The organism is Spirosoma pomorum, from assembly GCF_054776615.1.
This window is the reverse complement of the sequence record NZ_BAAHBP010000021.1, coordinates 173014-230684: the sequence shown is the minus strand read 5'-3', so window position 1 is coordinate 230684 and position 57671 is coordinate 173014. Positions and strand designations below refer to the sequence as shown.

Below are 57671 nucleotides of genomic sequence, written 5' to 3'. Positions count from 1 at the left end.
GATACTTATGGATATGCATTCATCCGAGCAGGGCTCTGGTACGTCGCCCAACCCTTGCTCCAGCGCTATTCTTGATGTATGGATCACGGAAAGCAACCTTTTTCGGGCTAACTACCAAACGCTTTCTGGTTATTTAACCCGGCGCACTAAGCCAATTCCTTCGTTACCAGCGCGTGACCTGCCTCCGTCTTTAGCCAGCGCGCTGGGTCAACTGCTTGATCGCATGGAGTCCGAGCTTGTCAGTCTACTACGGGATCTGGATTCCGCAGGCCCGAACGCTCATCCCGTGAACAGCCAACTAGCTACTCATACCCGTCGACTGCATCAGCTCAATCAGCAGGCCCAGTTGTTAATAAATCAGTTAGCGGGGCTAAACTAGGCTAAACACAGATGGATCAATTGGGTATTTTCCTTTTCAAAAAAACCGTTTCCCATGAACCCAGATTTCAACGCTCTTTTTGAGCAGTACGTCTACGCAGTGGCCAGTGAGGTAATCGGTGAAGCCACCCCGGCCGAGCAAACGGCGCTAATCGGTTTGTTGTTGCGCGCTGATGTCGAGCGGCCAGTGCGGACAGGCTCAACAGTAGCCCCTAAGCAGACCCGACGGCGGTCTACTTATGTTGTGCTCCATCAAGTTCGGCGGGAACTGCTCGAGTTGTCGCTCTCGAAGAATGAACAGCAGATCAACCAGACGCTGGCTTCCATTAGTCAGCTCGAAGACCTGATAACGTATACCAAGCATACCTTGCAAAACGAAGAACTTCGGTGTTCTATCGTTGGGGGGCATCAACGCGCGCTTGCTATATATGATCGGCACCTAGCCCGGCTTCAGGCGTTCAACCATCGGCTTTCTTTATCGCTCTGTCAGCTCGCGTGACGCCAGGGGGGATTTGGGCTGCATTGGTCGTGCCGCGAGCGAACCTGTTGGCTGGTTCGCTCCTACGGAATCGGCTGGCTGTAGCAACGGTACGGTGCTAGACTTTTCGGCCTAGCCACAGCCCGCAAATGACCAGACCGGTGCCTGAAAGCGTGTAGAGGGTAATGGGCTCATCTAATAACAGATAAGCGTAGATAAAACCGAAAATAGGGCAAAGAAATAACCAGAGCGAAGCCCGGATGGGGTCCAGCCGTACCAGGAAAAACCAGAGCTGAAGGGCGGCTACCGATACGGGAATAATCAGCCAGAAAACGGATAGCCAGAAGCGAGTGTCGTACTGCGCTGAGGTGAAATCGGCAAACGTAAGCGTAAAGGGGAGGAGTAACAGGCCACCGAGTAGGACCTGCCAGCCGTTAATGGCTAACGTCGGCAACTGCCAGTCGACCCGGGCGTAATACACTGTGGCAGCCGACACGGAAATCATCCCGCCCAGCAGAATTAGTAAACCTTCCAGTGTGGCGTAACTCGTCTGCAACAGCGGGTAGGTGGCGATACCGACACCGGTTAGCCCCAAGAGCAATCCGCCCAGCTCTGTCCAGCGCGGCATCCGGCGCAGCCACAAAGCCGACAGCAACGTAATAAACAGCGGGTTAGTGGCGGTCGATAGACTACCAATCCCGGCGGACACCTGTTTCAGTGCCAGCACAAATGTTCCCAGGTAGATCGTCGTGTTGAGGAGGGCGAATAGCGTTAGCTGACCCCACTGTTTGCCTCTGGGCCAGGCATTTTTAGTGCGTTGAATACCATAAACAAACAGTAGCATACCGATACCGGCAATAAAAAAACGCGTATTCGCCAGAATAAGGGGATGAACCGACTGCACACCGTACTTCGTTGCAACGGAGGCTGAGGCCCAAAGAGCCGCGTAAAGAAGACCGGCTGGTATAATAACAGAATTCGATTGCTTCATTTTTCTATTGTCCCAATCATCCGAGGAGGAGCGCTAGTCGAGCATCAGTATGCATTACTACGTGCTTGACTAAGGAAAACAACGTACCGGTTTGAACAGTCCTTTCGGTGAGTAACGTACGAACGGATCGCATGAACCCGGTGGAATGAATGGGCAGTAAAGATAGAGTACGGTCGTACAAACACGGCAACAAAATGGTGATCAACGATTCGTTTGGGGGTAGATTCCTGGCCTGAGAGGCTTCTTTGAGAAGTTTCCACCAATTCGTTTTGCGCTTCATGAAATTTCTCGCTTCCTGCCTGCTTCTGTTTTTTGCCTTGGTTAATACTGTATTGGGGCAATCAAAAGAGGATTGGTTACCCCTGTTCAATGGTAAAGATCTGACTGGCTGGGACGTCAAAATTGCGGGCTACCCGCTCAACGACAACGTAGGTAATACGTTTCGGGTGGAAGATGGCATGTTACGTATTGCTTATGATCAGTACAAAACGTTCGACGGAAGATACGGGCACCTTTATTACAACAAGCCATTTTCGCACTACATCCTGCGTTTTACGTACCGATTTCAGGGAAATCAGGTGCCAGGTGGCGACTCCTGGAACGTACGTAATAGTGGCGTCATGATCCATTCTCAATCGGCGCAGAGTATGGGCCTGAAACAGGCATTTCCTGTATCGCTGGAAGTACAGACGCTCGGCGGTTTAGGAACGGGACCGCGCGCAACGGCCAATCTATGTACGCCCGGCACACAAGTGTACATGGAAGGGAAACTCAACACGGCTCACTGCATCGATTCGGAGTCGAAGACGTATGACGGCGATCAATGGGTAACGGTTGAGGTTGTTGTGCTGGGCGACTCGATCCGGCACGTCATCGACGGAAAAACGGTGCTGGCTTACGAAAAGGCTCAGATTGGGGGTGGATACGTCAGCCAGGATTATGACTGGGCTAAAGGACAGGTCGCTAATCCTGACTACTGGATCAAGAAAGACGGGACTCCGTTACGCGAGGGCTACATCGCTTTGCAAAGCGAAAGCCACGCGATTGATTTCAAAAACGTCGAGCTGCTCAACCTGAAAGGCTGCATGGACCCGAAGGCGCTCAACTATAAGAAATATTACGTCGAGGCCGATCAGGCACAATGCCAGTACAAACGCTGACGTAAGGATTACTAAGAGACCACCTTATGCGGTCCACCCTACGCGGGCCAGGCATTCAGCAGGCGACGTAAAAGAATGATTTCGCCCACGTGATAGGCTGTGTGATCGGCAATGAGCAGGGCCTCTCGTAACAGGTTCTGCCCGTCGCCGTGGGCGAACGGTTCGTATAAATCCCGTTCCGGATCGTTCAGCAAAGCCACGAACGCATCCCGGTCAGCTCGAATCTGAGCTACGGACTTGTCCCAGGCAGCATCGTCGGCGGGGACGGCTTCTCTCGGCCAGTAGCCATCCGGCCAGGAGGGAGATTCGTAGCTGGGGTCTTGCGAAAACTCCAGAATATCTTCCTGCGCAATCCGGATATGGTCAACCAATTGCCAAATGCTGTAGGGCAGATTGTCCGGTTTTACTCCTCGCAAGTCAGCAGGGAGATTTTTAATCGCGTCGTCGAACGACTGGTGGGCCTGGCTGCCAGTCAATAAGGCAATCAGTTGCTTGCGAACGGCCGCTGTGGCATCGGCGACGGAAAAAGGAGCATTCATCCGGTTTTGGGAGTAGGTGGTACGGATAAGGACCATTTGACGGTTGTTTTTGTTCGATTGACTCGTAAAATCTGACGCTGGCAGCAGCCGGAAGGTGATTCCGCTGGTTATGTTCCCATGAAAGCAATTGTCATCACCGAGTCGGGCGCGAGCCACGTGTTACAATGTCAGGACAAGCCCAACCCCGAACTCCAGCCCGGTCAGGTGCTGATTCGCGTTCGGGCGGCAGGGGTGAATCGAAGCGACGTTATGCTGCGGCAAGGTGGATACGGTGTCGATCCTGCTGGGCAGATACCAGGGCTGGAAGTAGCCGGAACGGTAGAATACGCCGGTGCCAATGCCAGTCGCTGGAAAGCGGGCGATCGCGTGTGCGCCCTCATCAAAGAAGGTGGTTATGCCGAGTTAGTGGCTGTCGATGAACGGCACTGTCTGCCCATTCCGGATACTATGTCCTTTGTTGAAGCGGCCTCATTGCCGGAAACTGTCCTGACGGTCTGGTCGACGGTGTTTCAACTGGCGCGGCTGCAACCCGGCGAAAAGTTTCTGGTCCATGGCGGTAGTAGTGGCATTGGCGTAACCGCTATTCAACTGGCAAAAGCGTTTGGTTCGCTCGTTTATGCGACCGCTGGCACCGACGAAAAATGTCAGTTTTGTGAGGAACTGGGCGCAGAGAAGTGTATCAACTACAAAACTGACGATTTTGAAGCCGTACTGAAGGAGGCTGGTATTGACGTCATCCTGGATATGGTTGGCGGGGAGTACCTTCCTAAGAACGTACGACTGTTGAATACCGACGGCCGCCTGACCTATATCAACTCAATGCAGGGAGCCAAAGCGCAGCTACACATTCCAACGCTGATGCAGAAACGATTAACTATCACGGGTAGTACGCTAAAACCCCGAAGCGATGAGTTCAAAGCTTCGCTGACGGCTGGAGTGGAACAACGCGTGTGGCCCCTGCTTACCGACGGTCGATTGAAGCCCATCATTTACCGAACATTTCCACTAACGGAAGCGGCCAAGGCGCAGGAGTTGATGGAAAGCAGCGAGCACATTGGAAAGATCATTCTGACGGTTTGAGAAATCTGTGTTTAGACCATTTCCAATATTCACACCCGGAAAAACAAAGCCATCAATCCGTTGGTTGAAGACACAACGAAGCAAACGGCTTTGCTCAAACGTATTATTCATTAATAACTCTCGTTATGGCTTTAAAACCCAACATTGGTCTTTCCGAAGACGTACTGAAGAAGGACAACGACCTGTTAAATGCCTTTTTAGCTGATCTTCACGTACTATATATCAAGACTCGCAAATTCCACTGGGATGTAGCCGGGCCAAGCTTTAAGGAATACCACGAATTCTTTGAGGAACAGTATACAGCGCTTGAAGAAGAAATTGACCTGGTGGCCGAACGCGTTCGGCAGCTTGGCGGTCGTCCGGTAGCGACGATGAAAGACTTTCTGGCCGAGGCCAGCCTGAAGGAAGATCACGACGGGCACATTGACACGCCCGAAATGTTCAAGCGTCTGCTGGCTGACCATGAGCAAATCATCCGCGAACTGCGCGAAGACGTAGAGACTACGGACGAAAAACTCAACGACGCCGGTACGGCTGACTTCCTGACGGGTCTGATGGAAGAGCACGAAAAACACGCTTGGATGCTGCGGAAGTACCTCTCGTAGGCTTCTTACTAATCCGCAAAGTGAAAAACGTCGCCTGGCAACTTGCCAGGCGACGTTTGCTTTTGGTGCATTGTATGGTGTTTTTGGGTAGTTTGCAGCGCACGTTTACCACGCTCCCCACAAACGAATGCCCAAATCGCTTTCGCTCCGTGCCGGTCTCGGCAGTGTTCTGTTCTGGTCGGTTATCTCAGCGGCCTTCATCGGACCCGGTTCTGTTACGTCCTGCGCCATTGCTGGGTCGCAGTACGGTCTTCAACTCTTATGGGTACTGACATTCGCTACGCTGGGGACCGTTTGGTTGCAGGAAGCCGCGGCCCGGATCACCATCGCTACCGGACAGGATCTGGGGCAGGTGATCACGCAGACGTACACCGGGCAACGAGGGAAAGTGGTTGCCTGGTCGTTATTCGGGGCTATTTTTCTCGGCTGTGCTGCTTATCAGGCGGGCAATATTCTGGGAGCCGTAGCGGGCCTAGCGTTATTAACCGGATTGTCCGCACCGACGCTAACCGTTGGGCTCGGCGTTCTCTGTGCGGCTCTGTTGTGGATTGGATCAACGCAGGGGCTGGCCAATATGCTCGGTCTGGTCGTCTTTGCCATGGGAGCTGCCTTCGTGTACGTGGCTTTCGGTACGCCCGTTACGCTGCCCGAACTGACCAAAGCGCTCATCGTACCCGGTCTTCCATCCGGATCGCTTTTGCTGATCAACGGGCTCATTGGTACGACCATTGTGCCCTACAATCTGTTTTTCGGGTCGAGTATCGTACCGGGGCAGAGTCTGAGCGAAATGCGGCTGGGAATCTGGGTGGCGGTCGTGCTGGGAGGAATTATTTCCGTCGTGCTGCTGCTGGCGGGATTGCTCATTCCGAACGATTTTTCGTACGTCCACATGGCTGATGTATTGAGCCAGCGGCTGGGTGCCTGGGCGGGGTCGTTGTTTGCGTTTGGGTTGTTTGCCGCCGGATTTGCGTCGTCGCTGACGGCCCCGCTGGCTGCGGCCATAACGGGGAGCAGTCTGCTGGGCATTCAAAAAAACACCACCGCGTATCGCGCTATCTGGATGGTGGTGCTGGCCACCGGACTCGTGTTTGGCCTACTGAACATAACCCCCATTCCTGTCATCGTGGCCGTACAGGCCATTAACGGCATCCTACTTCCGTTCGTCACTATCTTTCTATTCATTGCCGTTAACAACCGATCTTTATTGGGTAACTACTGTAATTCCACCGCGCAGAATCTGGCCATGGGGCTGGTGGTACTCGTTACGGCCTTACTGGGTGGCTGGAATGTCTGGCTGGCGTTCCAGTAGGGCCGCATACTCAGATGCTTTTCCTTGGGAATTGCCATTGCCTATCTTTGTTACGAATACGCACCAACGCTAACGAACTGACAATGAAACGATTTTTACGCTTTTCGCCGATTGTTGCTTTAGGTATTGTCGCTACACTCGTTAGTAACTGCACTCCTAAAGTCACCGCCTATCAGCTCAAGCCTGTCTCCGGGAACGTAGCCCTGATCGACGGACGCTCGGTTACCCGGGTCGACCAGAACGGGATTGGCATCGTCGCGTCGTTCGAGCGGGAAGACGAGGAATTCGTTACGCTGGACGTGGAGATCAAGAATCTCTCTCAAGCTTCGATTGATGTAAATCCGGCTGATTTTCAGTTTACGGCCCTGGATAGTCGTCAGGATACGTTATCTGACCCGCGAAATACGGCGCTGGCGCTGACTCGTTCGGCGGCCGATCCGGCTTACGAAGCAGGGCGTCTGGTCAACAAGCGGAAGCAGGAGGAGAAGCGACTGAAGCGGGCTAAAATCATCAATACGGTCCTGATGGTAGCGACGATTGCGTCCGACGTTTCCAGCTCCAGTCGGAGTCGTTCCTACGGTGAATACGCCAGTAACCGCCTGAGTCATGGTGTCGCCTACGAAGGTATTGCCATCAAGCGGGCTGTCGACCATAGTACGTTCGCCAACCGGATGCAGCGGTACGATTATGAGGAATACCGCTGGCGTGAACTGGCGTTACGTCAGCACACACTGGCTCCCGGCGAAACGGTACGGGGCTTAGTATATCTTACCAAAGTGCCCGATGCCCGTTTTCTGGCCATTACGTACACGATACCGGAACAGGCCACTGTCCCTTTGATTTTTGAGCAGGAATTAGTGAAGCAGCGGAAGAAACGTCGATAAGCTTACTCACCAGTCTTCGTTCTCGTCGGCCAGCGCCTGTTTGGCCCGTTGTAATTCGAGCAGCGTTTTTTGCTTTCCCAGCGTCCGCGCCAAGTTGATACCCTTGTCGTAGAGGGCATTCGCCTTTTCGTGCTCACCCAGATTGGCGTAGAGCGCGGCTGCGTGGTAATAGGTCGGTAAGTAATCCGGGTGATTCGTCAGCAGCTCGTCAAAATAGGGCTGGGCCTGGGCGGGCTGGTCGGTCATGTATTCCACGGCCAGCGCGTAGTGGTTAAACGGATCGCCCGAGTCTTCCTGGACAAATCGAATTAATTGTTGGATGCGTTCGTTATTCATTCAGCTAAAAAAATAGTATGCATGCATACTTTCTTTGGCGACAGTTTGTACTTTTACGGCGTAAAGTTGGTCGTAACAAACCAATTTCCGCGAACTAAAACCACATAGCCGATGAAAATTTTAGTGTGTGTGACGAGTGTGCCCGACACCACCACCAAGATTACGTTTACGGACAATAACACCAAGTTGAATAAAGCGGGTGTTACGTTCATTACGGGTCCTTACGACGATTATGCGTTAGCGCGGGCTGTTGAACTAAAAGAAAAAACCGGTGCTACGATTACCGTCCTGAATGTGGGCGAAGCCGATGCCGAACCCGTCATCCGGAAGTGTCTGGCCATTGGGGCTGACGATGCCATCCGGGTCAATGCCGAACCAACCGATGCTTATTTTGTCGCGGAGCAGATTGCTGCGCTTGCGAAAGAAACCACCTACGATCTGGTCCTGATGGGCCGGGAGTCCATTGATTATAATGGAGGACAGGTGCACGGCATTGTGGGCGAGATGCTGGGTGTACCGTCGATCTCACCCGTTATGACACTTGACCTGGACGGCAATACCGCCAAGATTACCCGTGAGATCGAAGGCGGTAAGGAAGAACTGGAGGCCAAACTACCGCTGGTGCTGGGATGCCAGGAGCCTATTGCCGAGTGGAAAATTCCGAATATGCGGGGGATTATGTCGGCCCGGACTAAACCGCTCAAGGTGGTAGAGCCCGTTGGCACGGATAAGCTTACAACCGTTGCCAGTTATGAACTGCCCGCGCCACGGGGTGCCGTTAAGATGATCAAGGCAGAAGAAGCCGAAACGCTCATCCAGCTCCTCCATACCGAAGCGAAAGTTATCTAATCCCCACGTTTTCCCATTTTAAACATTCAGACGTATGTCCGTTCTCATATTTGCCGAATTAGACGAAGGCAAGCTCAAAAAATCGTCACAGGAAGCTATTTTTTACGGAGCGAAAGTCGCCGAAATGCTGGGTACGTCGGCCACCGCCATTGTGGCCGGTGCCGCCGATGACAGCGAACTCGCTACCGCTGGCCGCTTTGGTGCCACGAAGGTGCTACACGCAGCCGACAGCAAGCTGAACGAGCCTAATGGTATGGCCTACGCTACCGTAGTAGCCGCAGCCGCGCAGCAGGAAGGTAGCAAAGTAATCGTACTGGCCAAATCATCGCTGGCCGATGCCATGACCGCCCGACTGGCCGGTAAACTCAAGGCCGGTTTAGCGGCTAACGTAATTGAGCTGCCTGACTTATCGAGCGGCTTCCGGGTGAAAAGTAGTATTTACACCGGCAAAGCGTTCGCGTACAATGAATTGAAAGCCGATGTGAAGATTGTGGCAATCAAGAAAAATACGATCACGCCCGAAGAAACGGAGGCAACGGCATCGGTCGAAAACTTTGCCCCTTCGCTGAACGACGGTGATTTTGCAATCTCCGTAAAAAGTACCGAAAAATCATCCGGCGATATTCTCCTGCCCGAAGCGGATCTGGTTGTTTCGGCGGGTCGCGGTTTAAAAGGACCGGAAAACTGGGGCGCGGTCGAAGATCTGGCTAAAGCCCTGCACGCAGCAACCGCTTGCTCGAAACCCGTGTCTGATCTGGACTGGCGCCCTCATTCTGAACACGTTGGCCAGACTGGCTTGAAAATCAGCCCAAATCTGTACATAGCCTGTGGTATTTCCGGTGCTATTCAACATCTGGCGGGCGTAAACTCCTCGAAGGTAATTGTTGTTATCAACAAGGACCCTGACGCGCCATTTTTCAAGTCGGCGGACTACGGCATCGTTGGCGACGTGTTCGACGTATTGCCCCGGTTGACGAAGGCGGTGCAGGCCCTTTGAGGTTGATTCGTTTGGGAGTTTGCTTATTGGTTGATAAAACAGGCAGCCTGACGAACAATCAAACTCCCAAACCGTTAAATTTGCGCTGTGGATAAGATTAAACTAGAGATATTGGGCCTTTCCCCCAGTCAATCGCAATCCGGCTCGTTCGCGCTGGTACTGGGTGAAGAATACGGTAATCGGCGGTTACCGATCATTATTGGCATGTTTGAGGCTCAGGCCATTGCCATTGAAATCGAAAAAATTGTTCCAAACCGCCCCATGACGCATGATCTGTTTAAGCAGTTTGCTGAACAGTTCAAATTCACGGTCCGGGAGATTATTATCTCTGAATTGCGGGAAGGCATTTTCTTCGCTAAGATCGTTTGCTTCGACGGCGTTCGGGAAAGCAACATCGATGCGCGCCCATCGGACGCCATTGCTATTGGTATCCGCTTCGACGTACCGATCTACACGAACGAGTCCATCCTGTCGGAAGCTGGTATTACGGCCAGCGGCAGTGAAGAGGAAGACGAGCAGGAGGAACTGGTTAAATCCTCGAATCGCCCGTCAACTCGCTCGTTCGGTGATCAGTTGAAGAATGCTTCTGCCGAAGAGCTACAACGGATGCTCGACGACGCGCTGGGCAACGAAGAGTACGAGCGGGCCGCCAAAATCCGTGACGAAATGAGCAAGCGTAACTAGTTTGTATATACATTCTTTCTTCAGTCCCCGCAACGACCGATCGTTGCGGGGACTGCTTGTGTCAGCGGGTTAGAGGGGTGCTTTCAACAAAACATAATCCTATAATCAGCAATAAAAAAGTGAGCGTTTGTGTTATCTTAGTGTGAGACAAACCGGAACCATACGTATGTGTGTAGCCAGACCTGTCCTGGCCTTCTTATTAGTTGCATTCGCTACTGCTTTTACGTTTCCTGCTGGTGAACAGGAGATTCCCCGCCCGTCCAAGTTCGTTGAAATCGATTACGGTACGATCGATACGTACGCTCGTAATACACCCGAATCGGCTACTCGGAATCTGCGTACGCTGAGCGCTTACCTGACGTCGCCCGCCCGTACTGATCTTGCTAAAGCCCGCTCGGTGTATACCTGGATTACGTCGCACATCAGCTACGACATGACGGCTTACAGCGGTCGGCGTTACTCGTCCGAGCTGGAATATACCAATCGGGTGCTGAGCAATCGCAAAGCCGTCTGTACTGGCTTTGCGCTGTTGTACAAACTGCTGCTGAAAGAGGCTGGGATTGAGGTCGCTAACATCAAAGGCTACTCCCGCACCAACGATAGCGAAGCGGGGCGGCCGATCCGGCAGATGGACCACGAGTGGAACGCCGTTAAACTTGATGGTGACTGGTATCTGGTCGATATTGCCTGGGCGCAGACAACAGCGAAACCAGGTCCATCGGGAACAGTACAGCCCAACGATTTTTACTTCCTGACGGAGCCGACGGCCTTTGTGGTCAATCATTTTCCGCTGGAATCTAACTGGCAGTTGCTTAATAAACCGTTTACAAAGGCGCAGTTCGATCAGTTTCCTAAAGTATACGACGCGTACTTTCGATTGGGCTTTAATCCGAGTTTTCCCCAAACCGGCTTATTGGAGGCCGATGATGATCTCTCTTTAACGTTGAAGAATGAAGGAGATGTCGAGTTTATGTGTTCGGTCAGTAGCGTCGGCGGATCGAGAGCAACCAATGTGCCAGTCCAGGTACAACGTACGGGCGACGCTTATCGGCTGACCTTACCGACGGTTCCAAGAGGAAATAACACGCTTTACGTTTTCGCCAAACGGCAGGGACCCCGTTCCGAACGGATCAAATCATTTGAAGGGATTGCCGCCTTCACAGTGACTAAATAAAGCTGCCCGAGGCCACGTATATACGCAAAAAGCTGCTGCGATGATTCGCAGCAGCTTTTTGCTTTAAGGTAGGCGTCAACTAATTCACCCGCAGTTTCTGACCAGGCCGTAGTCTGGACCGGGACGAAATATGGTTCTTACGCGTCAGGGCTGACACCGACATGCCATAGCGGCTGGCGATAGAACTGAGCGTTTCGCCGGAGCGAACCCGGTGCAATACCGTACGTTTGAGACGAGGGCGGGAGCCGCCGTCCGACGAGGAACGGCCACCACGCAGGTAATCCCAGACGTTGCTGGTTAGCAGGAAATGATCAGAATTAATCGTATTCTCCGGGAAGGTGTAGATATTCAGCGGACTGAATGGGTTGCCTTCATACCGGGTCTCAAAATGAAGGTGCGGCCCCGAACTACGGCCCGTGCTACCCCCCAGTCCTAACTGATCACCCGCTTTGACGTACTGACCCGACTCGACCGTCTGCTTCGACATGTGACCGTACAGCGTTTCGAGGCCGTTGTAATGCCGGACCAGCACGTAGCGACCGTAGCCATCGCCGTTCCAGCCAACTACCCGAACAATCCCGTCAAAAGCGGAATAGATTGGGTCACCGGTTTCGAGATCAAGGTCGGCTCCCGTATGCCATCGCCCCCAGCGGAAGCCGAAGTTCGACGTTAGTTTGCCTTCGTTGAGCGGAGGAGCCCAGTACCGGTTCGCGGGTGGATCGTACAGCTTGATATCGATCGCTTCGTTGAATTCCAGCGGATTAATGTTGTAGGGGTCAATGGTACGGGAATCCCAGACGGCGTAGTAGTCAGCCGCTTTCACCCATTCATTACCAATTAAAACGGAATCAATTACTTCAACGACACTGGTTTCGCCCTGATCGATCTTGCTGGTATCTTCGCTAACGACCGGGTTAAGTTCTTTTTTCGGCTCGAACTGGTTGTTAAACTGTAGCGGAGCCATTTCCTGATCAAACGGGTCTTCCGCTTTTTGCGGCTGTTCGAAGACCTGAGAGTTCGGTTGGTTTTTGGGGGTAATACGCAGGTTCTTTTTAAATCGCCCGCGCTCCTGTGCCTGTGCTGTCAGGGTGATTCCGAGACACCCGATAGCGATCAGCCACTGTATAGCGGTTTTTCTCATCGATAGCGAAAAAATAATTTTACGTTCCCGCACAGCGACTAGTTCTGGTCGCTGTGCGGGAACGGGGATTAATCGGTTAAAGAGCAACTTCTTCGCCCTGCATTTCAAACATAACCAGGTAACGCTCAGCGTCAAGAGCCGCCATACAGCCGGTTCCGGCTGCGGTAATGGCCTGACGATAGATGTTATCCTGCGCATCACCGCAGGCAAACACGCCCGGAACATTAGTGCGGGTACTACCTTTTTCGGTGATGATGTAGCCGTGCTCATCCAGGTCGACGTATGCCTTGAAAATATCCGTATTTGGCTTGTGGCCGATGGCGACAAAGAAGCCAGTTACGTCTAAAACGGATTCGTCGCCCGTTACCGTATTTTTTATGCGAACACCCGTTACCGCTTCGTCACCCAGGATTTCCTCTGTCTCGGTATTGTACAGGACTTCGATATTAGGAGCCGTTTTTACGCGTTGTTGCATGAAGCGCGACGCCCGCATTTCATCGCGACGAACGAGCATGTACACTTTCTTACAGAGGTTGGCCAGGTAGCTGGCTTCTTCAGCAGCGGTGTCGCCCGCCCCAACGATGGCTACCTCCTGATTGCGGAAGAAGAAACCGTCACAGACGGCGCAGGCTGATACGCCCAGACCGTTCAGCCGCATTTCGGACGGGAGGCCCAGCCACTTGGCTGATGCGCCCGTCGAGATGATAATCGCATCAGCGGTGATTTCGTGATTGTCATCAACGATAGCGCGATGAGGATTATCCCGGGTTGGATTCTCCGCGAAGTCGACTTGAGTAACCAGACCGTAACGAATATCGGTGCCGAACCGGCGCGCCTGACTTTCGAGGTCCTGCATCATCTGCGGTCCTTGAACCCCATCCGGATAACCCGGAAAATTGTCTACTTCAGTTGTGATGGTTAATTGACCGCCGGGTTGACCACCCTGGTACAAAACGGGATTCATATTAGCCCGGGCAGCGTAAATAGCCGCTGTATAACCCGCAGGGCCGGAGCCGATAATCAGGCACTTAACGTGTTCAGAAGTCATTTCAATAGGCAGGTAAATTGTCCTTCATTGAACTCATTCCTGACCTTACAGGTAGGAGAGTATATGGACAACATATGCAAAATTGAAAAAATTTCCTGTGGCGAACAAGTTAAGTAACAACCCCGGTAACCTTTGTTAATAGGGTTGTAGACAATGTGACTATATATCCTCGTTCGGTTATAAAAGCCAGCTCTTTTATCCTATTCGATTTACTTTCTGTAGCACGACCAGCTTTGGGTGGTGAAACCCGCCCCGTTGAAATGTTGTTATTCCGACAATTCTGTAAATCGATATTGTCGCTCCAGCGTGAACTTTGCGCCGATAGGCGGATTAAAATCAATTGACCATGAAAACCGTACAATTCAAGACCAACATAAAATGCGGGGCCTGCGTCGCAACCGTAACGCCCTTTCTGAATGAAGCCGTGGGGGAGGGGAACTGGCAGGTTGACACGCAATCGCCTAATAAGGTGCTGACCACTGAAAATGCCACCGTTGAAACGGTAAAACAGGCAATCGACAAGGCGGGCTACAAAGCTGAACCGCTGAATTAGGCGTAGTAAACTAACAGAAGTGCCAGGTTGCCAAAAACTCCAAACGAGGTTCGGTAACCTGGCACTTTGATTTACTGCACGAAGCGGGACTTGTATTCCAGGGGAGTAACCCCTTTGATTCGCTTGAAATTGCGGTAAAAGTTAGAGAGGTTATTAAAACCGCTCTCAAAACAGATTTCTTCGGTCGTCATCTTGTTTTCGATGAACGCCCGACTCGCGTGACTAATCCGAATTTCTGTTAGGAAATCATGATAGGTTTTGTGGGTCATTAGCTTGAAGTAGCGGCAGAAGGACGTAACGCTTAGGTTGGCCACGGCAGCAATCTCTTCGAGCGTGATGGGCTGGGCGTACTTCGCGAGGGTATAGCTACAGATGTTATTCAGGCGAACAGTTTCCAGTTCGTTCGACTGGTAAAATGCCTTGGCCGACGTAATGGTCTCCAGCTCGTCGGATTGTATAATTACGTCCAGAATTGACAACAGGGTAATCAGTCGTTGGAGCGGATTCGCCGTTAGGGCAGAACGCATCAGATGGGCTAATTTCTGATTGGTTTTCCCGTGAATTAAAAGACCCTGCCGGGCTTTCTCGTAGATCATGCGGATGGCATGCACCTCATCCAGATTCAAAAAATCCCGCCCCAGGCAGTCGGGGCGAAACTGGATCAAAATCGCTTCGACCTGTAAATCAGATTTCTCCCGAAAGTACTCCTGATTGCACCGCCAGGTATGCGGTAGGTTTTCTCCCAGAAGCAAAATCTCTCCCGCCGAGAAGTTACTGATGTTATCTCCAACAAAGCGCACACCTTCTCCCCGTACGACATAGTGAAGCTCCAATTCAGGATGGTAATGCCATACCGTGCCAAAGTTGGGCTTTACGTCGTGGGAAATACGGAACGAATCCTGTGACGGAACCGGCACTTTGTGGAAATGAGGCTTCATCAGCTGTGAGGAGATATGATAAAATCGTACACTAATTGGCAAATTGCCAATACTAGCGGAGACGTTTCAAACGCTAATTTTGCCAATAAAAGTAAAAATTATTGCGATATTGTACAAATACACAGTTAAAGGTTACCTCTTAGATAAGTCGCATGTATTGAATGAGAATGCAACTGATGTTCTTCATTCCTATAAATTATAGGATCATTAAACGTAGAAATGCTGGATTAATAGCATTCAGCGTACGTAGCCACTGGTGCCCGGCACTCAGCGGAAACGGACGTGAAAATTGACCGAATCTGCCCGTCTGATTTGGCTTTCCCAGAAATTCATGAAGTTCCTTATGCTTGGTATCAGTAGCTTGGCAATTCCTTAACCGACGAACCTTTATGAACTCACTTCCCGTTGCCGATCTGTCAATTATCCTGCTGTATTTGATCAGCATGATTCTGGTGGGTATTTATTTCTCCCGGAAGAATAAAGACGCGGATCAGTTTACGACGGCTTCGGGAAAAATTCCGGGCTGGGCGATCGGCATATCGCTTTATGCTACCTTTCTGAGCAGCAACACCTTTCTGGGTGTACCGGGAAAAGCGTTTGGTGGTAACTGGAACGCGTTTGTCTTTAGCTTATCGATGCCTCTGGCCGCGTGGGTGGCCGCCCGGTATTTTGTTCCTTTCTACCGGAATACCGGTGAAGTATCTGCCTATTCGCACCTCGAAAACCGGTTTGGTCCGTGGGCCCGAACCTACGCCGTTGTTTGCTTTCTGTTGACGCAACTGGCGCGGATGGGGTCGATCTTTTTCGGGATTGCCCTGACGCTGCAAGCGTTGACCAGTTATTCCATGGTCTCCATTATGGTTGTGGTAGGTATCTGTATTATTATCTACACGGTAATGGGTGGCATGGAGGCCGTCATCTGGACGGAAGTAGCGCAGGGAATTATTAAAACGGCGGGAGCCCTACTAATACTCTGGCTGGTTGTTTCCCATGTGGATGGGGGTGCCAGCCGTATTTTGTCCATCGGCATTACTGACAACAAGTTCAGCCTGGGTGGTTTTAGTCCTGACTTCACCAGCGCTACGTTCTGGGTGGTGCTGCTCTACGGCTTTTTCATCAATCTGAACAACTTCGGCATGGACCAGAATTACGTCCAGAGGTATCACACCACAACATCGGCCAGAGAAGCCTCCCGCTCGATCTGGCTGTGTGTGTATCTGTACGTACCGGTTTCGCTGGTTTTTTTCATACTGGGCAGTTGCTTGTATGCTTATTACCAGGTTCATCCTGACTTGCTCAATGAGGTTCGCTACCAAGTAGCCAGCGAACGCTTACCCAATCAGAATCCCGAAGCCATAACCAGGCTGGCCAGTACCCTGTCGGTGTCGGATGTCGGGGACAAGATTATGCCTCACTTCATGGTACACAACGTACCGACAGGTTTACTGGGTCTGATCGTCGCGGCTATTATGGCTGCGGCTATGAGTACGATCAGTTCCAGCATGAATGCTTCGGCAACCATTTTTCTGGTAGATATCTACCAACGCTACGGCAAGCCGAAAACAACATCCGGCCAAGCATTGCAGATATTATACAGAGCAACCGTTGGGTTTGGCTTATTAGGTATGGCAACTGGTATCGCCATGATCGGCATCAAAAGCATCCTGGATGTCTGGTGGTTATTGTCCGGCATTTTCGCCAGCGGTATGCTCGGCCTGTTCTTGCTCGGCATTATTTCCCGCTCGACGAAAGGACCGGAAGCACTCACGGCAACAATCATCGGGTTGGTCGTTATCCTCTGGATGACCTTTTCTGCCTATATACCGGAGGAAATGGCTGCCTTTCGGAGCCCATTTCATCAGAACATGATCATGGTCATCGGCACACTGACGATCTTTTTGGCAGGGCTGCTGCTGACCAGACTATCTGGTAGTAAAGCCCCCATCGTGAGCGATACAATTCGTCGAAACCAGCGGCAGCAACAGGCTTGATTTTACGCATAAAACGATACCTATTCTACCAATTATGGCTGGACCAGTGAATACCATGCAACCATTACCCTACGGTCTCGTACCCGTTATGCTGACGCCTTTTACGGATACCGGGGCAGTCGATTATCAGGTCCTGCATCAGCTTACGGATTTCTATGTGCAGGCAGGGGCCACGGGTTTATTCGCCAACTGCCTGTCCAGCGAGATGTATGAACTGACGGAGGAGGAACGGCTGGCTACAACCCGACAAATCGTTCGGCAGACAGCCGGAATTATGCCAGTCGTGGCAACTGGCACGTTTGGCGGGGCAGTAGATAAACAGGCTGATTTTGTAAAACGTATATATGATACCGGTATTCAGGCCGTCATCGTTATTACCGGTCAGATTGCCTCGCCTGAAGAAAGCGACCAAGTGTTTTTGGATCGCATGAGTACGTTAATGGAGATGACGCCGGGGGTGCCGCTGGGTCTGTACGAATGCCCAGCTCCGTACAAACGGTTGATCAGTGCGGATATACTGGCCCAACTACTGCCAACCGGGCGGCTCATTTACCACAAAGACACCAGCCTGGATGAACAGGAAGTGAAGCGACGTCTGGACGTAGCCAAAGGCTATAATTTTGGTTTATACGACGCCTATATGGTCAATGCGGTTTCGTCGCTACGTGCCGGGGCAACCGGTCTGTCGTGCATTCAGGGAAACATATTTCCAGAACTACTCGTCTGGCTGTGTGATCACGTAAACGAAGAGGATATGCAGGAGGAAGTGGCTCAGGTACAACAATTCCTGGTCGACAGCATGGATCTGGTTCATTCGGCTTACCCGACGATTGCCAAATATGCGCTGCAAAAACGAGGTTTGCCCATTACGCTGTATACCCGTCGTCAGGTTGAACTACTTACAAAAGACCTGCGTACGGAGATGGACAAGCTGTTAAACACGGTGGATCAACTTACTAAATCGTTATACGCGAACGCGCTGTAAATGGGGCAGACAACGATTGACTCTGGAAAGTAGGATCGGACCTGGTCTACTATAAGCCCCAAAGTCAAGCAACTGACGCGATACTCGAACCGGGCCAGCAATTATGATAAATTCGTACAATCAATTGGTAGAATTTGGTAAACATAAAAACGGACTGACCAATTAGCTTTACATAGTATTAGTCAGGTCCTAAAATAAATCAAATTCATTATACTGTGTTAGCCCTTATAGGCGAAAAAAGTCGCTTTCCCGCATAAGCTTCAGTTCTATTCTATTGGCTAGTGTACAAATTTAGTCTCTCCACAAACTGGCTGAAAATGAATCGGTGTGTTCAATTCCCGTTGTCCCGTAACGTCTGTTCCTACTTTAAAATTAAGTACCCGCATGAAAAAACGAATACTCACTTTATTACTTCTCCTGGGCGGGCTATACACTGGCCTGCTACCTGCTGTAGCGTCACCTAGCAGTAGTCACACGTACTCGTCACTGGCCAGGAATTGGTCAGTGGCTGATATCACCATCCAGGGTCGGGTAACCGACAAGGAAAAAGGGGAGGGGGTGCCTGGGGTTAATGTTCTCCTGAAAGGAACCCAGAAGGGAACAACCACCGACGTAAACGGTAATTACTCGATTGCCGTCAATGGGCCGGGCGATGTCCTGGTGTTCAGTTCCGTTGGCTTTGCCGCTCAGGAGGTTACAGTTGGTGACCGGGCTTCGGTCAATGTAATTCTGGAGTCGGATTCGCGTACGTTGGGCGAAGTGGTGGTTGTCGGATATGGCTCGCAGTCCCGGCGAAATGTGACGGGCTCGGTGGCGAAAGTCGACATGAAGCAAACGGAAAATCTGCCGAATACGAACGTAACGCAATCCCTGCGGGGCCGGGTGGCGGGGGTGCAGTTTACCGACAGCGGGCGTCCGGGGCAGAACGGTTCTATCCTGATCCGGGGACCTCGTTCGTTGGGTGGTGGCAACGACCCACTCATCGTGCTGGACGGTATTTTCTTCAACGGGAGTCTGGCGGACATCAATCCGAACGACATCGAATCGATGGAAGTCCTGAAAGATGCCAGCGCTGCGGCAATTTATGGATCACGGGCGGCCAACGGGGTTATCCTGATTACGTCAAAGCGCGGCACAACCCGTAAGCCAACCCTTCGAGTGAATGCTTTCAGCGGCATTTCGGAAATTGGACGCACCGTCAAACTGCTTAGCCCTGAACGGTATCTGCAAAAAACGCTGGACTACCGGGCGCAGAGCGGTCTGGCGGCTGATCCGGCCAACGTAGCCAGCTACCTGACCACGACCGAGGCCGCCAACTACAAAGCGGGGAATACCCTCGATCCCTGGGAAGCGGCTTCGCAACCCGGCCGCATTGGTTCCTATGATTTGAGCTTGTCGGGCCGAAATGACGCGACCAATTACTACCTGTCAGCCGCCTTCACCGACGAAAAAGGCGTGATCTACAACGATAATCAAAAGCGGATAACCGTTCGGGCCAACATTGAGAATCAGGTGACGAATTGGTTGTCAGTGGGTATGAACGCTACGTTCGTCCGGCGTGATCTGTCGGGCCGGGAGGCCGACGTGGCCAGCATTTATTACAGCAGCCCCTACGGTACCTGGAAATACCCAGACGGCGAACCTACGCAGTACAGCGTACCCGAGGAGCAGATTTCGGGTAACCCAATCCGGGCGGCACTGCTGACTAAGAATGAAGAGGTCTACAACAACCTATTCAGTAATTTCTACGGCCTGGTGACCGTACCGTTCGTTAAGGGGCTTTCGTACCGGGTAAATTACTCACCCAACTACCGCTGGAATCATATCTATAACTTTACTCGTCAGGATCGTCGACTGCCTAACAACACGACCAGCGCCAGCAAATACAACCAGGAGAGTTTCGATTGGGTGCTGGAGAACATCGTTACTTACAACAAGCAGATCAACCAGAATCATGGCTTTGACGTAACGCTGCTTTACGGACGTAATCACCAGCAGTCGGAGTCGACAACGGCCAACGCCAACCAGTTGAGTTCGGACGCCCTTGGTTGGAACAGCCTGACGCTGGGCGGAACGCAGACAACAACGTCGGCGGCTTCGCAAATTGATGGGATATCCTCAATGGCCCGGCTCAACTACCGGTTCAAAGATCGTTACCTGCTGACCCTGACGGCCCGCCGTGATGCCAGCTCGGTGTTCGCGGCCAACAACAAATACGCTACGTTCCCCTCGGCGGCCCTGGCTTGGATTGTGTCGGACGAATCATTCATGCGCAAAGCCTCATTCGTTGATCTGCTAAAATTCCGACTTTCGTACGGGGCCGTTGGGAATCAGGCCATTCAGCCGTACCAGTCGCTTAGCCTGTCCGGTATTACGCAGTACGTATACGGTGATGGTGGCGCAACGTCGGTTGGGATTTTCCCCGCGTCGATGGCCAATTCAAACCTGAAATGGGAAACTACGTATACGACTAATGCCGCCCTCGATTTCAGTCTGTTTAAAGGACGGCTGGGTGGAACGATCGAAGTGTACAATAGCGACACGAAAAACCTGATCGTGCAGCGGTCTTTGCCGAGTCTGACTGGTTATACCAGCGTCCTGACGAACCTGGGAGCGACCAACAACCGGGGGATTGAGCTGACGTTCAATACGGTCAACCTGCGCCGAAAGAACTTCGAGTGGAGTAGCAACATCGTCCTGTCGGCCAACAAGAACAAGATTGTTCACTTGTACCAGTCTGACACGAACGGCGACGGGAAAGAAGATGATGACTTAGCCAACCGCTGGTTTATTGGTCAACCGGTTACCGTTTATTATGACTACGTGTTCGACGGCATTTACCAGCAGGGCGACCAGATCCCCAGCGGAGCGCAACCCGGTTTCGTTCGTCTGAAAGATTTGAATGGCGACGGGAAGCTGGACGCGACCAATGATCGGACGATCATTGGGCAGGGCGGGCAACCTAAGGTGCGTTGGGGCGTAACGAACAACTTCACCTACGGCAATCTGTCGCTTTCTGTCTTCGTGAACGCCATGCAGGGCTGGATATCCGATTTTATCCTGCTTGATCCGAACTCGACTCGTAGTGAGAACTCGCCGGGCCGGGCACTGAACCAGATCGACGCGGGCTGGTGGACAGCCGATAACAAGTCGAACACCCGGCCATCGCTGGTGTATACCAACCCACAGGGGCACAACTATTACGTAAGCCGGAATTTTGTCCGCATTCAGGATGTGTCGCTGGCGTATAACTTCCCCTCTAAGTTAGTCAGTAAGGTCCGTGCCACGAATTTACGGCTGTTCCTGAGCGCCAAAAACCTGTACACTTTTACCGACTGGCCGGGTACCGATCCGGAAAGCGGTGGCACGACGAAATCGTCTTTTTACCCCATGCCCCGGTCCTACACGTTGGGCCTGAACCTGGGTTTCTAGTCCGTAACTTCTTGACTACACAATCATTTTAGGGAATCGAATCACGATGCTATTCCAACCAACAAATTCAGTCAGTCGATCAATCGGTAAGCTGGTCAGCTTATGCGCCCTGGTCCTGCTGTCCGGCTCCTGCAAAGACCAGATTCTGGACGAAGTCCCCTTGTCGTCGCTCAGCTCGGATGTTGTTCTCAGTTCGAAAGCCGGTTTTGACAATTACATTACGGCACTCCACCAGTCCGCCCGCGATGAACTGTCGCAGGAGGATCTGGGCAGTTTCTACGACATGCAGATCGGCACCGACATTGCCACAACGGGTCAGGAACAAACGGTAAATTTTCGGAACTACACCACATTCCTGACGCCCTCTGCGTCGGCCGCCAGTAGTTTCTGGAACTGGGGCTATACCAAAATGATCCTGCGGGCGAATACGATTATTGAGTATGCCAACAAGCCCGAGTTGAAAGGCGTTTTTGCCAGCGATGCCGAACGGAATGCTATCATTGCCGAGGCCCGCTTCTTCCGGGGATACACGTATAACCTGCTGGCAAATCTCTACGGGGGCGTTCCAATCGTTGATGTTACGTACCAAAGTCCCAAAACTGACTTTGTCCGGGCGAGCCGGAAAGAAGTGTACGAGTTTGCCAAAACTGACCTGGAGTTCGCGACGCAATACCTACCCGTTACGGTAGCAAAAACGAGCGAAGGCCGGATTGTCAAAGGGGCTGCCGATCACCTGCTAACGGAAGTGTATATCAATCTGGGCGAGTACGATAAAGCCATCGAAAGTGCAACCCGCCTGATTAGTTCGGGGACGTACCAGCTGATGACCAGTCGGTTCGGTGCCCGGAAAGACCAGCCGGGCGATGTATACGCCGATTTGTTTGCGGAAGGCAATCAGAACCGGAGTAGCGGTAACCTAGAATCGATTTACGTCTGGCAATACGAAAACCTGACGCCGGGCGGAGCGGGTACAAACAATGGGAACAATACCATCCGGGGCTGGGTGCCGTTTCTGCCCAACCTGAAAGATCCATCGGGCGGAACGGGCATGGTTGTCTCCGACAGCCTGGGCCGGGGCGTTGCCTACAGTCGCCCCACGACGTTTTTCCTGTACAATCTCTGGAAAGACAACTGGGATAATGACATTCGGAACTCGATTTACAATATCCGGCGCAAATTCTACTACAACAACCCGTCGTCTACGTATTTTGGCAAACAGGTGGAGAAGCGGACGGCCAACGAGGACACCATGCGAAACGTTTACCCGTACCTGCGTAAACTGGAGGGAAAACCCTTCAATGGCTCAAACACATCGGGCCGGACCGGCAAAGATTTCATTGTCTACCGACTTGCCGAAACATATCTGCTCCGGGCGGAAGCCTATGTACGTAAAAATAACCCGACGGCTGCGGCTGCGGATATTAACGTCGTGCGTAACCGGGCCAAAGCCAAACCTGTGTCGGTGGGTGACGTAACGATCGATTACATTCTGGACGAGCGGGGCCGTGAGCTAATCACGGAAGAACCCCGCCGTCGGACGCTGAGCCGTATGGGTAAACTGGTGGAGCGCACCCGCAAGTATCAGACGCGGTCCGATGTACGGAGTACGATTCAGGACTACCACGAACTGTATCCGATCCCCCAATCGGCGATCGATGCCAATTTTAGCGCCAAGCTGACGCAGAATCCAGGCTATTAATCCGTTCATTTGTCATTTAAAAAAGAGGAACGCTGACTGACTCATCATTGGGCCAGTCAGCGTTGATTTTTACGCTCTATGAAAGCAAAAGTAGGTGTATTCCTGCTGCTCCAGTGTTCGTTCGTGACGGCCTGGGCGCAGGAAACAAATTCTCTCGGCATGAAGCTGGTGTCCGTCGCGCCGGGTAAGTTTTACATGGGTTCCGAGCGAGAAGGTAAGGACGCCGACGAAAGCCCGGTGCACCGGGTTAGCCTGGCAAAAGGCTTTCAGATGTCGGCCACTGAAGTAACCAACGCTCAGTACGAAGCCTTTGATCCAACGCACAAGCAACTCCGGGGGAAGAATGGCTTCTCAACGCAGGACGACGAAGCGGTCGTTTTCGTATCGTACCAACAGGCCACTGCCTTCTGCGACTGGCTGTCCAAAAAAGAAGGAAAACCGTATCGACTGCCTACCGAAGCGGAATGGGAATACGCCTGCCGGGCCGGCACGATTTCCGATTTCTCGACGGGTAATTCGCTGCCCAAAGACTACCAGAAAAACCAGGTGACCAACCGTAATACGGCGGTGGTCTCACTAAAAGTAGGCCAGACTCCTTCTAATCAGTGGGGACTGCACGATATGCACGGCAACGTCGAGGAGTGGTGTCTGGACTGGTACGGTCCTTATGTACCCGGCCCGCAGCAGGATCCCGTTGGCCGGTCTTCCGGTCTGTACCGGGTAAGCCGGGGCGGGAGCTTCGGAACGCCGGTTACATTTCTACGGTCGGCCAACCGGGCGGCAATGATTCCGGAAGACAAAAACTGGCTGGTTGGCTTCCGCGTCGTTCAGGCTGCCATGCCCGCCACTAAGCCCTTGCCGCCAGTTACTACACCCAACTATGCCGGGCCGGTTTCGCAACAGAACTACGCGTGGAAACCGGTAGATGCCACAAAACCCGTCTTTCGGGAGCCGCAACGATACGTCAACAAGCCCGACTGTGCCCGTCAGGTGCCGTTTTATAGCCACAATCACCAGCCTGCCATCACCTGGTGCCCCAACGGTGATTTGTTAACCATCTGGTTCTCGACCGACGAAGAGAGTGGTCGCGAGATGACCGTGTTATCCAGCCGACGCCGGGCCGGGGCTGTGCAGTGGGATGAGCCCAGCGAGTTCTTCAAAGTACCGGATCGGAACATGACAGGCGCATCCCTGCTGCACGACGGAAAAGGAACGCTTTTTCACATGAACGGGGTTGAAACGGATGGCGACTGGCAGGATCTGGCGATGGTGTTACGTACCAGTCGGGATAATGGAGCAAGCTGGTCGGCCCCGCGTCTGGTCAACCCTGAACACGCGAAGCGAAACCAGGTGATCGCAGGCATGAGCCAGACCAAAGAAGGGTGGCTTATCCAGCCCGCCGACGCCGATGCGGGTCCTTCGGGCGGTACGGCCATTCACGTCAGTAGAGACAAAGGCAACACCTGGACAAACCCGTACCAGGGTAAAGAAACCCCCAACTTTGGCGCGGGTGAAACGGGTGGGCTGATCGCCGGAATTCACGCGGGTGTGGTACAACTCAACAACGGGAATCTGCTGGCCTTCGGCCGCAAAAACGATATCCCGGCCGCCGACAGCTCGGGCCCGCGCATGCCGATGAGCGTATCGACGGACATGGGCAAAACCTGGACGTATTCGGCATCACCGTTTCCGCCGGTCTGGAGTGGGCAGCGGCTGGTGCTTACCCGACTGAATGAAGGACCGCTGCTGCTGGTTTCCTTTACGCACCACCCTGATGAACGCAGCGACAAACTGGCCGGTATGCCGTTCAAAACAGCGGACGGGAAGAGCTACAAAGGCTACGGTATGTATGCTGCCGTGTCGTTTGATGAGGGGAAAACCTGGCCCTTTGTCAAGCTACTGACGGACGGCAAGGAACGCTACCTGAACGGGGGAGCCTGGACCGGAGCGTTTGAAATGGATCAGACCCACGCCGAACCCAAGGGGTATCTAGCCGCGACGCAAACGCCCGACAATATGATTCATTTGCTCAGTAGCAGTCTGCACTACCAGTTTAATCTGGCCTGGTTGAAACAGCTACCAGCAGGGCCTCCCCGCTAACATGACGAAAGAAGTAAACTGATTAGTAGAGTCTCGTTGCACTCATAGCAGAAGCCCCGTTTCAGCTTCCAGGAAGCTGAAACGGGGCTTTTCTGTTGGAGAAAATCTCATCAGGCGCTACTTGCTCACGGGGAGAATGATCCGACTGGCGGCCGCCGGGTTGTGGTGCACCTGAATCGTTGATTTCTGGAAGTCGCTGGCCTTCGCGTGGTAAATATCCACGTAAGTCTGCGGGTTGCGATCCACCAGCGGGAACCAGCTGCTTTGTACCTGCACCATAACCCGGTGCCCCTTTTTGAACGTATGCGCCACGTCGGGGAGAGTGTATTTTACCTCCGTTACCTTGTTGGGAACGAACGGCTCCGGCTTCTCGAAGCTGTTGCGGAAACGCCCCCGGAACACCTCGCCCCGGACCAGCATCTCGTAGCCATTGACAACGTATTTGTCCGTTGGGCTGTACTGAAAATCATCTGGAAACACATCGATGAGCTTGACGATAAAGTCAGCGTCAGTACCGGTCATGCTCACCATCAGATCGGCCACGAGCGGCCCCGCCAGCGTCAGGTCTTCGGTTAGTAGTTCGGTCTGGAAGGTCAGAACGTCGGGGCGGGTGGCCGCAAACCGCTGGTCGTCGGTCATGTACTCGCGGGTGCGGTTAGGTTTGATGCCTTCGGCGTACGGAACGGGTTTGGCCGGGTCGCTGACGTATTCGGTGAAAGCGCCTGCTGTGTTGGGCTCTTTAAAACTTAACCCGCCCTGGGGCTGCAGGTACATAGCCTGTTCGGTAATGGCAGCCGGTGGCCACTGCTCGAACTGCTTCCAGTTGTTCTCGCCGGTGAAGAAGACGGTGGCTTCCTTAATGTTGTCGATGTTACCCTTGCCTTTGAGGTGGTAATTGAAGAACGGGACCTCTATTTTTTCGGCGTAGTATGCACTGGTTGGACTACCGAACTGGACATTCCCCAGCGACGAGCCATCGCTGCCGCGCCCGGCCCACTGGCCATGAAACCAGGGCCCCATGATGATGCGGTTGTTGTTCTTGGCTTTCTTTTCAATAGCCTGATACGTCGTCCAGGCTCCAAAGCAGTCTTCGGCGTCGAACGTACCACCCACTACCAGCGTAGCAATGTTCGGCGAGATCGCCCCGACGAAGTTCCGGACGTTGCGGGCTTTCCACCAATCGTCGTAGTTGGGGTGCTGCATCATTTCATTCCAAAACTTAACACTGTCGCCCGCGAACTTGGTCAGGTTCGGGATGGGACCACTACGCAGAAAAAACTCGTAGCTGTCCTGCGTCGGTACGCTGAATCCTTTGGGACCAACTGAAGTGGGTTTGGGATGTGGGAAGCCAAAGCCCCGGCGCAGGTAAAAATTAAAGGCGTCCATGGCCATGAACGCGCCGTTATGGTGAAAGTCGTCGCCGAGGAACCAGTCTGTTACGGGAGCCTGCGGGCTCACGGCTTTCAGCGCCGGGTGGTTGCTCAGTGCCGCCATGGTCGAGTAGAAGCCGGGGTACGAGATCCCGAACACGCCTACTTTTTGGTTATTGTTCGGTAGATTTTTTACCAGCCAGTCGATAGTATCATACGTGTCGCTGGCTTCGTCGATGTCAGACTTTCCTTTTTTGTTGGTGTTGTACGGGCGTACGTCCACAAAATCGCCCTCGCTCATCCAGCGGCCCCGCACGTCCTGCACCACCATGATGTACCCTTCTTTCAGGTATTCTTTGTAGTGATTACTCCAGAAAGGACGGTACGCTTTGGCACCGTAAGGGGCACAGGAATAAGGCGTCCGACTAATCAGAATGGGGTGTTTCTCCGATTTGTCGTTGGGAAGGTAGATGGAGGTGAACAGGCGGGTGCCGTCCCGCATCGCGATGTATTGTTCCTGCTTGGTGTAGTTATTCTTGAACCAGGTTGAGTCAGGAACCTGAGCTTGTGCGACTACTGATAGCATGATCAGTAAACAACAATAAATATGCTTCATGACGTACGAATCGTTTGTTTTAGGTTGTATATCTCACGAAATAAAGAATTTATTCGGGGTAAAGCGAAACCCGAGCTGTATCTGTCCGTTTTGGACAGGATAGAGCTCGGGTTTTGAGAGTAAGGCGGTGGAGCTTATCAGCTGCCGTTCTGTTCACGAAGCCGTTCGGCCTCCCGCTCCTGACGTTTCCGTTCCCGGCGTTCCTGACGGAGCTGGCGCCGGGTTTTCACCGTATCGGCGGGGGCTGCTTCGTTACTGGTTGGAGAATCGGGTTGTGCTGTTGGCTGGTTAGGTGCATTCTGTTGCGTCTCTGACCGATTAAACAGCCGCCGGAAGAAATTACCAAACGTATTTTCGTCGACATTATCGACGGGATCGACCTGCGTGCTGTCGCCCTGGAACAACGTATCAATAGGAGCTACCTGACGGCGTAAACCTTCGCGCAACTGAACGCCATAGAAGCCATAAGCGCCCGAATCGGGTGCCGTAAGGCCACGGCGGGCCATGATTCGGCCAATGAGCCGGAAGTATCCCCGAACGTTACGTGTCTGCAAATGCCCATCGGGTACGAACCAGTTCAGCGCTGCTTTGGGACGGGGGACCACAAAGGCCAGAAAAATGCTTTCCCCCAGATTCAGATCGGCGGGCCTTTTGGCAAAATAATACCGGGCTGCTTCGCCGATTCCGTAGATGTTTTTGCCCCACTCAATGATATTGAGGTACACCTCATACATCCGCTCTTTGGGCACGATGTGCTCATTCTCGATCAGCCACACGATCAGAATCTCTTCGACTTTGCGGGACAGCGTTTTGTTCCGGCTCAGGAAAGCATTCTTGACCAGCTGCATCGAAATCGTACTGGCGCCCCGTTTGAAGGATTTTTCCTTGAAGTTGGTCGCGATCGATACCCGAAACGCTTTCTCGTTGAAACCCTTGTGCGTGAAGAAGTTATAATCTTCGGAGGTGAGCAGCGCGTTACGTAGATCGGGTGAGATCTGGTTGAGTGGCGTATAGTCCGGATTTTCGGGGCCAACGATGATTGGCCGAACCGGTTCCCCTTTTTCGTAAGGCGTGTAGACGAACGGGCGGTTGATCGAACTGAAGTCAGTAGCGCCCATGCGTAGAATCCGGAAGCCGTCGGAGGTGAGGCCCGAATCAAACTTTACCGAATCGGGCAGCGAAGCATCCAATTGAAAGGCCAGGTCGTACTTAAGCTTGCCCGTTACCTGCATACCTTCCAGTGACTCGAATAGGCCCTGCGGGAATGAGTTGAACAGCGCCTGCGCGTCCAGCGGACCGGTATGCAGCTGCAACTCATAAATTTTGTTGGGCGAGAGGGTATACTTCACGAAGGGCCGCGCACTGACTTGGCCCAGCGTCAGCGTCGAAGAACTGTCAATACCGACGTAATTCTCTCCTACGAACAGGTTCGCATCCATCGACGCCTTCGGAACTAAGACATCCGTGCGGGCAATGGCGGGGTGATTGATGCGCAGGTTACGGACCGAACCAACGCCTTCCATCCGGAACTCGCCCCGCGCCCGGTCAACGTCGCGCAACTCAGCCCGCAGCGTATCGACCTGGAGTTTTAGGTTGAATTTCTTCTGAATGTAGGGCAGTTCGAGAGGTTTAGGGCGACCCTTCTGACCTTCGGCGTAGAGCGCCAGATTATACTCCCGATCGGCGGGGTCGGCGGTACCCGTTACGTGCCAGATGGCTTGACGACCGTTCAGCAGAATAGTCGAATTAACGGCTTCGTCATCGATGGTGGCCGTTTGCGTAAATAGGCTGATGGTGTCCTTGTTATCCATGCCCCGGAACTCCAGATTCTGCACGTTCAGATCGTCCGGAATTTTCGACAGGATGTTCTCGATCAGATTTTCGGCCACATCCGCGAGATCGGCGCGCCGTTTTTTCTGGGTGTTGGTCGAATCCCGTTTGCGAAGCAGAAAATCGATGTTCGTCAGCGAGTCGCGTTTTACGATCTGTACCAGACCATTGTTGACGGTCAGACCGGACAGCGCCACGTTACCAACTAGGAGCGGCCAGAAGCGAACGCTGACTTCCGCCTGCTGAATCCGGGCCAGGCTATCCCGATCATCCGGCACAACGGAGATGTTAGAGAAAGCCAGTGAACTGAAACCCGTGAACCGGGCGGAGTCGATTTTTACGTTGAGGGAGTAGTCCCGCTTGGCTTTGCGGACGGCCCGGTCGATAGCGGTACGCAGTAGGGCTTCACGCTTGGAGTAAGCCACACCCGCGCCAATACCGGTGAGGATAAAGAGACTCAGAAATACCCACCCCGCAATGCGGAGGGCTTTACGTTGACGATACGTCATGCTTGATCACAATTCGGAAGGGCAAAGATAGAGAAAAAGGGGGGAGGAAAGGAGGAAGGAGAAGAGGGAGGAAGGGAAAAAGGGGAGGTGGGAAGGAGGAGAGGGATGTTCAGTAGCCAGGTGTCCTGTTGATGAAGCACACGCTCCGCTCGTTCCTTCCTTCCTTCCTCCCCCTCCTCCTTTCCACCTCAAAAATCTAAATGACAGTTCGTCCAGCCGTTGTCGAAGCGGGTGCCGAACTGCTGGTAGAAACCGATGGCGGGCTGGTTCCAATCCAGAACCTGCCACATCATGCCGGTGCAGTTGGTTTCGTGGGCCATATCGATGGTGGCGTCCAACAGAAGTTTGCCGATGCCGTACCCCCGAAAGTCCTCCGTAACGATGATGTCTTCCAGGTACAGGCGTTTGCCTTTCCAGGTCGAGTAGCGGAAGTAGTAGAGCGCAATGCCGACAATCTTCTGGGTGTCGGAGTTCTCCGCCACGAGCAGGCCAAACAGCGGGTTAGGACCAAAGCCGTCTTCGGCCATCTGCTCAGCCGAGTTGGATACCTGATCCGCGGCTTTTTCGTAAACGGCCAGTTCAGTAACCAGGTCGAACGCCTGCGGTATGTCGGCACGGGTGCCGGGACGAATAGAAATCATGAGTAGTGAGGGGTTGGGCGTGGTGAATCTACAAAAAAACTTAAACGGTAACGAAACTCCGCCATTTCGTCAGCACCGCCTGTATGTCGTCGGGAAGGGGCGAATCGAACTGAAGCCACTCGCGGGTGCGGGGATGAACGAACCCCAGTGACTTGGCGTGCAGCGCCTGCCGGGGCATCAACTTGAACGCGTTCTCGACAAAGGCTTTGTAACTGCCAACGGGGTTACCGCGTAAGACACGGTCCCCGCCGTACATAGCGTCGTTGAACAGCGGATGCTTAATGTGCTTCAGGTGCGCCCGGATCTGATGGGTCCGGCCGGTCTCCAGATTACATTGGATCAGCGAGACGTAACGCAGGTTTTCCAGCGTTTTATAGTGCGTAACGGCCCATTTTCCTTTGCTCTCATCGTCGTAGATAGTCTGAACCTTCCGGTCTTTCACACTACGACCAATGTAACCGGTGATAGTGCCACTCTCTGGATCGGGTTGTCCCCAGACCAGCGCATTATACGTCCGCTCAATGCTGTGGTCGAAAAACTGCCGCGCCAGGTGCGTCATGGCGTATTCGGTCTTGGCAATGACCATCAGACCTGATGTGTCTTTGTCGATCCGGTGCACCAGCCCCGGCCGAATTTCGCCGTTGCGTGAGGTGGGCAGGTTCTGAAAGTGATACACCAGCGCGTTGACCAGCGTACCGTCCCAGTTGCCGTGGGCAGGGTGCACGACCATGCCCGCGGGTTTGTTCAGTACCAGCAGTTCATCATCCTCGAAAACAATGTTCAGCGGAATATTCTCTGGTTTGATGTCCGTGTCGCGGGGCGGATGGGGGAGCGATACGGTAATGATATCCAGCGGTTTAATCTTGTAGCTGGCCTTGGTGGGTTTGTCGTTTACCCGCACCGACTCCACGTCGATGGCGGCCTGGATTTTAGTCCGGGTCGCGTTCTGTAGCCGGTCCATCAGGAACCGGTCGACACGTAATAAACTCTGTCCCTTGTCCACCACAATACGGTGGTGTTCGTATAATTCGTCTTCGTCTTCCGAAATTTCGTCGCGCTCGTCTGTCACAATTAGGCTGGATTGACGCAGATTTAGTGCGTCAATGAAAAGACGAAGATACACAGATGACCGATATTACCCAGCAGCTCGCTCACCTGGCCCAGGATTCTCCCCTGCAATTGTTGTCCGATCCCTTTCCGAAATTGGTACCGATTCGGTTTTATATAAAGCGGGATGATCTGCTCCATCCGCTGGTGTCGGGCAACAAATGGCGTAAGCTCAAACACAATCTGATCGCTGCTCGTGAGCAGGACTTCGGTACGTTGCTGACCTTCGGAGGGGCTTTTTCCAATCACCTCTACGCCACTGCTGCGGCCGGGCGGGTCTTTGGTTTTCGAACGGTTGGCGTGGTCCGGGGAGACGAATTAGCTGATCGACCACGTAATCCAACGTTGGCGTTCTGCGAAGCGGCTGGTATGCAGTTGCACTTTGTGAGTCGGAATGCGTATGGCCAAAAAGATGATCCCGCGTTTATTGCTGACTTACAGCATCGTTTCGGCCCTTGTTACGTCGTACCCGAAGGAGGAACTAACGAATTAGCCGTGCAGGGAACGGCCGAAATTATTCCCGAACTAATTCAGCAACTGGGTAAGGCGCCAGATTACGTATGCTGTGCCGTCGGGACGGGAGGCACTGTACTGGGTCTGATGCAGTCAGCGCCGGAGCCGACGACCGTGCTGGGCTTTCTGGCCTTGAAAGCCCCCGACTTCGCGCTTCCCGGTCAACCATCCGACGCTGCTCGTTTCCAACTAATGACAGACTACCATTTCGGTGGATACGCCCGGACGACACCCGCGCTGCTGGACTTCATCCGGACGTTTGAGAAAAGAAATAGTATCCGGCTAGAACAGGTTTATACGGGCAAACTGCTCTTCGGAATCTATGATCTCGCCCGGCAGGGGTATTTCCCCGATGGGGCTACAGTCGTTGCCGTGCACACCGGCGGGTTGCAGGGACGTAGCAGCCTGCTGGATACGTAACACGAAGGCAAAAAAGAACGGTCAGGCAGGAAAATAAACGCTGAACGTAGCACCCTGCCCCGGCTGGCTGTTGGCGCTGATGGCACCACCGTGGTTGTCGACCACCTTCTGGACAATCGCTAATCCAATCCCCGTACCCGCGTACTGGTTGCGGCCATGCAATCGCTGAAAAACTTCAAAGATTCGGTCCAGGTATTTCTCGTCGAAACCAATACCCGTATCGGATACGGTAATGTGGTGGTATTGATTCGCTGGGAATGCCGGGTTGACCTTGGGAGGCAAGTCGGACGCATGAACCAAGTCGGCGCGGATTGATACCTGATGAGGAGCTTTTTTGTTTAACTCTCTGAATTTGATAGCATTGGAAATCAGGTTTTGGAAAAGCTGACTCAACTGGGGTACGTCACCCCAAATTGTTGGCATTGGGCCAACATCAATGATCGTTCCGGATTCCTGGACGACCAGTTCCAGATCAAGCAGCACTTCGTTTAGTACTTTGTCCAGCGAAACGTTGGTAAACTGACTCCGTTGGGTTGTAATGCGTGAGAACGCCAGCAAATCCCGGATGAGCGTCGACATCCGGCTGGCAGCTCCCTGCATACGCTCCAGCATCGCTACGCCGTCGCCTAGCTGGCCTGCGTAGGTCTGGCGCAGAATATCACCAAACGACTGGATCTTACGCAACGGTTCCTGCAAGTCGTGGCTGGCTACGTAAGCGAAGCGCTGTAAATTTTCGTTGGATCGTTTCAGATCATGATTGGCTGTTTCCAGCTCGCGGGTCCGTTCGGCAACGCGTTCTTCCAGTTCGGTCGAAAACGCTTTCTGGTCATGAATATCCGTACAGGTACCGAACCAGCGAACAATATGCCCCGCTTCGTCGCGCATCGGAAGCGCCCGCCCCAATAGCCAGCGATACTGGCCATCGTAGCGTAGCATGCGGTATTCAATTTCGTACGGGTTACCGGTGCGTAGCGATTCGTCCCAGACGCGATTGGTACGCTCGACGTCGTCGGGATGAAGCGCATTGGCCCACTTCTCGTTAAACGACTCCTGTGGAGTCAGGCCCGTAAAGTCGTACCAGCGCTGATTAAAGAAATCGTGCCGGCCGTCGGGCTGCGTCGCCCAGACGATCTGTGGCATAAAATCCGTAACGAACGTAAACTGGCGAATGCTGTCGGTTAGTTCGGCGTTAATGTCGATCAGGGCCTGCTGCGTCGCCCGCTCGGCCCGCAGGTCATGGAGATTAACCCCGATGGATACGGGGTTGCCCGTTACGGAGTCATTAATTTGAATAAACTCGGCGTGGCAGGGAATCTGCTCACCGCTGCTCAGATGCCGGACCGAGAAAGTACCTGTCCAGCGACCGGACAATAACAAATCAGGTTTGATACGTTCGGCGAAAAAGCGTAACTGCGTCGGTGTATATAGACTATCGGGGGGTAGGCTGGCTAGGCGGTCGTCGGCTGAAATGCCAATGAGTTCGCGGCCGGCTGCGTTGAGGTAGGTAAGCTGACCATCCATAGCGGTCACGGCCACATAATCGTGGCTGCTTTCGACCAGATTGACCAACGTTCGTTGCTCTTCTCGCAGGTAGGTCTCGTTAGTAATGTCCTGTAGGGTACCCGTAAACCGTATCGGCTCCCGTTGCTGATTGAAGTAGACTTTTCCTTTGGCGCGTACGATGCGTTCGGTACGTTCCCGCGACGTAACTAACGAGTAGGTTGCGTCATAATAGCCATCGGAGTCTGGTTGCAGGCTGTCAGTAACCGTCTGAGCTACCCGATCCCTGTCTTTTTCGGTGATGGCCTCCAACGCCTTAGCGAGTTCCACCTCGCCCTGAACGGGTAAGTTGAACCAGGTTCGCATCTGATCGTTGCCGGATATTTTGCCCGTAAGAAGGTCCAGGTCCCAAATGCCCAGACCCGCCGATTCGATTGCAAACAGCAATTGTTCCGCTGGAACGCGGGTTCCTACGTCCTGCTTGCCGGTCGTTTCCTGCCCGATGCACAAAACTCCCGCTACCTGATCGGTTCCGTCGGGAACTGCGCTGTACGAAAAGCGCCAATGGGTTATCTCATTACGTCCATTCCGGTATACCGGAATGGGCTGATCAATCTGCTGAACAGGCTGACCCGTGGCCCGAACCTGTCGTAAAACATCGAGCAGTTCGATTCGATTCGTTGACGAGGAAGGGGAGTGGCTGACGGGCCGCCCAAGCGAGTCAGGCTCGTGCGTGGGCAAATTGATTGTTGTCCGGTATGCGTCGTTATAAAACTGAATGAACTCAGATCCCCAGAAAAGTAAGGCGGGATAGGGAGAGGCCAGGAGCATGGCTAATGCCGTCCGCAGGCTGGCAGGCCATTGGTCTGGCTGACCAACAGGTGTTTCTGTCCAGTTAAACGAGCGGATACGCGTCTGCATCGTGCCGTCACCAGCAGGAAATAAATGGTCGGGAGGCACTATATGGTTACTCATGACTAAAAATTGATCCAGCACGTACACCGGCTATGTCGCTCGAAAGACAGTAGCCGACAAGTCAGAACTGTATAGGCAAAACCGAAAAGTCGGCTCGATGTTGTTCGATACCTCATTCGGCGACTGCCGCTCGTCGTAACCGGTCGTTGATCGCGTGGCCTAATCCCTCGCCTGGTAGCAGCTCGGCGTAGATATGATCAACCGCCAGTTGATCCAGTTCGCGCAGATAGGCAAACAGGTTTTTTGCGGCTTCGTTAAGATTACCCGTGGGGGAGAGCGTACGCTGGTTATCGTCGGCGATCCCTCCGAACAACTCCCGAAAAACGAGCGCCCCACTGCGGGGAGCAGGCGTGGGCGTCGTACCGGGCTGGACCAGGTAAACGGGTTTGCGCGGGGCGTAGTGGCTGCTAAGCATGCCGGGGGCCTTGGGATTGGAGGTCGAATGACTACGTAACGCTACCGGTCCCACCACCTGTTCAATGGCTTCCTGCGACAAGCCCCCCAGGCGATAAATAGTAGGTATGTCCTCCTCAAAGCCAACAATTGTCGATTCGAGGCCAACGTTGGCCGGACCTCCGTCCAAAATGTACGGAATCTGATCGCCCAGCTGATCGGCTACGTGCTGGGCCGTAGTCGGGCTGATATAACCGAACGGATTGGCGCTGGGGGCCGCCAGCGGAAAATCCAGACTTTGCAGCAGAGACCGGGTAAGTGGATGGTTGGGGATACGAACGGCTACGGTGGGCAGCCCCGACGTAACCAGATCGGAAATAATAGGCTGACGGGGCAATAACAGGGTCAGCGGGCCGGGCCAGAAAGTAGCCGCCAGTTTCTGGGCGGCTTCGGGTAACTCCGTAACGAACCGGGTCACCTTGTCCAGCGAATCCGTATGAACGATAAGCGGATCGAAAGCGGGGCGATTTTTGACCCGAAAAATTGTCAAAACTGCATCGGGGTCAAGGGCATTGGCTGCCAGCCCATACACGGTTTCCGTTGGAATGCCAACTACCTTTCCTGCTTCCAGCAGCGCCTTCGCCGTCTGCTGGTCTGTACCTATCTGTGCCATAATAAATCGTGGGCAAAGATACGCCGAAAACACAAACAGCCCGGCTATCGGGGCCGGGCTGCAAATTCGTCTACGTAGGATCAGTGATGACCACCGGGACCGTGAACGTGGCCGTGGGAGAGTTCGTCCGAACTGGCATCCCGCACGTCAATAACCTCTACGTCGAAATGCAGATTCTGATCAGCCAGTGGGTGATTCCCATCGACCGTTACGGTATCCGGACCAACGTTCGTTACCGTAACGACCTGGCCATCATTTGCCTGAAACTGCATGCCCACCTGAATGTCGGCCTGACCGAATGCGTTACGAGGTACTTCGCCAACCAGCCGATCGTCGCGCCGACCGTAGCCTTTTTCGGGCGTTACGTCAATTTTGAAGACATCCCCTTTGGTGCGACCTTCCAGTCCTTCTTCCATACCGGGAATCAGGTTGTTCGCTCCGTGTAAGTAGTAGAGTGGGTCGCTGCCTTGGCTGGAGTCCAGCACGTTGCCCTGACTGTCGCGTAGGGTATAATGGATGGCCGCTACTTTGTCTTTGGTAATGTTCATGGGAATGGCGACGGACGCCGGTTTGTTTAATAGAAGACATAACACCGGTTTTGCCGAATTGGCTTCCTTTTGCCAAAAATTTATTAAAAATGGCTAAATCAGCCTGCCAGTACCGGGGGGAAGCAGTTGATAAGGCAGGGTTACGGTGGTGGGTACGTGGTGGCTAACCGGAAATTTCTATCTTTGACTGTATGAACGACCGCTTTAAACTGTGGCTGAAACGCGTAGGCTGGGCCGGCTTTTTCTTTTTTCTAATCAAAGGATTACTCTGGTTATTGATTCCGTACCTGATTGCCAAGGGTGTCTTTTCTAAATAAAAAAAGAGATTTTCCCGGTGGCATTTTACGTGGGAATACCCTGAACAATCCGATAAGTGACTGGTTTATGCATTGATATCGGATTCATAGTCAACAAAACCGCAGCGTTATGGAAGATCAAGAAAAAGAAGACATCATCCGGGCCAAGCAGGCCATTTCGCCCAGTGGGCTGGGTGATCAATCGGTAGAAGGTACCAGCGGTCCCGGTAGCGAGATTGACCCCGAGCCACTACCCGCTGACGAACTAGAAGACGAATACATGGATGGGGATAAAATCGGAGAAAATGTGCACGAACTGCACCACAACCGGAACATCCACAAACCTGATAACACGACGGGCCCAGCCTATAGTTAACAACAGAGTACTACGAAAAAACAGCTGCCCCCATAGTCCTGCTATGGGGGCGTTTTTGTGGGTTCTGTAACCAACCCGAGTACTTGTATGTTTATGAAGTAAGTATTACTCAATGAAAATGGAAACGAACGAACGAAAGAATGTCTGGTACGTGCTGGGCGCCGTAGTAGGACTAGTTGTCCTGTTTTTTGTGGGACGCCAGGTTAGCAACTGGTGGGATTCAAAACAGGAAAGCAGGCAGCAGAAAGCGGCCTATCAGCAGACGCTGGCAACGTTGCGGCAGGCCTGTCATTACGCTGACTCGGTAGGGATTGATACGAGTCGGTACGCGGCCGTTACCGGTGAAGAAGTAAAACAACTGACGGGCCGACTGGCCAATCTGATGCTAGAGCTTCAGTACGGTAAAAAATCGTCGCAGTTGGCGTTCGACGGGCTCAAAAAGAACGAGAAAGTGGATACCAATGCCGTACAGACAGCCGCCGAACGCGAAATGGAAAATGGTTCTTTTTCGGTTGCGTCGCTGCAGGGGGCCAGTCGCTTGACGCCCTACAATCAGCTCGTGAGTGAGTACAACCGGCTACGCCAGCGTCCCCAGACACCCGCCTTGAACGATTCATTACGGCTGGTTCGCCAAACGCTTAATTTCTACCGTTACATCAACCGGTTCGATCTGGAAAAATTCGTGGTCGTCAACATTCCGGCTGCTGAACTGAACGTGTTTGATCAAACCGGCAAACGGTTGCTGCCCATGCGGGTCATTGCGGGGCGGGCTGATAAACAAACTCCGCTGATGGCTACGTACATCACGGGAATCATTGCTTATCCGTACTGGAACGTACCAAAGAGTATCGCTCTGAACGAGATGCTACCCAAAATGCAGCGCGACCTGTCCTTTATTTATAACCAGAACCTGCAAGTGCTGGATGAAAAAGACAAAGAGGTCGATCCCGAAGAAATTGACTGGCAGAGTTTGTCGGAAACGAATTTTCCGTACCGCATCCGGCAAGCCTCGGGTTGCGATAACTCATTGGGACTGCTGAAGTTTGATCTGGCTAATCCATTGGCGATCTATCTGCACGATACCAACAGTCGGGATTTATTTACGGCGACAAGCGATCACTGGCGGAGTCACGGCTGCGTACGGGTGCAGAAACCCGTCGAACTAGCGAACCTGGTACTGGGCAAGCAGGTGTTTGACGCCAGCTTTATGAACAAATGCCTGATCGATCAGAAGCCAAAGCCGCTGGCTATTCCCAAGCAAGTGCCCGTATTTATTACGTATAACATCGCTGACGTAGATGCGACTGGTAAGCTGCATTTCTACAAGGATGTGTACGCGATGAACAAATAAAAAAGGGAGGTCGTGATTCGACCTCCCTTTTTTATACGATGAAGAATGATCAACCGATGCTGTCCAGAAAGGTAGAACGCTTTTGGTATTCATTGTCTGGTGAGTAAATGAACAGGCAGGTGCCGCCTTTTACCGCCTGAATAATGCCTTTCGAATCTGCATAGGGAACAGCCGGGCAACCCTGACTACGGCCCAGACGACCCGTCTTTTTGATAAAGTCTTCACAGGCGTAATCGGCCCCGTGTAGAACGATGTTCCGGTTGTATACATTGTCGTTGAATCCCTTTTCCAGGCCCTGTAGCTGCAACGACAAACCGTGTTTGCCCATGTAGGTACTGAGCGTTTTGTAGAAACCAAGGCTGGTCTGGAATGACGACTGAACGTTAGAAAACTTGTTCGCTACCAGATCACCGGAGTTACGACCGTGCGATACGTACGTATTGAACAGCAATTTCTTCTGCAATAAATCAACGACATACAGTCGTTTCTTGTTGGATGGCTGGCTTAAGTCGACGATGGACAGAACCGGTTTGCTGGTGTTCATTTTCTCCCAGCCACGTAACGCATAGGCAAAAACATCTTTGTTCAGGCCCAGATGACTTAGATTAAGCTGGTCATAGACCGAAAGATAAGCGTCATGTTTCGTAACGGGAGCTGCTGAAAGTAAAGTAGTGGAAGGGGAGGCAGATGTTACGTCGGGAGAGGTACTGGCAAAGTTCAACGAGGCAATAAGCACTAAAAACACTTTCTTCATACGAGCAGGCTGAATAATAGCAGTGTGATTGTTATGAGAGAAGTACCCTATTAAAACACAATCAAGGCTGTTTTAATTCGGTTGAAGGTACTACTTTTTCGATTTATTACCACCATGACACCCTACGAAACCACCGTTCGCACGGAAATCAACCGCTGGCAACAAGCCATGCAGAAGCCTCCTTCGGCACTGGGGCGATTGTCGACGTCCGTCCAGCGACGAATCAACAAAATCATTCCCCGGCAGGTCCACGCGATCATTACGGCGACCATCAAACAGATGACCCGGGCCGTCCTGTTTGGCTCCGAGTTTCTAACCCGCCAACCCCAGTTGGGACTGAGTTTGATTGAGCGCGACGCGGCCGTGGCCCGACGTATTGACTTCTACCGGAAAGCGGGGGCGGCCGAAGGTGGGGTTACGGGCGCGGGCGGGCTGCTGATGGGCCTGGCCGATTTTCCGCTGCTGCTAAGTCTGAAAATGAAAATGCTGTTCGAAATCGGCGCCTTATACGGTTTCTCCGTCAGCGATTACCGGGAACGGGTGTTTATCCTGTACGTTTTTCAACTGGCTTTTTCGAGTCAGGAGCGTCGGCAGGTGGTGTATCAGCACCTGGTCAACTGGGCCGAGCACAGCCAGCAGTTACCCGAGGATATTCATCAGTTCGACTGGCTGACGTTCCAGCAGGAATACCGCGATTATATTGACCTGGCGAAGATGGCACAGCTTATTCCGGGCATTGGCGCGGCCGTGGGGATAGTAGCTAATTATCAGCTCATCAACCAACTAGGCCGGACGGCGATGAATGCTTATCGGATGCGGCTGTTAGCCGATGAGCAGTCAATGCTGAAAAAATAGGGCACTTACTCGTTTCTAATGATCTGTTTCCGATGGGAAAGACCCCACTGGTGAAGCTCTTCCATGACGCGCTCCAGCGACTGACCGTGCTCGGTAATGGTATACAGAACGGTAGGCGGGAATGTGTCGTATACGGTACGGCTGATCAGCTGATTAACTTCCAGCGTTTTTAATTCGTTCGACAAAACCTTGTCGGTGATACCAGCCACTTCGCCGGAAATCTGCTTGAAACGCTTAGGGCCAGAGACTAGCGCAAACAAAATCAGCAATTTCCACCGGCCTTCGATCGCTTCCATCGCATCCTTGATGGATAGGATATTTTTCGGACAGCCACCCGTTGCTATCATTATAAGAGGAGATTAAAACAGGATACAGCACGTTACTTTCCTGGCGGATAGCGCTATCCGCCAGGAAAGTGCTATTCCAAAGATAGCTAACGGCTATAGTTTTGCGGTCATCAAACGAATTTTTGAACAAAATAGACCGCATGAAAACGCTGCATATCATACTCTGGATTGCCCAGCTCCTGGTGGCGATCCTGCTTCTCTGGGCGGGCTACGTAAAGCTGATGAAGCCCATTACAGAACTAGCCGCCATGTGGCCCTGGGCGGGTGAAACTCCGGCTACGTTTGTTTGGTTGACGGGTATCGTTGACTGGCTGGGTGCCGTTGGACTAGTCGCGCCAGCAGCGTTACGTATTCGGCCAAAGCTGACTCCTCTTGCCGCCGTCGGGGTCATGTTGCTGATGCTATGTGCGATTGTTTTCCACCTGCTGCGCGGAGAAGGTACCAGTATCGGATTCAATATCGGTGTTTTTGGCATTGCCGCTTTCATCGCGTGGGGGCGATTGACGAAAGCGCCTATACAATGAATCGCTAATCGCTCAGTTGCGTTAGTTACGTTCCTCTCTGAGACTTAATTCGTTGCAGAACACTAACAGGCATACCACACATGTGATTACCGGAACACATAACACAGCCTGTTTATATGGAAAGAAATTATTGGATTAACTTGATAATTGGCCCAATCGCTGGTATACTTGCTGAATCGTTTCAAGACGACATCATGTGTCAGTCATCAAGTTAGCCAAAGTGATCCAATTCAAAACATGGGGTAGACGGTTGATCAGCTTGGGTTTGTTGACCCTGGTGCTCTACCATGTCCTTGGGATTGTCTTGGTTTCGCTGAGCGTGTGGTGGCAGGAGGAGCACGACTTAACGGAACGGCTGACAGTCTACCGGACGGTGGATAGTCTGGTTGAGTTTCAAATTGCACTGAACGACCAGGAAACGGAAGAAGGTGTGCTGAATGCGACCGAAGAAGGGTTTGCGTATAATGGGCATTACTTTGACGTAATAAGTCTGGAAGTAAAAGACAATATCCTGCACATTGCCGGGCTGGAAAATAAGCGTGCGTCGTTCTGGCAACGCGATCTGCTGGCGTTTGTGAAGGACGCCGTTCATGCCGAATCCCAGTCGGAACGTAAGGCCGGGAACTGGCTGAAACTCCTGATCAAAGAGTATTCGCCAGTGGCTAAAACCAGTTTCTTCCTGTTTCTGTCAAGATGGCGGGAAGATCTTCGTATCCCCATCGCAAGCTGCCTCTTCAGCAGCCGTTCCCTTCCCGTTTATTCGCCCCCGCCCCGGTTTGTTTAATGGCCTTTCTTGCTTTCCCGGTATTGCGCCGGGGGTTGATAGCTGCGGCCGTGCTGCCGTTGTAGCTGGCTATACGCTGTCCTGAAATTGGGACAGGAGCCAGTTGGCTTTATCTCAGGCAATCTAGTCGAGGGGCAGGTAGGCTACGTGTAGACTAGCCCCGCTCCAAACAAACCGAATTCACCTCATGCCTCATATACCCCTGCCCGAGCATCTGCCGGGCATCACCGGACTCCTGGAGTATCGGCTCGATACTGCCATACCCATTCGCGAATTGACTCAGTTACTGCTACGTGGCGAATCGACACTGACGCCGGGCGAACGCGAACTGATTGCTACGCTGGTTTCGTCGCGGAACTGTACCCGCTTCTGCACTGCGGCCCACGCGAAAGCCGCCGACCTGCTGCTGGGCGACCCGCAGATTACCCAGGCCGTCATCGCCGATCCCGAAACGGCCCCTATCAGTGAAAAAATGAAAGCGCTGCTTCAACTGGCGGCTCAGACGCAGCAATCCGGTAGCGCTGTTACGCCCGAAACCGTCGAACGAGCCCACCGGGCGGGCGCCACTGATCGCGAAATTCATGATACGGTGCTGCTGTCGGCTCTGTTCTGTCTGTACAATAAGTACGTAGATGGCATGGCCACGGTCGCGCCAGCAGATGCCGGTTTCTACGATATCCTTGGCGAACGGATCGTCAATCGGGGATACGGCCGCCCCCCGGGTGGTTACCCGGCTCCCCAACGTACCGAACCACAGGAAGGCTGATTCTGAAATAGCTGTTTTACAAAGTTTACTCGAGTCCCCGAAAGGGGGCATGGACGTGTACTGACCAAATAATCTCAAAAATCTTCATGAAATACTCTACTATTGCCGCGCGCGCTGCGTGGCTTCTGGGCCTGCTTTGTTTGCTGGCAACGGCAGCGCTGGCCCAATCCACTACTATCCGGGGGACGTTGATCGACCCCGTCAGTAAGGCTCCGCTGGTGGGAGCAACCGTTACCGTCAAAGGACAACGGACGGGCGCTGTTACCGACGCAACGGGACTGTTCACCATCGCCGTCCGCAATACTACTACGCATACGCTGGTCGTTTCGATGGTCGGGTACGACCCGCAGACGATCCAGGCCAAACCTGGCGATACGTTTCTGACCATTCCATTGAAGCAAGGCGCTACAGCGTTGGACGAAGTTGTCGTGGGAGCATCGCGGGTTGAAGAAAAGCTCGTACGGGCGCCAGTAACGATTGAAAAGATGGACGCCCGGACTATTCGGGACACGCCATCGCCAACGTTCTACGAAGGAATCAATAACCTGAAGGGCGTCGATATGGTGACGAGCGGTTTGACGTACCGGCAAATTAACACCCGCGGTTTCGCCAGCACCGGTAACAGCCGCTTTCTGCAACTGATCGATGGGGTTGATAATCAGCCGGCGGGATTCGGATTTTCCGTCGGGAATATGTTCGGACTGAGTGATCTGGACGCCGAAAGCGTCGAACTCGTGCCGGGGGCAGCTTCGGCTCTGTACGGTCCGGCGGCTTTCAACGGAGCCTTGCTGATGACGAGTAAAGATCCGTTCAAATACCAAGGACTCAGTGTGCAGGCAAAAGTAGGTGTCAATCATGTGGGCGACCCCAACCGGAACGCCGGACCGACCGGCCCTGCTTTGTACAATGACCATGCCATCCGCTATGCCAAAGCGTTTGGTAACAAGCTGGCCGTGAAGCTGAACGCGGCTTACATGCAAGGGCTGGACTGGTTCGCCACGGATTATTCTGACGTCAATCAGACTACACCCGTCGAGCAGCGTGGTGTCCGGAATCCGGCGTACAATGGCCTGAACGTCTACGGCGATGAGGTCGTCAGAACACTGACCGGGGCCGGGCAGGTGTCGCGGACGGGGTACCTGGAACGGGATCTGACGGACTATAATGTGTATAGTCTGAAGCTGAACGGTGCCCTGCATTACCGCATTACGCCGAAACTGGAGGCCATTTACGCGGCTAATTTTGCCAAAGGGACTGCGAACTACACGGGTTCCAATCGTTTCTCGGTCAATGGATTCTCGCTGATGCAGCACCGACTGGAGTTGAAAGGCGATCAGTTTTTTGTGCGCTGGTACAGCAACGCTGAAGATTCTCACGATTCGTACAATACCCGCGCGCTGGGTCAGCAAATCAACCGGACCTGGGTACGCGATCTGAACGGAAACGTAGTATCGCCCGACAAGGCCGACGATACGTGGTTTGCTCGCTATGCCGCAGCGTTTGGCGGTTCGGTGGCGTCGGTGAGCGGTAACGATCCAACTGCGGCCCGTGCATTCGCCGATCAGGGTCGGTTGTTGCCGGGAACGGCGGAGTTCGACGCGCAGAAAAAACGGTTGACTGCCACTCAGGGACTATCCGGTGCGGGCATTCTGAGCCAGACCAGCATGTGGCATGCCGACGGGCAGTACAACCTGACATCGGCATTAAACAACGTAGCGGAGGTACTGGTGGGCGGTAATTTTCGGCAGTACAGCCTGTTCACCAACGGAACCCTGTTCGATGATAAGGGCGGCCGCATCCGCTATCACGAATACGGCGCGTTTGTGCAGGTCAGTAAGACCCTGCTGGCGGAGCACCTGAAGCTGACCGTTTCGGGTCGGTACGACAAGAATCAGAACTTCGCGGGCTATTTTACGCCCCGCGCGTCGGCGGTGTACTCGGTTACGGATCGGCACCACTTCCGGGCGAGCTACCAGACGGGTTTTCGTAATCCAACCCCTTCCGACCAGTTTATCAAACTCAATGTCGGCCCGATCACTATTCTGGGCGGGGCTCCCAGCAATAGCGCGGGCATGAATGTCTACGAAAATTCGTTCACCGCAGCGAGCGTCACCCAGTTCGGCGCGGGCTTCGGCGCTGACGTGAACAAAGTGGGGCCACAGCAGGCCGTTCTGAATAACAAAGACAAGCTACAGAAGTCGAATGTAGCCTACATCGCACCCGAACGGGTTAACAGCGTCGAGGTGGGCTACCGGGGGCTGCTAACGGGTAACCTGTCGGTCGATGCAAATTGTTATTACGGTGTATACGACAATTTCATCCTGAATACGGTAGTGTTACGTCCCAACAGCGCTGTACTGGGAGCCGATGGTAAACCCAATCCCGCAGCGGCTCAGGACATCCTCAGTGGCCGGGTGCAGGCGTTCCAGCTGTACACCAACTCGCCGGACCGGGTATCGGCGCAGGGAGCCACCCTTGGCCTGACTTACCGGACGACCAGTGGCTACCAGATCGGCGCGAACGGAACCTGGTCGGCATTCAATATTCGTAATGCCGATCCCAACAACATAGCCGCCTTCAACACCCCTCGTCTGAAAAGTAACGTAACACTGGGCCACCAGAACGTCCTGCCTAACGTCGGGTTCAACGTTGCCTGGCACTGGCAGGAGAGCTTCGACTGGGTAGGCTCCTTCAACGCGCTGATTCCGGGCCGGGTTCCGGCGTATCACCTGCTCGATGCACAGGTTAGCTACCGGATGCCGGCCACAAAAACAATCCTCAAACTGGGGGCGTCGAACCTGACGAATCAGTACGTAGTCCAGTCTTACGGCTCGCCGGCCGTGGGGGGCTTGTATTACCTATCGCTGGTGTTTGATGCCGGTTTAACCCGATAAACTTCATAAACTGGGCTCCAGCGGGACTTCTTCGCCAACTGGAGCCTCCTTTCTCTTGGCCAATGGAAACAATGATGATTAAGAACGAAACCCGAGTGGCGACTAACTGGCTGGCTCTCGGGCTGTGTGCCTTGTCGTATCTGCTGGGCGGCACGGCTTCCACCCTGATGGCTACCTGTCTGCCGGTTGCGGTGCCGGAGTTACTCACCCGGAACCCGTCGTCGACCAGTGTCGACCAGGTTAGCGCGGCTATCAGTGCAGCTTTTCTGTACGGCTGGATGACAGGCGGATTACTGTTTGGTTTTGTCAGTGATCGCCTAGGTCGGGCCAGGACAATAGCGTTCGTGACGGGACTGTACGGGTTAGGGATGGTACTGACGGTTTTCGTACCCAGCTGGCCCGCGTTGCTCGGGCTTCGGTTCGTGACGGGCATAGGCGTGGGGGGCGTTCTGCTGCTGACAACGGTTTATTTGTCCGAAATCTGGCCGTCGCAACAACGGGCAGTGGTCCTGGGTATTCTGGCGGTCATGTTTCCGGTGGGTATTGTGGCGACGGGTGGTTTGAACATTGGCCAGCTTCCCTGGCGGCAGGCGTTCTGGGTGGGATTGATTCCCCTGACGGTAGCCGTAGCTATGGTGGCGGGACTCCCCGAGTCGACCAACTGGGTGCAAAGCCGGCAGACAGCCTCTCCGGATGGGGGCTGGACCCCACGCGACAAAGCAAACCTGACGACGGGCGTGCTGGTGTTCGGCGCCGTACTGATTGGCCTGTGGGGCACTTTCTCCTGGATTCCAACCTGGGTGCAGTCGTTGCTGCCCGTGGGCCAGAACGGGGGGCAGGAGCGGGGTATTACGATGATGCTACTGGGCATGGGTGGTATTCTCGGCGGGATGCTCTCCGGGATGTTGCTCAACCGACTGGGAACGCGCCGGACACTACTTCTTACGTTCGCCGGTTGCGCGGGTGGCTGCGCCCTGTTGTTTCTGACCAATCAGCAGTTTTCGCCAGTCATTTACGGAGAAACGGCCCTGCTGGCTTTGTTTTTCGGCATTAGTCAGGGGGCGCTGTCCAGCATCATTCCGGCTTTGTTTCCGGTTCGTATCCGGGCGGCTGCATCCGGCATCAGCTTTAACGTAGGGCGATTTTTTACCGCAACGGCCGTGTTTTTCGTCGGCTCACTTGTCTCGCTGCTGGGCGGTCTGAGTAATGCGCTGCTCGTCTTTTCGGTAGCCTTTGGACTGGCCTTCGGGCTGGTATTCTTACGTATCCGCAGCCGCCAACCCAACGAAAACCTTTAAAAAACAAAAGACTATGCCTCATATTCAACTTAATAACGACGCGCCAGGTATTCGGAGCCTGGTCATTTACCGTCCCGATACCGGTAAACCGCTGTACGAATTGGCACAGGCTCTGCTCCGGGCGGGTTCGCCCGATAGTACGTTGACGGATGCCGACCGCGAACTGATTGCCGCCTACGTATCCAGCCAGAATCGTACTCAGTTTTGCCGGAATAGCCACGCAGCCGCAGCCCGCTACCTCTACGGCGATGAACGCGATCGAGTGGATGACGTATTGGATGATCCAGATACGGCCGCCATTTCGGATAAGCTGAAAGCCCTGCTGGTTATTGCCCGACATGTTGCCGCCGACGCCCGAACGGTATCTGAGCCGTTGGTTGAAGTGGCCCGACTTGCAGGCGCTACCGACGGTGATATTCACGACACGGTGCTGATTGCCGCGTCGTTCTGCCTATTCAATCGGTACGTTGATGGCCTCGCTACGCTGACTCCGACGGACCCCTCCGCTTACGACGCCATGGGCGAACGAATGGGAACCTTCGGTTACGTGCTGCCCAAACCTGCTTAATTCAGTCAATCATAAACAAAACTTACCTATGCCGCATATTCCATTGCTTCCTGGCATCCCCGGTATTCGGGGGCCAATGCTGTTCAGCCCCGAAACGGCGCGCCCGATGAATGATCTGGCTAACGTATTACTACGGGCCAATGCGCACCACCCCGACTCGACGCTGACCGAAGGCGAACGAGAGCTGATTGCTACTTACGTATCGTCGCAGAATGATTGCTACTTCTGTCAGACGATTCACGGTGCCGTCGCCAGCCAATATCTGGGCGACGAAGACTGGTCGCTGGTGGCGTCGGTTAAAGGCGATTACCAGCAGGCGGCTATTTCCGACAAACTGAAAGCGCTGCTCACGATTGCCGGTAGTGTGCAGCGGGGCGGTAAGCAGGTGACAGCGGATCAGGTGGAGGCCGCCCGCGCGGAAGGCGCTACGGATCGGGATATTCACGACACCGTTCTGATTGCGGCCGCTTTCTGTATGTTCAACCGCTACGTCGACGGGCTGGCCACGACCGCCCCGGTTGACGTTCCCGATTTTTATCGACAACGGGCCGAGGGCGTCGTTGCCCGTGGGTATGCGGCCAGCGATCCGGCGTAACGTTGATCAGGCCGGCGTCCGCGAATCACCTGTTTCACGGACCCGGCCTGGTAAATAGTTTGGGTGATAGAATACCGGCTGCTGATAATCATCGCGTTAGTAGGGATTGGGTTGGTACGGTGCGAAAAACGCGTAGTTTTAAGCAATGAACGTACTTACTATCGAACAGAACTTGCCCGTATACACCTCGAACCAGGATGATTTGTACGGCAACAAACTGTTCCGCATGGCTCGGGCCGAAGGAACGATCGAATACCAGTCGGATATTCTCGTACCTCATCGGAAAGCGTACTATCTGCTAGTGTTTGTCAAACGCGGCAACAGTCGCCACTGGGTGGATATGACGCCCTACGAAATAAAGGAGAATACGGTGTACTTTACTGTGCCAAGTCAGATACAGGTGAAAGAAGAAGCGAAGCCAATGTGGGGTACCAGCCTTGCGTTTACGAGTGAGTTTCTGGCGTTACAGGAGAATACGGCATTGATCAATCTGCCGCTGATTCTAAATCCGCAAAACGGTCACGAACTACTACTAACGGAAGCGGATGTTGCCTTTGTGGAGGATATACTGGACAGACTGTACACCGAATACCGGCTCCCGGGCCAGTGGCAACAGCGGATGCTGGCAGCTTACTTGACGGTGTTGCTCACGTACCTGAGCCGGTTGTATACCGATCAATACAGGAACAACGAAGCGTCCCCCGATAAACTATTGCTGAAGAAGTACCAGGCTAAAATTGATGAATTCTTCCGCGCGCAGCACGAAGTGAGTGAGTATGCCTCCATGCTGAATATATCCGCCGGGCACTTGAGTGAAGTAGTAAAAGCTCAGAGTGGCAAACCCGCTATTGCCCACATCCATGACCGCCTGGTGCTGGAAGCTCGGCGTCTGCTGTTTCATAGCCAGGATTCGCTCAAGGAAATCGCCTTTGACCTTGGTTTTTCGGAGGCTTCGTACTTCAACCGCTTCTTTAAGCGCGAAACCGGGCTTACTCCGGCCGAGTACCGACTTAGTATCCGCGAAATGTACCAGTAATACCGAAGAATATGTTCCTGCCGGGCGCAGGGAGCGCGGTAGCTTTGTCCTGTTAACAATTCGATTATGAAAACAGCACTGATAACAGGAGCAAACAAAAGCATTGGCTTCGAAGCCGCCCGGCAATTATTGCAAAAAGGGTATTACGTGTATCTGGGTAGCCGCGACGAGTATAAAGGCCAGCAAGCCGTTGATCAACTAAAGGCCGAAGGGCTAACCAACGTCGAACCGATCGTGATTGATGTCGATACCACCGATTCCATTAAAGCCGCCCGCGAAACGCTCGGTCAGAAAACCCCCGCACTTGACGTCCTCATCAACAATGCCGGGATTAGTGGCGGTATGTCGCAACCAGCGCTCAGTACGGACATCGGTACGATCAAGCAGGTGTTCGAAACGAACGTTTTCGGTGTGATTGAAACAACGCAGGCGTTCATCGATCTACTGCGGCAATCGCCTGAACCGAGGATCGTTAACGTAACGTCGGGGTTAGGATCACTGACGCTGCATACCGATCCGACCTGGAAATATTACCACGTTAAAGGAGCGGCTTACGGCCCTTCCAAGGCTGCCCTTAACGCCTACACCATCATGCTGGCGTACGAACTGCGTGATACCCCTTTTAAGGTAAACGCCGTCGACCCCGGCTACACGGCCACCGATTTCAACCACCATTCTGGTCCCGGAACCGTCGAAGATGCCGCTGCCCGTGTGGTCAAAGCCGCTACGCTCGGGGCAGATGGGCCAACCAGCCAATTCTTCAGCGACGACAACGCCCCAGCTACAGGAATTAGTCCCTGGTAAGAATTAATAACTCTTATCTCCCCACTGACAGGAGGAATCTTAAACCTGACGAACATAAAGCACTAAGATTTCTCTTGTCAGTGGGGGGATAAAGAATATCACTTGGCCAGCTCCCAAACCAGATTAGTGTAATAGAAACCGCCCACGGCTGGTCCGCCGATGAATGTGTAGTACGAATGATTCAGCAGGTTCGTGCCGCCTATTTTAACTAGTACGCCCGCTTTTCGGAGCTGATAGCTCAGTTGAGCATCGACGGTATTGATGGCGGGTACCATGCCCGTTGCCAGTTCCGACTGCCACAGAAAGGCACTCTGGTATTTGTAGTTGATCGAAAAGCCAATACCGCTCCAGATGTTGCCGTTCGTGAGCGTCAGGTTGGTAATCCACTTGGGCGTGTTGAAGGCGCTCTCTAGTTCATCACCGTTTTCAGCGCGGTCAAGCCGGGCAAACGAAGCATTGCCACCCAAGGACCAGTTGGTTGTCAGGCTATAGCGTAGCGCGGCACTGGCCCCGTAGTTGTACACCCGCGTTTGCGAGTTAGTCCAGAGCCGGTAGCGATCCTGTGTCGTCGAGCTGGCAAAGTAATACGCCAGTGAGTCGGGATTGCTGCCCCGTGGTACATTGGCGTTGACCTGCGCCATAAAATTCCGGTATGTCGAATAGTAGGCATCAACGTCGACATACAGTCGCTGCCGAAACCAAAGTCCCTTGTAGCCAATCTCGACGCTGTTTACCTGCTCGGGCTTGATATAGGTATACGGACTAGCTTTCAGTAGCCCCTTGTTTTTCTGAATGGCCTGATTTGTCGTCAGGCCATTGGTGTTTACGTCGGTATTGATGGCTGCCTGAAACGCATCGATGGACGTGCGCAGATACGCCCGTTCAAAAATGCCCTGCGACATAATGGGTAGACCACCCACTCGTTTCACCCCGCCGGAGTTTACGTTGGAAAAGGCTTCGAACAGAGACGGGAAGCGGTAGCCATTCTGGTACGACAGCCGGACGTTATGAAGTTGAGTCGGCGAGTAGACCAACGCCAGGCGAGGATTCAACCGGGGATCAAAATACGTGTTCTTGTCGAGCCGGAGCGACCCCGTTAGCTTTAACCGGTCCGCCAGAAAATTCCGGCTGGCCTGTATAAAGCCGCCCTCCTTCCCGTAGACCAGATTCCGCCCCGGCTCAGTAGGATTGATGAAATAGTTGCCATCGGGAAAGACTACGTACCGCCGGAAGTCGAAACCTGCGAGTAAATCGATGCCCGTCTGTTGCCGGAAATTCTTCAGCAGCCCCTTAGTAGGTTCCCACTGGCCTTCGGCGTGATACAACCAGGACTTTACCTGCAACGCGGCCCCAATGTCCCAGTTATTCACCGAACGCAAGTTATTCACCAACGTATTGAATGACTCACTGCCGGGAACGGGCCTGCCCCGGTCGGCAAAGGACCGCGCATCCCGTAGCGCCGTTGTAACTGGTACATCAGCCCTTGTGCTGGTATTGAATTGGCTGGTGAAGTCCGCAAACCACTGATTATCCGACTTGAACGATTTGTCGATGTTCTCGGCCATTGACCGGATATTGTAGGAGTTGCCCGTGTTCTCCCGCGAACGATACGCCCGAATCTGCACCGAAGGGGAGGTGAAGGTCAGGCTGTGCTGCTCCAGGACGTAATTTTGAAGCCGGAATCGGTTGGTACGTTGGTAAACATTGTTCAGAGTAGCCCCATGATACGTATAGATTAATTCGGTCGTGGGCGTAAAGCGGTAATGCAGCGACAGATCGCCTCGCAGGTTAAGCAGCCGGTAGTCAGTAGCCTCGGCTTCGTAGTAACCGGTGCGGGCGATGCTGTACCGCCGACCGCCTAGAGTCAGGGTGCGTCGGTTAGCGGCTTCGTTCCCGTAACTGTTGACGGGGTCCTGGGCCGGATTATCAGCGCCGAACAAACGCAGCGACGCATTTCCGTTCGGGTTGAGGTCTGTTGAATTGGCCGCCACCCAGTCGTACCCGCGCTGGTAAACCAGGTTGGCCTTGAACGCAAAGCGCTGGCCGAGCCGCTGGGCATACCGCAGACTCGTTTCCGAGTAAAGCTGCGCCGAAACCGCCGGATTATTAACGTGGTTCACGCCCGTCTTTTGGCCAATGCTCAGACCCGGTGAATCAAAGGGATTGCGGGTGATAATATTAACGAGACCGTTCAACGCGTTCATGCCGTACAGCGCTGAAGCCACCCCAGGTACGACTTCGACGCGCTGAATATCCAGGTCGGACGGAGCCAGTGCACTGGCAATGGGAGCCCCGATGTGGGGTGCCTGGTTATCCCGACCATCGACCAATTGCACAAACCGTACGTTAGTGGTATTGGCAAAGCCACGGGTGTTGTAAACTTTGAAGCCGAGGCTGGACGTGAGCACCTGGATGCCTTTCAGATTCTCAATGGCATCGAAATACGAGGGTTGAGCGGACAACCGGATGCGCCGGGCGTCCAGCACTTCGATACTAACCGGGGAACGTAAAATGGATTCGGGTACCCGTGACGCCGACACAACGACTTCGGCCAGCTCCCGGGAACGGACCGTGTCCTGTTTAGGAATTGTATCGGCAGAAGTGGCAGCTAAACTTAAGAAAAGAAGGGTAGAATTGAGCATAAAGACCTGAAAACTACTGAGCAGGAATGGTTCGTTATATTTTGCCGAATATAACGTATGGCGCCATGAATTGGTGAGACCAGAATACGTTAACTTATTTACAGGGTCGTGTCAGGATACTCCTGATTGGGCATTAGAAGGAATAAACAAGCTGCGTTTGCAGACCGAGCGCGTAGGAATCATTGTGGGATGCATATCCCCCAAAGCTACCCAGATTATAGCTGGCCGTTGGCTGGACGATGAGGCCGTACCGGGGCGTCAGTTTGTAGTGAACGCCAGCGCCTGCCACTACGTGAAACACCGGTCCCTTGTCGGTCAAGAGCCGCAGTCGCTGGGTACCTTGATCGGGCCGATCGACCAGCACGCGGGCCGTGAGCGGTAAATCGACCAACCAGCCAAACGAGAAATAGGGGGACAACCGCTTATCTGACGATCGGAAATTGAGCAACAGCGGAATTCGGATGGCACGTTGTCGCATATTGTTCATCCCCTCGCCAGCCATGGGTATGCGTTGCTGGCGAGGGGTGTGCTGATCGTACCAGATCCCGCTACTGACCGACCAGGCGGGCACCCAATTGTAATGAACCGTAACGCCCGCCAAAAAACCCGCCGTTCCCCGAACACCATTGATCTGAATAGGCTCAACTAACTGGCCGTCACTTTCCGGATAAAAAGAGCGGTTAAAATAAGTAGTGTTTGTGTAGGTTGGCGCAGCCGTAATAGCCACTGACAATTTACCCTGCCCGTAACTGACCAGACGTGTCGAAAAAAGCAAAACGGTGAGCAAGTAGGCGAACTGACGCATGGGCAACGAGTAATTTGGCAGGGTAAGTAAAGAAAAAAGGCCGTCAGTGATAGTACCAGTGCCATTTTTTATACCGTATGGCCTAGTGAACAGTCTGGCGAAAGAAGCCATTTTTACTGTCAAGGCCTGATTGGTAAATGATCATCAACGAGAACAGCGCACAGGCGGATAACAAAAAGGACATCGACGAATGCCGATGCCCTTTTTGTTACCCACAAAGGCTAAGTGCCTATTTCATGTTTTTCTGAATGGTCGTAATTTTTTCAAGGTGACCTTTTACGACGGTGGCTGTTTTGGCCGCGAAAGCTTTCAGCTCGGCGTCTTTGCCTTCCTCCGACTCCTTCGTAAATGCTTTTACGTCGTCCTCGTGGTCGTTCACCATCATGTCAACGTACTTCTTATCGAATTCTGGACCCGACACCTTCGACAGTTCGTCCAGGTGTTTTTGCATGTCTTCACCAACCGAACTTGGGATGGCGATGTTTTTCAGCTCGGCGATTGATTTCAACTCTTCATTTGCCTTTGAGTGGTCTTTCTCCATCATCGCGCCAAAGTCCTTGACGGCCTGACTCGCGCCTTTTTCCTGCGCCAGTTTACCGGCTTGTACCTCAAACAGACCACCGCTGGCGGCTTTCACGGCAAATTCGGAATCATCGTCATCCACCATGGCGGTGTTGGCGTCTTCTTTCTTCTCATTCAGCTCTTCAGCTTTCTCGGTGCTGTCTTTCTTCTCACTACCGCACGATTGCAGGCTTAAGCCACCGGCTACTAACATGGCTAGGAAAACGATCTTTTTCATTGGAGTTGTGTCGTTATAACGTTGATAAGTAAATGTCTACCAGATAACTCAAACCAATTGGTATTGTTTAGGGGGATGGTATAGGAGGGGGCAGACAAAAAGAAAGGCCGGCTACGTTTGTAGCCAGCCTATAAACTGAGTAGGACGTAGCGGGCTCGAACCGCTGACCTCTGCCCTGTCAAGGCAGCGCTCTGAACCAACTGAGCTAACATCCTGTGACAACCGACGACCTTTGTGCCGTTCGGGGTTGCAAACTTACAAAACTTCGTCGGTTTCCAAACGAGTGTGATAAATTTTTTGCGAGGGGATGCGCCAAAGCAGCAGAAAACCGACAACGAACAGACCCAACAAGACCAGTATGCTGTTTCGCATGCTGCCGGTTAGCTGTTCGATTAGACCGTATAGCAACGTGCCCAGGACGATGGATAACTTTTCGGTTACGTCGTAGAAACTGAAATACGAAGCTGTTTCGGTCGTGGCTGGAACCAGCTTAGCGTAGGTTGAGCGCGATAGCGACTGCACTCCGCCCATCACTAGTCCCACAACGGCTGCCAACCCAAAAAACTGCCCCTGGGTCTGCACCCCATAAGCTCCCGCGCAGACACCCACCCAGATGAAAATGATCACCATGAGCGTATATGTATTTCCAATCCGGTCTGACAGTCGGGCAAAGCCGTAGGCCCCCGGGATAGCAACAAGTTGCAGCAGAAGAATGAGAATGATGAGATTTTGCCCGTTCATCTTTAGCTCATCGCTACCAAAGAGCGTTGCGACGTACAGGACTGTCTGGACCCCCATGTTGTACACAAAAAAAGCCAGCAAGAAGCGCCCTGTCAGGGCCTGTTGCCGCACCCGGCCGAAGACGGAACGTAATTCCCGAAAGCCGTTGAGCAGGTAATTGCCGGCTTTAAGGGGTTTGGGCGTCCCGTCGGGAAGGCGGTTGAAGGGAATTTGCGCGAAGCCGATCCACCATAGGCCCACCGTTAGAAACGCCAGCCGGGACGCCAGCCCTTCGGAGATATTGCCGAACCAGTCGCGTTTCAGGATGACCAGCAGGTTAAGAATCATCAGCAGTACGCTCCCGACATAACCCATCGAAAAGCCCCGCGCACTCACCCGGTCAAACTGATCTTCGGTCGCAATATCGGGTAGGTAGGAGTTGTAAAAGACGATGCTGCCTCCCCAGCCAACCAGACTCAAGCCGAAGCAAATTACGGCGAACGTGGTTGTTTCCCGGGTAAAGAAGAAGAGCAGGCTACAGCTGATGGCACCCGTGTAGCAGAACAGCTTCATGAACGCTTTCTTGCGGCCACTGTAGTCGGCCAGGGCCGTACAGATCGGCGAGAGCAGCGCAGTCAGCAGGAAAGCCGCCGAAATCGTATACGAAAACAGCACGGAATTCTTGATCGACAGACCCAGAAAATTGATCATCGGACCGCCCGTTTCGTTCAGAGCCGTTGCCGAAAAATAAACGGGAAAAATACTGGATACAATCACCAGGGAGTGAACCGAGTTCGCCCAGTCGTAATACGTCCAGGCGCGGAGGGTTCGGGGATCATTCAGAGCCATAGGGGCGGAGCCTCCACGTTAAAGCGAAGGCACGAAAACAAGATTGATGTCCGTTTTTGTCCCATCAACGGGAGCCTGTTGCCGCAAAATCAGCGATGACCGGTTCAGTTCGATAAGCGGAAAATTACCTTTGAAGCCCGACACGTCTACGTCCACGGATTTGTTATCAGAGGCTAATGACCAGGTTCCCTGATTAACAACCGCATTGGAATTGTTGGGGTCGTAGGCCCGGACCGTATTGTTGTTCCGGAACTCAAATTTAAGCCCAAAAAGGACCTGGCTGGTGCTACTGAGCCGGTTTGTGCTGATGCTCTGGCCATTTGCGTCAGTAATGTTCGTGACCCGCCAATTGTTACCCACCAGCAACTCAGTCTGGGAACTGGCGGTAGGGGTATTGTTGTCGTCTTTGCAGCTCATAAGTGAGCCGAGCATCAGAAAAGAAAAGACCAGAAAGCGAAGCTGATTCATAATAGCGCTGTGATTTTAGTGCGTTCACTACGTAACGGATACGTAGCGGAATGTGGTATTACGTTCCTGTCGGGGCGGGGGCCTTTCGAGGGAGTGGACCGAGTTCGATCGGCCCAGACGCCCAAAAATCTGTATTTTTGGCGAAATTACAAGTTTATGCACGTTCGACTCAACGTTTTCCTGCTATGTCTGCTAAGTATTGCGTTGGGCCTGACACCGGAGGGTAGGGCGCAGGTGCAGTGTGCTGAGCGACTCAACTTTACGCCCGTTACGCAGGTCAACCAAATCGGCTGGGACAAGTTTCCGACTTTTAGTTTGCCTTTCCCGGTTGTGTACGGAGGCCCACGCTTTACCGATACGCAGGCTAGTCCGCTCAAACATGGTTTTAGTCATCTGGTCAACGTCAAAAATAATGAGTACGGCTCATTGGTGCAGAAAGGGCAGTGGGGCGTTATTTACTACGGATTTGCAACGGGACTGAACCAACCCTGGGAAACGCTGGAAAGTCCCTGGGGAAACAACCTGACGGCCTACCGGGCCAAGTGGGAACAGTGGCTGCTGGAAATCTCGGGCGGCCAGAAGAACGCGGACGGACAATATATCTTTCCGGCCAGTCGGCTAACGCTGGATCTGGAGCGGATTCGCGAAACCGACTCGCGAATTCTGCAACTCAAGCAGGTAAGCAGCGTACCGGCGCAGTACCGCCAGCTGAGCGATGCCGATTTTATCGTCGCCTACAAAAACGCCATCCGGAATCTCTACGCCGAAGGCATGCGTTATATCCGGCAACGCGCCGACCTGACCGGCGTGACCGTGAGTAGCTACGCCGATACGCCCATCCTGAATACATATATTAACGTAACGGGTTTTTCCTGGACCGACTGGTCAACGAACCTAAACCGGGTCAATTACCTGGTAAAAGATTCGACCGGGCAGGCTGTCGGCGGACCGTATTACACGCAACTGGATATCTTGTCGCCCTCAGCGTATTATTTCTACGATTACCCCAATCCCTTCGCGTCCGATTATTTACCCTATCTGCTGTTTCAGGTGGAAGTGAACCGGGCGTGGAGTAACAAACCCATTGTGCCGCTCGTCTGGCTCCGGTACCACAACACCAGTAATTTCTACCCAAATTTTGTCCAGCCATTCATGGCAGAAGCTACCGCTATCTTTCCCGTTTTCTCGGGAGCTGCGGGTCTGTGGCTGTGGGAAGAGCCTAATCTGGAAAACACGCGGTCTGACGTGTACGCGGCCTACGAGCATTTTACCCACGGGCTTTACCGACTATCGCAGTTCGCCGATATGTTTCAGGGCAGCTATGAACGGGTAATCGAAACCACCGCTCGTGACCTGATGGATAAGCAATTGCCCGTTTGGCGGGGTATTGTGAAGGGAAACCAGATACTGATCGCGGCTCAAAACTCCTACGCGGCCGAGGGGCAGGCGACTACGCTGACTGTTCGTTATAAAAACTGGTCTCGCAATATCGAACTGACGGGCCGGGAGGTGTACCTGTGCAAGTTTGACATGAGTGCCATTACCGCGAATGAACCCGTAGCTCCCGTCGTGCAGATTTTTCCGAATCCTGCCAGTACGGTGCTGACCATAACCCTGAGCCAGCCGCCTACCGAACCCGCCGAGCTGAACCTGCTGAACATAAGTGGTCAGGTCGTCGTTAAAAAATTAACCAG

52 protein-coding genes and 1 tRNA gene (1 of these 53 running past the window's edge) are annotated in these 57671 nt (G+C 53.3%); 32 read left to right on the top strand and 21 right to left on the bottom strand.

Features of this window, described 5'->3' with window-relative positions:
• The first annotated feature begins 13 nt into the window (after positions 1-13).
• Together ACYVAD_RS12570 and ACYVAD_RS12565 are read left to right on the top strand one after the other, a co-directional pair.
• Positions 14-379 carry a hypothetical protein gene (locus ACYVAD_RS12570; RefSeq protein WP_461139844.1) on the top strand — a complete coding sequence of 122 codons (366 nt, stop codon included), beginning with the start codon at positions 14-16 and terminating at the stop codon, positions 377-379.
• Positions 380-433: 54 nt separating this feature from the next.
• Entirely contained in the window at positions 434-877 is a 444-nt protein-coding gene (locus ACYVAD_RS12565; protein WP_461139843.1) for a hypothetical protein, read from the top strand.
• A gap of 97 nt (positions 878-974) precedes the next feature.
• On the opposite strand, the gene ACYVAD_RS12560 is transcribed toward ACYVAD_RS12565, so the two are convergent.
• On the bottom strand, positions 975-1847 hold the full coding sequence (locus tag ACYVAD_RS12560; RefSeq protein ID WP_461139842.1) for a DMT family transporter: 873 nt from the start codon (positions 1845-1847) through the stop codon (positions 975-977).
• Between the two features lie 278 nt (positions 1848-2125).
• Here ACYVAD_RS12560 and ACYVAD_RS12555 point away from each other — a divergent pair, with 278 nt between their 5' ends.
• Positions 2126-3007 carry a 3-keto-disaccharide hydrolase gene (locus ACYVAD_RS12555; protein WP_461139841.1) on the top strand — a complete coding sequence of 294 codons (882 nt, stop codon included), beginning with the start codon at positions 2126-2128 and terminating at the stop codon, positions 3005-3007.
• A gap of 38 nt (positions 3008-3045) precedes the next feature.
• Here ACYVAD_RS12555 and ACYVAD_RS12550 read toward each other — a convergent pair whose 3' ends face one another.
• Positions 3046-3582: a DinB family protein gene (locus tag ACYVAD_RS12550; protein ID WP_461139840.1), complete on the bottom strand. Its 537-nt coding sequence runs from the start codon at positions 3580-3582 to the stop codon at positions 3046-3048.
• A gap of 81 nt (positions 3583-3663) precedes the next feature.
• Here ACYVAD_RS12550 and ACYVAD_RS12545 point away from each other — a divergent pair, with 81 nt between their 5' ends.
• The 4 genes from ACYVAD_RS12545 (at position 3664) to ACYVAD_RS12530 (ending at position 7424) form a co-directional block, all read left to right on the top strand.
• Positions 3664-4626, top strand: coding sequence for an NAD(P)H-quinone oxidoreductase (locus tag ACYVAD_RS12545; RefSeq protein WP_461139839.1), 963 nt, complete (start codon positions 3664-3666; stop codon positions 4624-4626).
• Between the two features lie 125 nt (positions 4627-4751).
• The gene (locus tag ACYVAD_RS12540; protein WP_461139838.1) at positions 4752-5231 is read left to right on the top strand and encodes a Dps family protein; all 480 of its coding nucleotides are present in this window, start codon (positions 4752-4754) and stop codon (positions 5229-5231) included.
• 127 nt (positions 5232-5358) lie between these two features.
• On the top strand, positions 5359-6540 hold the full coding sequence (locus tag ACYVAD_RS12535) for an NRAMP family divalent metal transporter (RefSeq protein ID WP_461139837.1): 1182 nt from the start codon (positions 5359-5361) through the stop codon (positions 6538-6540).
• 83 nt (positions 6541-6623) lie between these two features.
• A complete protein-coding gene (locus ACYVAD_RS12530) occupies positions 6624-7424 on the top strand; it encodes a hypothetical protein (protein ID WP_461139836.1) in 801 nt (266 codons plus the stop codon).
• 6 nt (positions 7425-7430) lie between these two features.
• Here the strand turns inward: ACYVAD_RS12530 and ACYVAD_RS12525 are convergent, their stop codons facing one another.
• Complete coding sequence (locus ACYVAD_RS12525; protein WP_461139835.1) at positions 7431-7760, bottom strand: tetratricopeptide repeat protein; 330 nt, start codon at positions 7758-7760, stop codon at positions 7431-7433.
• 111 nt (positions 7761-7871) lie between these two features.
• On the opposite strand from ACYVAD_RS12525, the gene ACYVAD_RS12520 reads away from it, so the two are divergent.
• From ACYVAD_RS12520 to ACYVAD_RS12505, 4 genes are all read left to right on the top strand, one after another.
• Positions 7872-8609 (top strand): electron transfer flavoprotein subunit beta/FixA family protein, encoded by a 738-nt coding sequence (locus ACYVAD_RS12520; RefSeq protein ID WP_461139834.1) that lies wholly within the window; start codon positions 7872-7874, stop codon positions 8607-8609.
• A gap of 34 nt (positions 8610-8643) precedes the next feature.
• Positions 8644-9606, top strand: a complete 963-nt coding sequence (locus ACYVAD_RS12515) for an electron transfer flavoprotein subunit alpha/FixB family protein (RefSeq protein WP_461139833.1) — start codon at positions 8644-8646, stop codon at positions 9604-9606.
• Between the two features lie 87 nt (positions 9607-9693).
• Positions 9694-10290, top strand: coding sequence for a bifunctional nuclease family protein (locus ACYVAD_RS12510; RefSeq protein WP_461139832.1), 597 nt, complete (start codon positions 9694-9696; stop codon positions 10288-10290).
• Between the two features lie 166 nt (positions 10291-10456).
• A complete protein-coding gene (locus ACYVAD_RS12505; RefSeq protein WP_461139831.1) occupies positions 10457-11464 on the top strand; it encodes a transglutaminase domain-containing protein in 1008 nt (335 codons plus the stop codon).
• Positions 11465-11543: 79 nt separating this feature from the next.
• Here ACYVAD_RS12505 and ACYVAD_RS12500 read toward each other — a convergent pair whose 3' ends face one another.
• Both ACYVAD_RS12500 and trxB read right to left on the bottom strand, forming a co-directional pair.
• Positions 11544-12605 carry a peptidoglycan DD-metalloendopeptidase family protein gene (locus ACYVAD_RS12500; RefSeq protein WP_461139830.1) on the bottom strand — a complete coding sequence of 354 codons (1062 nt, stop codon included), beginning with the start codon at positions 12603-12605 and terminating at the stop codon, positions 11544-11546.
• Between the two features lie 76 nt (positions 12606-12681).
• Positions 12682-13653, bottom strand: a complete 972-nt coding sequence (gene trxB / locus ACYVAD_RS12495; protein ID WP_461139829.1) for a thioredoxin-disulfide reductase — start codon at positions 13651-13653, stop codon at positions 12682-12684.
• 346 nt (positions 13654-13999) lie between these two features.
• On the opposite strand from trxB, the gene ACYVAD_RS12490 reads away from it, so the two are divergent.
• A complete protein-coding gene (locus ACYVAD_RS12490; RefSeq protein WP_461139828.1) occupies positions 14000-14206 on the top strand; it encodes a heavy-metal-associated domain-containing protein in 207 nt (68 codons plus the stop codon).
• Between the two features lie 71 nt (positions 14207-14277).
• Here ACYVAD_RS12490 and ACYVAD_RS12485 read toward each other — a convergent pair whose 3' ends face one another.
• Complete coding sequence (locus tag ACYVAD_RS12485; protein ID WP_461139827.1) at positions 14278-15144, bottom strand: AraC family transcriptional regulator; 867 nt, start codon at positions 15142-15144, stop codon at positions 14278-14280.
• 389 nt (positions 15145-15533) lie between these two features.
• Here ACYVAD_RS12485 and ACYVAD_RS12480 point away from each other — a divergent pair, with 389 nt between their 5' ends.
• The 5 genes from ACYVAD_RS12480 (at position 15534) to ACYVAD_RS12460 (ending at position 25351) form a co-directional block, all read left to right on the top strand.
• A complete protein-coding gene (locus ACYVAD_RS12480; protein ID WP_461139826.1) occupies positions 15534-17135 on the top strand; it encodes a sodium:solute symporter family protein in 1602 nt (533 codons plus the stop codon).
• A gap of 55 nt (positions 17136-17190) precedes the next feature.
• A complete protein-coding gene (locus ACYVAD_RS12475) occupies positions 17191-18120 on the top strand; it encodes a dihydrodipicolinate synthase family protein (RefSeq protein WP_461139825.1) in 930 nt (309 codons plus the stop codon).
• Positions 18121-18504: 384 nt separating this feature from the next.
• Positions 18505-21552: a SusC/RagA family TonB-linked outer membrane protein gene (locus ACYVAD_RS12470; RefSeq protein ID WP_461139824.1), complete on the top strand. Its 3048-nt coding sequence runs from the start codon at positions 18505-18507 to the stop codon at positions 21550-21552.
• Between the two features lie 46 nt (positions 21553-21598).
• A complete protein-coding gene (locus ACYVAD_RS12465; protein ID WP_461139823.1) occupies positions 21599-23251 on the top strand; it encodes a RagB/SusD family nutrient uptake outer membrane protein in 1653 nt (550 codons plus the stop codon).
• A gap of 78 nt (positions 23252-23329) precedes the next feature.
• On the top strand, positions 23330-25351 hold the full coding sequence (locus ACYVAD_RS12460; RefSeq protein ID WP_461139822.1) for an SUMF1/EgtB/PvdO family nonheme iron enzyme: 2022 nt from the start codon (positions 23330-23332) through the stop codon (positions 25349-25351).
• A 117-nt stretch (positions 25352-25468) separates the two neighbouring features.
• Here the strand turns inward: ACYVAD_RS12460 and ACYVAD_RS12455 are convergent, their stop codons facing one another.
• From ACYVAD_RS12455 to ACYVAD_RS12440, 4 genes are all read right to left on the bottom strand, one after another.
• On the bottom strand, positions 25469-27307 hold the full coding sequence (locus tag ACYVAD_RS12455) for a CocE/NonD family hydrolase (protein WP_461139821.1): 1839 nt from the start codon (positions 27305-27307) through the stop codon (positions 25469-25471).
• A 167-nt stretch (positions 27308-27474) separates the two neighbouring features.
• Positions 27475-29676: a transglycosylase domain-containing protein gene (locus ACYVAD_RS12450; protein WP_461139820.1), complete on the bottom strand. Its 2202-nt coding sequence runs from the start codon at positions 29674-29676 to the stop codon at positions 27475-27477.
• Between the two features lie 188 nt (positions 29677-29864).
• Positions 29865-30317 carry a GNAT family N-acetyltransferase gene (locus ACYVAD_RS12445; RefSeq protein ID WP_461139819.1) on the bottom strand — a complete coding sequence of 151 codons (453 nt, stop codon included), beginning with the start codon at positions 30315-30317 and terminating at the stop codon, positions 29865-29867.
• A 40-nt stretch (positions 30318-30357) separates the two neighbouring features.
• Positions 30358-31386 carry an RluA family pseudouridine synthase gene (locus ACYVAD_RS12440; protein WP_461139849.1) on the bottom strand — a complete coding sequence of 343 codons (1029 nt, stop codon included), beginning with the start codon at positions 31384-31386 and terminating at the stop codon, positions 30358-30360.
• Positions 31387-31442: 56 nt separating this feature from the next.
• On the opposite strand from ACYVAD_RS12440, the gene ACYVAD_RS12435 reads away from it, so the two are divergent.
• Complete coding sequence (locus ACYVAD_RS12435; protein ID WP_461139818.1) at positions 31443-32357, top strand: 1-aminocyclopropane-1-carboxylate deaminase/D-cysteine desulfhydrase; 915 nt, start codon at positions 31443-31445, stop codon at positions 32355-32357.
• 21 nt (positions 32358-32378) lie between these two features.
• Here ACYVAD_RS12435 and ACYVAD_RS12430 read toward each other — a convergent pair whose 3' ends face one another.
• From ACYVAD_RS12430 to ACYVAD_RS12420, 3 genes are all read right to left on the bottom strand, one after another.
• A complete protein-coding gene (locus ACYVAD_RS12430) occupies positions 32379-34832 on the bottom strand; it encodes a sensor histidine kinase (RefSeq protein WP_461139817.1) in 2454 nt (817 codons plus the stop codon).
• A 112-nt stretch (positions 34833-34944) separates the two neighbouring features.
• Positions 34945-35898, bottom strand: coding sequence for an L-threonylcarbamoyladenylate synthase (locus tag ACYVAD_RS12425; RefSeq protein ID WP_461139816.1), 954 nt, complete (start codon positions 35896-35898; stop codon positions 34945-34947).
• A gap of 80 nt (positions 35899-35978) precedes the next feature.
• The gene (locus tag ACYVAD_RS12420; RefSeq protein WP_461139815.1) at positions 35979-36446 is read right to left on the bottom strand and encodes an FKBP-type peptidyl-prolyl cis-trans isomerase; all 468 of its coding nucleotides are present in this window, start codon (positions 36444-36446) and stop codon (positions 35979-35981) included.
• A 191-nt stretch (positions 36447-36637) separates the two neighbouring features.
• On the opposite strand from ACYVAD_RS12420, the gene ACYVAD_RS12415 reads away from it, so the two are divergent.
• From ACYVAD_RS12415 to ACYVAD_RS12405, 3 genes are all read left to right on the top strand, one after another.
• Positions 36638-36763 carry a hypothetical protein gene (locus ACYVAD_RS12415; RefSeq protein WP_255433020.1) on the top strand — a complete coding sequence of 42 codons (126 nt, stop codon included), beginning with the start codon at positions 36638-36640 and terminating at the stop codon, positions 36761-36763.
• Between the two features lie 109 nt (positions 36764-36872).
• A complete protein-coding gene (locus tag ACYVAD_RS12410; protein ID WP_461139814.1) occupies positions 36873-37118 on the top strand; it encodes a hypothetical protein in 246 nt (81 codons plus the stop codon).
• A 118-nt stretch (positions 37119-37236) separates the two neighbouring features.
• Positions 37237-38469 (top strand): L,D-transpeptidase family protein, encoded by a 1233-nt coding sequence (locus ACYVAD_RS12405; protein WP_461139813.1) that lies wholly within the window; start codon positions 37237-37239, stop codon positions 38467-38469.
• 49 nt (positions 38470-38518) lie between these two features.
• On the opposite strand, the gene ACYVAD_RS12400 is transcribed toward ACYVAD_RS12405, so the two are convergent.
• Positions 38519-39223, bottom strand: a complete 705-nt coding sequence (locus tag ACYVAD_RS12400; RefSeq protein WP_461139812.1) for a murein L,D-transpeptidase catalytic domain family protein — start codon at positions 39221-39223, stop codon at positions 38519-38521.
• Between the two features lie 114 nt (positions 39224-39337).
• Between ACYVAD_RS12400 and ACYVAD_RS12395 the strand changes: the two genes are divergently transcribed.
• The gene (locus tag ACYVAD_RS12395; protein ID WP_461139811.1) at positions 39338-40078 is read left to right on the top strand and encodes an EcsC family protein; all 741 of its coding nucleotides are present in this window, start codon (positions 39338-39340) and stop codon (positions 40076-40078) included.
• A 5-nt stretch (positions 40079-40083) separates the two neighbouring features.
• Here the strand turns inward: ACYVAD_RS12395 and ACYVAD_RS12390 are convergent, their stop codons facing one another.
• Positions 40084-40425: a winged helix-turn-helix transcriptional regulator gene (locus ACYVAD_RS12390; protein WP_461139810.1), complete on the bottom strand. Its 342-nt coding sequence runs from the start codon at positions 40423-40425 to the stop codon at positions 40084-40086.
• A 140-nt stretch (positions 40426-40565) separates the two neighbouring features.
• Between ACYVAD_RS12390 and ACYVAD_RS12385 the strand changes: the two genes are divergently transcribed.
• The 9 genes from ACYVAD_RS12385 (at position 40566) to ACYVAD_RS12345 (ending at position 49694) form a co-directional block, all read left to right on the top strand.
• A complete protein-coding gene (locus tag ACYVAD_RS12385; RefSeq protein WP_461139809.1) occupies positions 40566-40949 on the top strand; it encodes a DoxX family protein in 384 nt (127 codons plus the stop codon).
• Positions 40950-41169: 220 nt separating this feature from the next.
• A complete protein-coding gene (locus ACYVAD_RS12380; protein WP_461139808.1) occupies positions 41170-41733 on the top strand; it encodes a hypothetical protein in 564 nt (187 codons plus the stop codon).
• A gap of 187 nt (positions 41734-41920) precedes the next feature.
• Positions 41921-42499 (top strand): carboxymuconolactone decarboxylase family protein, encoded by a 579-nt coding sequence (locus tag ACYVAD_RS12375; RefSeq protein WP_461139807.1) that lies wholly within the window; start codon positions 41921-41923, stop codon positions 42497-42499.
• 86 nt (positions 42500-42585) lie between these two features.
• Positions 42586-45393, top strand: a complete 2808-nt coding sequence (locus ACYVAD_RS12370) for a TonB-dependent receptor (RefSeq protein ID WP_461139806.1) — start codon at positions 42586-42588, stop codon at positions 45391-45393.
• Positions 45394-45455: 62 nt separating this feature from the next.
• Positions 45456-46691, top strand: coding sequence for an MFS transporter (locus ACYVAD_RS12365; RefSeq protein ID WP_461139805.1), 1236 nt, complete (start codon positions 45456-45458; stop codon positions 46689-46691).
• 13 nt (positions 46692-46704) lie between these two features.
• Positions 46705-47259 carry a carboxymuconolactone decarboxylase family protein gene (locus tag ACYVAD_RS12360; RefSeq protein WP_461139804.1) on the top strand — a complete coding sequence of 185 codons (555 nt, stop codon included), beginning with the start codon at positions 46705-46707 and terminating at the stop codon, positions 47257-47259.
• A 28-nt stretch (positions 47260-47287) separates the two neighbouring features.
• A complete protein-coding gene (locus tag ACYVAD_RS12355) occupies positions 47288-47854 on the top strand; it encodes a carboxymuconolactone decarboxylase family protein (RefSeq protein WP_461139803.1) in 567 nt (188 codons plus the stop codon).
• A gap of 145 nt (positions 47855-47999) precedes the next feature.
• Positions 48000-48890 carry an AraC family transcriptional regulator gene (locus tag ACYVAD_RS12350; RefSeq protein ID WP_461139802.1) on the top strand — a complete coding sequence of 297 codons (891 nt, stop codon included), beginning with the start codon at positions 48000-48002 and terminating at the stop codon, positions 48888-48890.
• Between the two features lie 66 nt (positions 48891-48956).
• Complete coding sequence (locus ACYVAD_RS12345) at positions 48957-49694, top strand: SDR family oxidoreductase (RefSeq protein WP_461139801.1); 738 nt, start codon at positions 48957-48959, stop codon at positions 49692-49694.
• Between the two features lie 98 nt (positions 49695-49792).
• Here ACYVAD_RS12345 and ACYVAD_RS12340 read toward each other — a convergent pair whose 3' ends face one another.
• From ACYVAD_RS12340 to ACYVAD_RS12315, 6 genes are all read right to left on the bottom strand, one after another.
• Entirely contained in the window at positions 49793-52336 is a 2544-nt protein-coding gene (locus ACYVAD_RS12340) for a TonB-dependent receptor (protein WP_461139800.1), read from the bottom strand.
• A gap of 133 nt (positions 52337-52469) precedes the next feature.
• Positions 52470-53141, bottom strand: a complete 672-nt coding sequence (locus ACYVAD_RS12335; RefSeq protein ID WP_461139799.1) for a PorT family protein — start codon at positions 53139-53141, stop codon at positions 52470-52472.
• Between the two features lie 229 nt (positions 53142-53370).
• The gene (locus tag ACYVAD_RS12330; RefSeq protein WP_461139798.1) at positions 53371-53940 is read right to left on the bottom strand and encodes a DUF4142 domain-containing protein; all 570 of its coding nucleotides are present in this window, start codon (positions 53938-53940) and stop codon (positions 53371-53373) included.
• A gap of 140 nt (positions 53941-54080) precedes the next feature.
• A tRNA-Val gene (locus ACYVAD_RS12325) sits at positions 54081-54155 on the bottom strand.
• A 40-nt stretch (positions 54156-54195) separates the two neighbouring features.
• A complete protein-coding gene (locus ACYVAD_RS12320; protein ID WP_461139797.1) occupies positions 54196-55509 on the bottom strand; it encodes an MFS transporter in 1314 nt (437 codons plus the stop codon).
• 18 nt (positions 55510-55527) lie between these two features.
• Positions 55528-55977, bottom strand: coding sequence for a hypothetical protein (locus tag ACYVAD_RS12315; protein WP_461139796.1), 450 nt, complete (start codon positions 55975-55977; stop codon positions 55528-55530).
• Positions 55978-55986: 9 nt separating this feature from the next.
• Here ACYVAD_RS12315 and ACYVAD_RS12310 point away from each other — a divergent pair, with 9 nt between their 5' ends.
• Positions 55987-57671 carry the 5' portion of a T9SS type A sorting domain-containing protein gene (locus ACYVAD_RS12310; RefSeq protein ID WP_461139795.1) on the top strand. It continues 109 nt past the right edge of the window, so 1685 of the gene's 1794 nt are visible here — the first part of the coding sequence; the start codon lies at positions 55987-55989; the stop codon falls past the right edge of the window.

Bases quoted from the DNA above. Each gene is read 5' to 3' on its own strand.
- ACYVAD_RS12570 (WP_461139844.1), top strand. From the start codon at position 14: ATGCATTCATCCGAGCAGGGCTCTGGTACGTCGCCCAACCCTTGCTCC.
- ACYVAD_RS12565 (WP_461139843.1), top strand. From the start codon at position 434: ATGAACCCAGATTTCAACGCTCTTTTTGAGCAGTACGTCTACGCAGTG.
- ACYVAD_RS12560 (WP_461139842.1), bottom strand. From the start codon at position 1,847: ATGAAGCAATCGAATTCTGTTATTATACCAGCCGGTCTTCTTTACGCG.
- ACYVAD_RS12555 (WP_461139841.1), top strand. From the start codon at position 2,126: ATGAAATTTCTCGCTTCCTGCCTGCTTCTGTTTTTTGCCTTGGTTAAT.
- ACYVAD_RS12550 (WP_461139840.1), bottom strand. From the start codon at position 3,582: ATGGTCCTTATCCGTACCACCTACTCCCAAAACCGGATGAATGCTCCT.
- ACYVAD_RS12545 (WP_461139839.1), top strand. From the start codon at position 3,664: ATGAAAGCAATTGTCATCACCGAGTCGGGCGCGAGCCACGTGTTACAA.
- ACYVAD_RS12540 (WP_461139838.1), top strand. From the start codon at position 4,752: ATGGCTTTAAAACCCAACATTGGTCTTTCCGAAGACGTACTGAAGAAG.
- ACYVAD_RS12535 (WP_461139837.1), top strand. From the start codon at position 5,359: ATGCCCAAATCGCTTTCGCTCCGTGCCGGTCTCGGCAGTGTTCTGTTC.
- ACYVAD_RS12530 (WP_461139836.1), top strand. From the start codon at position 6,624: ATGAAACGATTTTTACGCTTTTCGCCGATTGTTGCTTTAGGTATTGTC.
- ACYVAD_RS12525 (WP_461139835.1), bottom strand. From the start codon at position 7,760: ATGAATAACGAACGCATCCAACAATTAATTCGATTTGTCCAGGAAGAC.
- ACYVAD_RS12520 (WP_461139834.1), top strand. From the start codon at position 7,872: ATGAAAATTTTAGTGTGTGTGACGAGTGTGCCCGACACCACCACCAAG.
- ACYVAD_RS12515 (WP_461139833.1), top strand. From the start codon at position 8,644: ATGTCCGTTCTCATATTTGCCGAATTAGACGAAGGCAAGCTCAAAAAA.
- ACYVAD_RS12505 (WP_461139831.1), top strand. From the start codon at position 10,457: ATGTGTGTAGCCAGACCTGTCCTGGCCTTCTTATTAGTTGCATTCGCT.
- ACYVAD_RS12500 (WP_461139830.1), bottom strand. From the start codon at position 12,605: ATGAGAAAAACCGCTATACAGTGGCTGATCGCTATCGGGTGTCTCGGA.
- trxB (WP_461139829.1), bottom strand. From the start codon at position 13,653: ATGACTTCTGAACACGTTAAGTGCCTGATTATCGGCTCCGGCCCTGCG.
- ACYVAD_RS12490 (WP_461139828.1), top strand. From the start codon at position 14,000: ATGAAAACCGTACAATTCAAGACCAACATAAAATGCGGGGCCTGCGTC.
- ACYVAD_RS12485 (WP_461139827.1), bottom strand. From the start codon at position 15,144: ATGAAGCCTCATTTCCACAAAGTGCCGGTTCCGTCACAGGATTCGTTC.
- ACYVAD_RS12480 (WP_461139826.1), top strand. From the start codon at position 15,534: ATGAACTCACTTCCCGTTGCCGATCTGTCAATTATCCTGCTGTATTTG.
- ACYVAD_RS12475 (WP_461139825.1), top strand. From the start codon at position 17,191: ATGCAACCATTACCCTACGGTCTCGTACCCGTTATGCTGACGCCTTTT.
- ACYVAD_RS12470 (WP_461139824.1), top strand. From the start codon at position 18,505: ATGAAAAAACGAATACTCACTTTATTACTTCTCCTGGGCGGGCTATAC.
- ACYVAD_RS12465 (WP_461139823.1), top strand. From the start codon at position 21,599: ATGCTATTCCAACCAACAAATTCAGTCAGTCGATCAATCGGTAAGCTG.
- ACYVAD_RS12460 (WP_461139822.1), top strand. From the start codon at position 23,330: ATGAAAGCAAAAGTAGGTGTATTCCTGCTGCTCCAGTGTTCGTTCGTG.
- ACYVAD_RS12455 (WP_461139821.1), bottom strand. From the start codon at position 27,307: ATGCTATCAGTAGTCGCACAAGCTCAGGTTCCTGACTCAACCTGGTTC.
- ACYVAD_RS12450 (WP_461139820.1), bottom strand. From the start codon at position 29,676: ATGACGTATCGTCAACGTAAAGCCCTCCGCATTGCGGGGTGGGTATTT.
- ACYVAD_RS12445 (WP_461139819.1), bottom strand. From the start codon at position 30,317: ATGATTTCTATTCGTCCCGGCACCCGTGCCGACATACCGCAGGCGTTC.
- ACYVAD_RS12435 (WP_461139818.1), top strand. From the start codon at position 31,443: ATGACCGATATTACCCAGCAGCTCGCTCACCTGGCCCAGGATTCTCCC.
- ACYVAD_RS12430 (WP_461139817.1), bottom strand. From the start codon at position 34,832: ATGAGTAACCATATAGTGCCTCCCGACCATTTATTTCCTGCTGGTGAC.
- ACYVAD_RS12425 (WP_461139816.1), bottom strand. From the start codon at position 35,898: ATGGCACAGATAGGTACAGACCAGCAGACGGCGAAGGCGCTGCTGGAA.
- ACYVAD_RS12420 (WP_461139815.1), bottom strand. From the start codon at position 36,446: ATGAACATTACCAAAGACAAAGTAGCGGCCATCCATTATACCCTACGC.
- ACYVAD_RS12415 (WP_255433020.1), top strand. From the start codon at position 36,638: ATGAACGACCGCTTTAAACTGTGGCTGAAACGCGTAGGCTGGGCCGGC.
- ACYVAD_RS12410 (WP_461139814.1), top strand. From the start codon at position 36,873: ATGGAAGATCAAGAAAAAGAAGACATCATCCGGGCCAAGCAGGCCATT.
- ACYVAD_RS12405 (WP_461139813.1), top strand. From the start codon at position 37,237: ATGGAAACGAACGAACGAAAGAATGTCTGGTACGTGCTGGGCGCCGTA.
- ACYVAD_RS12400 (WP_461139812.1), bottom strand. From the start codon at position 39,223: ATGAAGAAAGTGTTTTTAGTGCTTATTGCCTCGTTGAACTTTGCCAGT.
- ACYVAD_RS12395 (WP_461139811.1), top strand. From the start codon at position 39,338: ATGACACCCTACGAAACCACCGTTCGCACGGAAATCAACCGCTGGCAA.
- ACYVAD_RS12390 (WP_461139810.1), bottom strand. From the start codon at position 40,425: ATGATAGCAACGGGTGGCTGTCCGAAAAATATCCTATCCATCAAGGAT.
- ACYVAD_RS12385 (WP_461139809.1), top strand. From the start codon at position 40,566: ATGAAAACGCTGCATATCATACTCTGGATTGCCCAGCTCCTGGTGGCG.
- ACYVAD_RS12375 (WP_461139807.1), top strand. From the start codon at position 41,921: ATGCCTCATATACCCCTGCCCGAGCATCTGCCGGGCATCACCGGACTC.
- ACYVAD_RS12370 (WP_461139806.1), top strand. From the start codon at position 42,586: ATGAAATACTCTACTATTGCCGCGCGCGCTGCGTGGCTTCTGGGCCTG.
- ACYVAD_RS12365 (WP_461139805.1), top strand. From the start codon at position 45,456: ATGGAAACAATGATGATTAAGAACGAAACCCGAGTGGCGACTAACTGG.
- ACYVAD_RS12360 (WP_461139804.1), top strand. From the start codon at position 46,705: ATGCCTCATATTCAACTTAATAACGACGCGCCAGGTATTCGGAGCCTG.
- ACYVAD_RS12355 (WP_461139803.1), top strand. From the start codon at position 47,288: ATGCCGCATATTCCATTGCTTCCTGGCATCCCCGGTATTCGGGGGCCA.
- ACYVAD_RS12350 (WP_461139802.1), top strand. From the start codon at position 48,000: ATGAACGTACTTACTATCGAACAGAACTTGCCCGTATACACCTCGAAC.
- ACYVAD_RS12345 (WP_461139801.1), top strand. From the start codon at position 48,957: ATGAAAACAGCACTGATAACAGGAGCAAACAAAAGCATTGGCTTCGAA.
- ACYVAD_RS12340 (WP_461139800.1), bottom strand. From the start codon at position 52,336: ATGCTCAATTCTACCCTTCTTTTCTTAAGTTTAGCTGCCACTTCTGCC.
- ACYVAD_RS12335 (WP_461139799.1), bottom strand. From the start codon at position 53,141: ATGCGTCAGTTCGCCTACTTGCTCACCGTTTTGCTTTTTTCGACACGT.
- ACYVAD_RS12330 (WP_461139798.1), bottom strand. From the start codon at position 53,940: ATGAAAAAGATCGTTTTCCTAGCCATGTTAGTAGCCGGTGGCTTAAGC.
- ACYVAD_RS12320 (WP_461139797.1), bottom strand. From the start codon at position 55,509: ATGGCTCTGAATGATCCCCGAACCCTCCGCGCCTGGACGTATTACGAC.
- ACYVAD_RS12315 (WP_461139796.1), bottom strand. From the start codon at position 55,977: ATGAATCAGCTTCGCTTTCTGGTCTTTTCTTTTCTGATGCTCGGCTCA.